At 51.0% G+C, this 57,671-nt stretch carries 54 protein-coding genes and 1 other RNA gene (2 of these 55 only partly in view); 43 read left to right on the top strand and 12 right to left on the bottom strand.

Translation table 11 applies throughout. From position 1 onward, the window contains the following. The 33 genes from AOB54_01760 to AOB54_01920 form a co-directional block, all read left to right on the top strand. A protein-coding gene (locus AOB54_01760; GenBank protein WVN42133.1) for a hypothetical protein crosses the window boundary here: on the top strand, positions 1-829 show its 3' portion. 464 nt of this gene lie to the left of the window's left edge; only the last 829 of its 1,293 coding nucleotides appear in the window; the start codon falls outside the window, past its left edge; its stop codon occupies positions 827-829. Continuing rightward, positions 826-1,452 carry an imidazole glycerol phosphate synthase subunit HisH gene (hisH, locus tag AOB54_01765; protein WVN42134.1) on the top strand — a complete coding sequence of 209 codons (627 nt, stop codon included), beginning with the start codon at positions 826-828 and terminating at the stop codon, positions 1,450-1,452. The genes AOB54_01760 and hisH overlap by 4 nt, the downstream gene beginning before the upstream one ends. 3 nt (positions 1,453-1,455) lie before the next feature. Next, a complete protein-coding gene (locus tag AOB54_01770; protein ID WVN42135.1) occupies positions 1,456-2,232 on the top strand; it encodes an AglZ/HisF2 family acetamidino modification protein in 777 nt (258 codons plus the stop codon). Next, entirely contained in the window at positions 2,232-3,344 is a 1,113-nt protein-coding gene (locus tag AOB54_01775; protein ID WVN42136.1) for an N-acetyl sugar amidotransferase, read from the top strand. The genes AOB54_01770 and AOB54_01775 overlap by 1 nt, the downstream gene beginning before the upstream one ends. 2 nt (positions 3,345-3,346) lie before the next feature. Beyond that, positions 3,347-4,483, top strand: coding sequence for a glycosyltransferase (locus AOB54_01780; GenBank protein WVN42137.1), 1,137 nt, complete (start codon positions 3,347-3,349; stop codon positions 4,481-4,483). A gap of 107 nt (positions 4,484-4,590) precedes the next feature. Then, positions 4,591-5,702, top strand: a protein-coding gene (locus AOB54_01785; GenBank protein ID WVN42138.1) for an IS3 family transposase whose coding sequence is annotated in 2 segments (ribosomal slippage) — positions 4,591-4,843 and positions 4,843-5,702 — 1,113 coding nt in all. Because the reading frame shifts where the segments join, the coding sequence is not laid out codon by codon here. Positions 5,703-5,721: 19 nt separating this feature from the next. Continuing rightward, positions 5,722-6,867, top strand: a complete 1,146-nt coding sequence (locus tag AOB54_01790; protein ID WVN42139.1) for a hypothetical protein — start codon at positions 5,722-5,724, stop codon at positions 6,865-6,867. A gap of 53 nt (positions 6,868-6,920) precedes the next feature. Next, positions 6,921-8,150 carry a glycosyltransferase gene (locus tag AOB54_01795; protein WVN42140.1) on the top strand — a complete coding sequence of 410 codons (1,230 nt, stop codon included), beginning with the start codon at positions 6,921-6,923 and terminating at the stop codon, positions 8,148-8,150. Next, entirely contained in the window at positions 8,131-9,165 is a 1,035-nt protein-coding gene (locus AOB54_01800) for a polysaccharide biosynthesis protein (protein WVN42141.1), read from the top strand. Before AOB54_01795 ends, AOB54_01800 begins: the two co-directional genes overlap by 20 nt. A 3-nt stretch (positions 9,166-9,168) precedes the next feature. After that, complete coding sequence (locus AOB54_01805) at positions 9,169-10,275, top strand: NAD-dependent epimerase/dehydratase family protein (protein WVN42142.1); 1,107 nt, start codon at positions 9,169-9,171, stop codon at positions 10,273-10,275. A gap of 8 nt (positions 10,276-10,283) precedes the next feature. After that, positions 10,284-11,420, top strand: coding sequence for a UDP-N-acetylglucosamine 2-epimerase (non-hydrolyzing) (gene wecB, locus AOB54_01810; GenBank protein WVN42143.1), 1,137 nt, complete (start codon positions 10,284-10,286; stop codon positions 11,418-11,420). Beyond that, positions 11,405-12,673 carry a glycosyltransferase family 4 protein gene (locus AOB54_01815; protein ID WVN42144.1) on the top strand — a complete coding sequence of 423 codons (1,269 nt, stop codon included), beginning with the start codon at positions 11,405-11,407 and terminating at the stop codon, positions 12,671-12,673. Before wecB ends, AOB54_01815 begins: the two co-directional genes overlap by 16 nt. Then, entirely contained in the window at positions 12,642-13,229 is a 588-nt protein-coding gene (locus AOB54_01820; GenBank protein ID WVN42145.1) for a sugar transferase, read from the top strand. Before AOB54_01815 ends, AOB54_01820 begins: the two co-directional genes overlap by 32 nt. Further along, complete coding sequence (locus tag AOB54_01825; protein ID WVN42146.1) at positions 13,230-13,889, top strand: acetyltransferase; 660 nt, start codon at positions 13,230-13,232, stop codon at positions 13,887-13,889. A gap of 12 nt (positions 13,890-13,901) precedes the next feature. Then, a complete protein-coding gene (locus AOB54_01830) occupies positions 13,902-14,141 on the top strand; it encodes an acyl carrier protein (protein ID WVN42147.1) in 240 nt (79 codons plus the stop codon). Then, a complete protein-coding gene (locus AOB54_01835) occupies positions 14,138-15,553 on the top strand; it encodes an AMP-binding protein (GenBank protein ID WVN42148.1) in 1,416 nt (471 codons plus the stop codon). The genes AOB54_01830 and AOB54_01835 overlap by 4 nt, the downstream gene beginning before the upstream one ends. Continuing rightward, the gene (locus AOB54_01840) at positions 15,532-16,614 is read left to right on the top strand and encodes an acyl-protein synthetase (protein ID WVN42149.1); all 1,083 of its coding nucleotides are present in this window, start codon (positions 15,532-15,534) and stop codon (positions 16,612-16,614) included. Before AOB54_01835 ends, AOB54_01840 begins: the two co-directional genes overlap by 22 nt. Further along, on the top strand, positions 16,574-17,809 hold the full coding sequence (locus tag AOB54_01845) for an acyl-CoA reductase (GenBank protein ID WVN42735.1): 1,236 nt from the start codon (positions 16,574-16,576) through the stop codon (positions 17,807-17,809). The genes AOB54_01840 and AOB54_01845 overlap by 41 nt, the downstream gene beginning before the upstream one ends. Positions 17,810-17,844: 35 nt before the next feature. Continuing rightward, positions 17,845-18,321, top strand: coding sequence for a 3-hydroxyacyl-ACP dehydratase FabZ (gene fabZ / locus AOB54_01850; GenBank protein ID WVN42736.1), 477 nt, complete (start codon positions 17,845-17,847; stop codon positions 18,319-18,321). After that, a complete protein-coding gene (locus tag AOB54_01855) occupies positions 18,318-19,922 on the top strand; it encodes a GMC family oxidoreductase (protein WVN42150.1) in 1,605 nt (534 codons plus the stop codon). The genes fabZ and AOB54_01855 overlap by 4 nt, the downstream gene beginning before the upstream one ends. Further along, entirely contained in the window at positions 19,919-20,341 is a 423-nt protein-coding gene (locus AOB54_01860) for a hypothetical protein (protein WVN42151.1), read from the top strand. Before AOB54_01855 ends, AOB54_01860 begins: the two co-directional genes overlap by 4 nt. Positions 20,342-20,360: 19 nt before the next feature. After that, positions 20,361-21,098, top strand: a complete 738-nt coding sequence (locus AOB54_01865; protein ID WVN42152.1) for a glucose 1-dehydrogenase — start codon at positions 20,361-20,363, stop codon at positions 21,096-21,098. Positions 21,099-21,110: 12 nt separating this feature from the next. Continuing rightward, positions 21,111-21,944: a transketolase gene (locus AOB54_01870; protein ID WVN42153.1), complete on the top strand. Its 834-nt coding sequence runs from the start codon at positions 21,111-21,113 to the stop codon at positions 21,942-21,944. Between the two features lie 2 nt (positions 21,945-21,946). After that, on the top strand, positions 21,947-22,921 hold the full coding sequence (locus AOB54_01875) for a transketolase C-terminal domain-containing protein (protein WVN42154.1): 975 nt from the start codon (positions 21,947-21,949) through the stop codon (positions 22,919-22,921). A 25-nt stretch (positions 22,922-22,946) separates the two neighbouring features. Continuing rightward, positions 22,947-24,191 carry a DegT/DnrJ/EryC1/StrS aminotransferase family protein gene (locus AOB54_01880; GenBank protein WVN42155.1) on the top strand — a complete coding sequence of 415 codons (1,245 nt, stop codon included), beginning with the start codon at positions 22,947-22,949 and terminating at the stop codon, positions 24,189-24,191. 29 nt (positions 24,192-24,220) lie between these two features. Continuing rightward, complete coding sequence (locus AOB54_01885; protein WVN42156.1) at positions 24,221-26,803, top strand: polysaccharide biosynthesis protein; 2,583 nt, start codon at positions 24,221-24,223, stop codon at positions 26,801-26,803. Positions 26,804-27,170: 367 nt separating this feature from the next. After that, entirely contained in the window at positions 27,171-27,431 is a 261-nt protein-coding gene (locus tag AOB54_01890; GenBank protein WVN42157.1) for a type II toxin-antitoxin system HicA family toxin, read from the top strand. Then, positions 27,428-27,763, top strand: a complete 336-nt coding sequence (locus AOB54_01895; protein ID WVN42158.1) for a type II toxin-antitoxin system HicB family antitoxin — start codon at positions 27,428-27,430, stop codon at positions 27,761-27,763. Before AOB54_01890 ends, AOB54_01895 begins: the two co-directional genes overlap by 4 nt. Positions 27,764-28,280: 517 nt before the next feature. Next, entirely contained in the window at positions 28,281-28,598 is a 318-nt protein-coding gene (locus AOB54_01900; protein WVN42159.1) for a hypothetical protein, read from the top strand. Further along, complete coding sequence (locus AOB54_01905; protein WVN42160.1) at positions 28,595-28,738, top strand: hypothetical protein; 144 nt, start codon at positions 28,595-28,597, stop codon at positions 28,736-28,738. The genes AOB54_01900 and AOB54_01905 overlap by 4 nt, the downstream gene beginning before the upstream one ends. A gap of 30 nt (positions 28,739-28,768) precedes the next feature. After that, positions 28,769-29,020 carry a hypothetical protein gene (locus tag AOB54_01910; GenBank protein WVN42161.1) on the top strand — a complete coding sequence of 84 codons (252 nt, stop codon included), beginning with the start codon at positions 28,769-28,771 and terminating at the stop codon, positions 29,018-29,020. Between the two features lie 77 nt (positions 29,021-29,097). Beyond that, positions 29,098-29,832, top strand: coding sequence for a hypothetical protein (locus AOB54_01915; GenBank protein ID WVN42162.1), 735 nt, complete (start codon positions 29,098-29,100; stop codon positions 29,830-29,832). 59 nt (positions 29,833-29,891) lie between these two features. After that, positions 29,892-30,656 carry a hypothetical protein gene (locus AOB54_01920; GenBank protein ID WVN42163.1) on the top strand — a complete coding sequence of 255 codons (765 nt, stop codon included), beginning with the start codon at positions 29,892-29,894 and terminating at the stop codon, positions 30,654-30,656. A 694-nt stretch (positions 30,657-31,350) separates the two neighbouring features. On the opposite strand, the gene AOB54_01925 is transcribed toward AOB54_01920, so the two are convergent. From AOB54_01925 to AOB54_01955, 7 genes are read right to left on the bottom strand one after another with little or no spacing between them, the layout of a single operon-like run. Further along, on the bottom strand, positions 31,351-32,904 hold the full coding sequence (locus AOB54_01925; protein ID WVN42164.1) for an RNA-binding domain-containing protein: 1,554 nt from the start codon (positions 32,902-32,904) through the stop codon (positions 31,351-31,353). Further along, positions 32,901-34,697 (bottom strand): hypothetical protein, encoded by a 1,797-nt coding sequence (locus tag AOB54_01930; protein WVN42165.1) that lies wholly within the window; start codon positions 34,695-34,697, stop codon positions 32,901-32,903. The genes AOB54_01925 and AOB54_01930 overlap by 4 nt, the downstream gene beginning before the upstream one ends. A gap of 3 nt (positions 34,698-34,700) precedes the next feature. Further along, positions 34,701-34,913: a hypothetical protein gene (locus tag AOB54_01935; protein WVN42166.1), complete on the bottom strand. Its 213-nt coding sequence runs from the start codon at positions 34,911-34,913 to the stop codon at positions 34,701-34,703. Beyond that, positions 34,914-36,233: a restriction endonuclease subunit S gene (locus AOB54_01940; protein ID WVN42167.1), complete on the bottom strand. Its 1,320-nt coding sequence runs from the start codon at positions 36,231-36,233 to the stop codon at positions 34,914-34,916. Then, positions 36,223-37,860, bottom strand: a complete 1,638-nt coding sequence (locus tag AOB54_01945) for a class I SAM-dependent DNA methyltransferase (protein ID WVN42168.1) — start codon at positions 37,858-37,860, stop codon at positions 36,223-36,225. Before AOB54_01945 ends, AOB54_01940 begins: the two co-directional genes overlap by 11 nt. After that, a complete protein-coding gene (locus AOB54_01950; GenBank protein WVN42169.1) occupies positions 37,854-40,982 on the bottom strand; it encodes a type I restriction endonuclease in 3,129 nt (1,042 codons plus the stop codon). Before AOB54_01950 ends, AOB54_01945 begins: the two co-directional genes overlap by 7 nt. Before the next feature lie 6 nt (positions 40,983-40,988). After that, entirely contained in the window at positions 40,989-41,204 is a 216-nt protein-coding gene (locus tag AOB54_01955; protein WVN42170.1) for a helix-turn-helix domain-containing protein, read from the bottom strand. A 478-nt stretch (positions 41,205-41,682) separates the two neighbouring features. Here AOB54_01955 and AOB54_01960 point away from each other — a divergent pair, with 478 nt between their 5' ends. The 5 genes from AOB54_01960 to AOB54_01980 all read left to right on the top strand — a co-directional run bounded on the left by AOB54_01960 (position 41,683) and on the right by AOB54_01980 (position 46,944). Next, on the top strand, positions 41,683-42,288 hold the full coding sequence (locus AOB54_01960) for a hypothetical protein (protein WVN42171.1): 606 nt from the start codon (positions 41,683-41,685) through the stop codon (positions 42,286-42,288). A gap of 102 nt (positions 42,289-42,390) precedes the next feature. Next, the gene (locus tag AOB54_01965) at positions 42,391-42,591 is read left to right on the top strand and encodes an AlpA family phage regulatory protein (protein WVN42172.1); all 201 of its coding nucleotides are present in this window, start codon (positions 42,391-42,393) and stop codon (positions 42,589-42,591) included. Between the two features lie 9 nt (positions 42,592-42,600). Further along, a complete protein-coding gene (locus tag AOB54_01970; GenBank protein WVN42173.1) occupies positions 42,601-44,484 on the top strand; it encodes a hypothetical protein in 1,884 nt (627 codons plus the stop codon). A gap of 127 nt (positions 44,485-44,611) precedes the next feature. Continuing rightward, the gene (locus AOB54_01975) at positions 44,612-45,082 is read left to right on the top strand and encodes a DUF2924 domain-containing protein (GenBank protein ID WVN42174.1); all 471 of its coding nucleotides are present in this window, start codon (positions 44,612-44,614) and stop codon (positions 45,080-45,082) included. Then, a complete protein-coding gene (locus AOB54_01980) occupies positions 45,079-46,944 on the top strand; it encodes a recombinase family protein (protein ID WVN42175.1) in 1,866 nt (621 codons plus the stop codon). The genes AOB54_01975 and AOB54_01980 overlap by 4 nt, the downstream gene beginning before the upstream one ends. On the opposite strand, the gene AOB54_01985 is transcribed toward AOB54_01980, so the two are convergent. The 5 genes from AOB54_01985 to AOB54_02005 all read right to left on the bottom strand — a co-directional run bounded on the left by AOB54_01985 (position 46,921) and on the right by AOB54_02005 (position 50,628). Continuing rightward, on the bottom strand, positions 46,921-47,748 hold the full coding sequence (locus AOB54_01985; protein ID WVN42737.1) for a DUF3800 domain-containing protein: 828 nt from the start codon (positions 47,746-47,748) through the stop codon (positions 46,921-46,923). The genes AOB54_01980 and AOB54_01985 overlap by 24 nt on opposite strands. A gap of 259 nt (positions 47,749-48,007) precedes the next feature. Further along, positions 48,008-48,371: a transfer-messenger RNA gene (gene ssrA / locus AOB54_01990) on the bottom strand. Positions 48,372-48,520: 149 nt separating this feature from the next. Next, positions 48,521-49,216 (bottom strand): HAD-IA family hydrolase, encoded by a 696-nt coding sequence (locus AOB54_01995; protein WVN42176.1) that lies wholly within the window; start codon positions 49,214-49,216, stop codon positions 48,521-48,523. Further along, the gene (ubiG, locus tag AOB54_02000) at positions 49,213-49,908 is read right to left on the bottom strand and encodes a bifunctional 2-polyprenyl-6-hydroxyphenol methylase/3-demethylubiquinol 3-O-methyltransferase UbiG (GenBank protein WVN42177.1); all 696 of its coding nucleotides are present in this window, start codon (positions 49,906-49,908) and stop codon (positions 49,213-49,215) included. Before ubiG ends, AOB54_01995 begins: the two co-directional genes overlap by 4 nt. A 69-nt stretch (positions 49,909-49,977) precedes the next feature. Continuing rightward, entirely contained in the window at positions 49,978-50,628 is a 651-nt protein-coding gene (locus AOB54_02005; GenBank protein ID WVN42178.1) for an OmpA family protein, read from the bottom strand. 111 nt (positions 50,629-50,739) lie between these two features. On the opposite strand from AOB54_02005, the gene gyrA reads away from it, so the two are divergent. The 5 genes in view from gyrA to AOB54_02030 are tightly spaced (at most 32 nt apart) and all read left to right on the top strand, a layout consistent with a single transcriptional unit that may run on beyond the window. Then, a complete protein-coding gene (gyrA, locus tag AOB54_02010; GenBank protein ID WVN42179.1) occupies positions 50,740-53,382 on the top strand; it encodes a DNA gyrase subunit A in 2,643 nt (880 codons plus the stop codon). Continuing rightward, on the top strand, positions 53,363-54,505 hold the full coding sequence (serC, locus tag AOB54_02015; GenBank protein WVN42738.1) for a 3-phosphoserine/phosphohydroxythreonine transaminase: 1,143 nt from the start codon (positions 53,363-53,365) through the stop codon (positions 54,503-54,505). The genes gyrA and serC overlap by 20 nt, the downstream gene beginning before the upstream one ends. Then, positions 54,502-55,590, top strand: coding sequence for a prephenate dehydratase (pheA, locus tag AOB54_02020; GenBank protein WVN42180.1), 1,089 nt, complete (start codon positions 54,502-54,504; stop codon positions 55,588-55,590). The genes serC and pheA overlap by 4 nt, the downstream gene beginning before the upstream one ends. A gap of 32 nt (positions 55,591-55,622) precedes the next feature. Next, positions 55,623-56,825 carry a histidinol-phosphate transaminase gene (gene hisC, locus AOB54_02025; protein WVN42181.1) on the top strand — a complete coding sequence of 401 codons (1,203 nt, stop codon included), beginning with the start codon at positions 55,623-55,625 and terminating at the stop codon, positions 56,823-56,825. Then, positions 56,822-57,671, top strand: the 5' portion of a protein-coding gene (locus tag AOB54_02030) for a prephenate dehydrogenase (protein WVN42182.1). Its footprint extends 104 nt past the window's final position; 850 of the gene's 954 nt are visible here — the first part of the coding sequence; it begins with the start codon at positions 56,822-56,824; its stop codon lies off the right edge, out of view. Before hisC ends, AOB54_02030 begins: the two co-directional genes overlap by 4 nt.

Raw genomic sequence — 57,671 nt, forward strand, 5'->3', positions numbered from 1 at the left:
GCTATTGCATGGACAGGGCTACTCTTTCGTCCAGTGGGGTTGGGATCGACTGCCGCCAGATTCCCTTCCGCAGGGAGTCCTCTCGCTAGACGAAGTGTCAACCCGAGCTTTTAGAGAACTTGAGCATAGCGGAATAGTGGTTAGACAAATTCCACATCCCTTTCTTCGTCGCTTCTTGCCGGGTAAGCAATCTGCACTCCCTAACGAGTGGATTTATAACCGTTCTTATTCGGATAAGTATAAAAAAACAGTGCTAATTTCTCTTCAATGGGGCTACGCGGAGGATCACGGCGACCATTGGTATCTAAAGGATATTTTGAATAATGGTTTGTTTTATGAAGAAATAGCTGAGTTGGTTGCCGAGAGAAGAGACATTTTTTGGAGATTCCGTTTCCACCCCGTTCAACTAAGGCAGCGTAAATATCAGTACCTCTTGGATTTTATGGATAACTTTGTGGCCGCAAATCCAAATAGCGAGTGGCGAGAGTCGTCTTTTTTGCCGATCCCATCCGTTGCCATGAACTGCGACTGCAATATAACCATGTCATCAATGGCTTCTTACGACGTTGCCGCCATAGGACTGCCGTCGCTACTCCTCTGTCCCAGTGTATTACCAGGCGGAGCTCTCCAAAACAGTTTCGAAGATCTGGTGAAAGAAGGTTATGCCACTAAAAGCAAGATAGCCAAAAGACATGTTTATGAATGGATTTCTAATGCTCGGCAAACGGCACCGCGAATTGAAGGCCTTGATGATGACGAAAAATGGGAAGAGACGTTTCGGGAAATTTTCCAGATCGCAGGTCTTGAAAAGAGGATCGTTGTAAATTGATAGAAAATCTTCCGATTGGAGTAGTAGATGTAGGTTTGGGCAACGTCAACTCGATTCATCGAATGATCGAAAGAGCGGGGGGGCGGTCTGTATCGGTTGTGAAAGCTTCGGACTTAAAAACGATTCGGGCGATAATTTTGCCCGGCGTAGGGCATTTTGATGCAGCAATTAACGCAATCCGCTCAGCATGCTTATCTGCCCCGTTGCGTGATTTTATAAGCGACACAAGTAAACCGGTGCTCGGCATCTGCCTTGGTATGCACTTGCTTTGTCGATGTAGTGAAGAAGGAGTAATACCGGGACTAGGCTTCGTAAATGCAGATGTGAAAAAATTCAGGTTTTCTAACCAACAAAACTATAACATTCCCCACATGGGATGGAATGTTGTCGAAAGCGCGAGAGCGAATCCACTACTACCCTTTCAAACTGGGGAGCATCGATACTATTTCGTCCATTCTTATCGTGTGCTCCCTGATGACCCGACAATAATAGTCGGACACACAGACTACGGCGGAAGGTTTTGCGCGGCATTTCAACAAGGAAATATCTTTGGTGTGCAGTTCCATCCCGAAAAGAGTCATCGGTTCGGTCTGGAGCTAATGAAGCGTTTTGTGGCGCTATAGAGCATGTTGAAGCATCGCGTAATACCGGCGTTGTTGCTTAAGAGTAATGGTCTCGTAAAAACGGTAAAATTTAAAGATCCGAAATATGTTGGCGACCCGATCAACGCGATTCGAATTTTTAATGAAAAGGAGGTTGATGAGCTAATGGTATTGGACATTAACGCTAGCAGAGAGAACCGTGAGCCTAACTATGAGCTTATTGAGCAGTTTGCTGGCGAATGTTTTATGCCATTAGCCTACGGTGGCGGTATTAAAAAGATTGAGCAGGCAAGAAAACTTTTTTCTCTTGGTGTCGAAAAAATATGTCTTCAAACCGCAGCATATGAAGACCCACACCTCATAAGAGTTTTGGTAAGCGAATTCGGTAGTCAAAGTGTAATGGTTTCTGTCGACGTAAAGCGCGATTTTTTCGGACGAGCAAAGGTTTATATTGCAAGTCTTGGGAAAACTGTAGCCGTAGGCTTTCAAGAAGTGATATCTAGGTTTGTTGAAGCTGGTGCTGGGGAAATCTTGCTCAACGCTGTCGATAAGGACGGGACTCTATCTGGCCCAGATTTAGGCTTGATACAACAGGCCAGTCAAAATCTGCGGATTCCTCTGATTGCTTTGGGCGGGATTTCAAGTCTTGCGGACATCAAAGCAGCCATAGAAGCCGGTGCAAGCGCTGTTGCCGCAGGCGCTTTTTTTGTCTACCACGGCACACACCGTGCAGTACTTATAACCTACCCCGAGTATAAAGAGCTTGAAGAGCTTTTTGCATACAAGCAGGTGAGAAATTAATGAATAAACAGTATCAGCAGTGCACACGCTGTGTAATGGATACCACAGCCTCAGATATTGCGTTTGACGATCAAGGAGTCTGCAACTACTGCACGGAATTTATCGAGCGATCAGGCCATGTTATCCATGAAGACGCATCTGCAAAAGAAGCGAGGCTGAATGAGCTTGTTGCTAAGGTGAAAGCCTCTGGGCGAGGCAAACCATACGACTGCATTGTGGGAGTGTCGGGTGGTGTGGACAGTTCCTGGACCTTTGTTGAGGTAAAGCGTTTAGGTCTTCGCCCCCTAGCGGTTCATATGGACAATGGCTGGAATTCGGAGTTGGCGCAAAACAACATCGCCAATCTTGTACGGGGTTTGGGTGTGGATTTATACACACATGTGATTGACTGGGATGAGTACCGTGAGTTGATGCAAGCGTTTTTCGATGCAGATGTGATCGATGTGGAGCTACTCTACGATAACGCTATGCTCGCCGTAAACTACCAGCAGGCTGCAAAGTATGGCTTGAAATACATTCTTGCGGGTACAAACCAAGCGACAGAAGGCATGCGCATGCCCCCTGGGTGGAATTGGTTTAAGTACGATAAGCGAAATATCGTAACCCTTGCTAAAAGGCATGGATTGAGTGGACTAAAGAGTTTTCCGGCAATCGGAACGCTAGGCGTTGTTTGGCAGCGCTTTATTGGAGGCGTTCGCTGGACATCTTTTCTAGATTATCTGCCCTACAACAAGTTTGAAGTGCTAGATGTCCTTGAGAAGCAGTATGGTTATAAGCGTTACCCTTTTAAGCATTATGAATCTATTTTTACTAGGTTCTATCAAGGCTATATTTTGCCCAGAAAGTTTGGGGTCGATAAGCGAAAATTACACCTAGCCACGCTTGTGGCTGCAGGGCAGCTATCGCGTGACGAGGCTTTAAAAGGTTTGGCGGGAATCCCGTACCCTACAGAAGCCGAGATGCAGGCGGATGTTGCCTACTTTCTCAAGAAAATGAGATGGAGTGAGAAGGATTTGGACAGTTACCTAACCAGGCCTGAGGTGTCACATGGCGCTTACGGAAGCGAGAAGATCTTCTGGGACAGTTTGCTGAAGATTTACAAGCGACTTTAAAAATGAAGAAAATTCTAGTTATAGGTCATTCTGATATAAGAAATACTTACGGAGCTTCAACAAGTATCCGTACACATTTAAACTTAATGGGAGATACAAATTTAGGTTTTTATCATATATGTCAGAAATCAATTGTAAGAGGATATAGGAAAGAAAGTGAACCATTCATAAGATTCAAATTTAAAGAGATGTGGGTACCCTTTGATCAAGACATAATCAAGGATAAAAATCAAGGATTTTTAGCTAATTTAATTGGGGTATGGGTGCCAAATTTAATGTATTCCTTGACCCGTTATAAAATTAAAAACGAAGTTGAGAACTATCGCCCTGAGGTAATTCATTTAAATAGTATTGTTTTGATAAGGCTGGCAAACTTCTTGTGGCGGCCTTGGTCGAAAATTATTATACATGTTAGAGAAATTATAAGTTCAGACAAAAAAGATCTTTTTTTAAAATATATTGATATAATTGACTTATTTATTTGCATTGATGCAAGTGTGCGTGACTCATTAATCAGATCTTTCCCCTCAATCGAATCATCAAAAGTTATAGTCATAAAAAATCCATTTCTTATTGGCTTTAATCAGGATGAACATTTAAGAAAATTATTTGCTGGAGATGGGATAAAATTTGCCGTGGTTGGGGGTATTTATCCTGCGAAGGGTGTTGAATTTATTTGTAGATATTTTTTAGATTGTCAGAATATGAACATAAAATTATACATAGTCGGCAAAATCAACAGGCTTGCTAAAAAGATAAAAAATAAATATAAATCCCAAAAAATTATATGGCTGGATGAAGTTGATGAATTTTCCGCGCGAGGCGGATTTATGAATATTGATATACTGGCAAGAGGTGAGTCGGAGTTTTGTACTGGAAGATCAACATATGAAGCTTTAGAGAGTGGTTGCTATGTTATTCAGCCAGGTACTATTAAAGATTTGGAAAGAGATCCTGAATTATCAGTTTATTCGAATCAGATCAATTTCTATGAGCCAAGGTCTGGCGTTTCATTTGTTCAAGCAATCAGTGATACTCTTGATCGCTTAAAATTTTCGCCCAAAAGATTAGAAGTCAAACATACAAGCCTCAATAAATATAAGAATCAAATTATGTGTGTCTATCAAAGTTTAATATAATGCCTCTTTATTGTCTGGTTGGCTTGGCCCTGTAGTCTTCCTAAATAAGACACTGGGGGTGCGGAATTTTCTGTTGTTTGGCAGTATTTGACGACAGGAGGTTTTGCATGAAGAAGGCGCGGTTTACGGAAAGCCAGATTGTGGCGATTCTCAAAGAGGCAGACGCTGGGTTGCCCGTTGGTGACGTGATCAGGAAACACGGGATCAGTTCGGCGAGCTATTACAAGTGGAAGGCCAAGTACGGCGGGCTGGATGCCTCGGAGCTCAAACGGATTAAGGAGCTAGAGGCGCAGCTGGCGGAGTTCAAACAGATCGTCGCCGACCTGACCCTTGAAAACAAGGCGATGAAGGGGCTGATCACAAAAAAGCTCTGACGCCAGCCAGAAAGCGGGAAGCGGTGGATTACCTGGTTGGCGAAGAAAAGCTCCCGATTACCCGAGCCTGTGGCTGTGTGGGGTTGTCTCGGGCAGCTTATTACCGCAAGCCCATGGATCAGGCCAAGCGGGATGCGCCGGTAGTGGACGTTTTGAACCAGATCGTAGCCAAGCATGGTCGCTGGGGTTTTGGGTTGTGCTTCAGTTGGATGCGCAATAACGGGTATCTGTGGAACCACAAGAGGGTCTGGCGGGTTTACAAGGACATGCGGCTAAACCTGCCAAGGCGGACCAAACGCCGGCTGCCCAAGCTACCCAAGCAGCCGCTGATTGCTCCAACCGAGAAGAACATCACCTGGGCCTTGGACTTCATGCACGACACGCTTTACTACGGCAAGCCCTTTAGAACCTTGAATATCATCGACGAATCTAACCGCGAGATCCTGGGCATCGAGATCGACACGAGTCTGCCTGCTGGGCGGGTCATCCGCACCCTGGAGCAACTTGGCGAGATCTATGGGCTACCGCGAGCCATACGCCTGGATAACGGCCCGGAGCTACGCAGCGCACTTCTAACGCAATGGTGCGAGGACAAGGCTATCGAGCTGCGTTATATCCAACCCGGCAAACCCAGCCAGAACGCCTTCATCGAACGGTTTAACCGAACCTATCGGCATGAGGTCTTGGATGCTTATCTGTTTGAGGATCTAGACCAGGTCCGTGACATTACCGACGAATGGATCACGGTCTACAACGAGGAACGCCCCCACGGGGCACTGGGAAAGTTGGCACCCAGATTGTTTAGGCGACAAGCAGAAAACTCTACATCCTCAATGTCTACTTGACGAGGAAGACTACAGCATCATGAGCGGACTTAAACAGAGTTTTCCTAATAAATTATGTTTATCATTGTTAATTTTTATTACACTCTCTCCATTGATTGAGGCTGAATTGAAAGCACCAATTTCGCTTGCATTGGCTTTTTTGGGCTTTTTATTTAGGAGCGAAAATATATCGATAAATTTTTTAAATAATTTACGCGTCCTACTTGTTTTATTTGGAGTTTTTGTTTTGCACCCGATAATCTTAGATATGGAAAACTTAGGTAATTCAATCGTGTGGATAATCGGAACATTTTCATTAGTATTTTCCGGATTTATTTTGGCTAATAGCTATACAAAGAAAGATTTTTTAGATATAAATGAATCATTTATTATTGTTATAATCGCTCTGGGGTTGCCAATTTATTTGCCCTTTTCTTACGGATTGTTCGATTATGATTTATTGCCAATTTATAATTTTAAGGGATGCGAAAGAGGGTATACAGTCGGTATAGTTAATTTTTTGACTCATGAATATGGGGTAACAGCAAGATTTAGCAGTTTTGCGCGCGAGCCTGGAATAATGCAGGTTTTTATTTTACTGGCACTCAATAACAGAATCGTACGTATGCGGGGATCAATCGACGTTTTAAGTTTGATGTTGATCGTTGCGCTTTTTCTTGGAAAAAGTACTACGGGTTTATTCGCAATGTTAATTGTTTTGATGATGTCGTGTAATTTTTATAAAAATAAAATCTTCTTCGCCTTATTTGGGTGCATTTTTATTTATTTCTTTATTATTGAATTAAAATATATTTTTGATTATAAGCTCTTTAACACGCATGCTTTCGAAGCGCGGTATAATAGATATGAATACTTAATTAATACAAATTTGGTTGACCTAATTTTTGGGCTTGGGAATAACGTTTATAACGAAACCTTAGCTGCAAATGATTTGGGCGGTTTTGATTCATTTCTTCAATTGATTCAACGTTATGGAATTATTGCTATTTTTACTTTATTTCTTTTACTTTTTCTAAATAATTATAATGATCCAGCTCCCCTGATAATTATTTTACTAGCTTTTTTTTCGCAGTCACTTTGGTTAGATCCGATTATTTCATATTTCTATTTTTGCCCCGCGGTCGTAAAGAGGTTTGGGTATCAATATTCTCCGCTATTGCGATAGCTGTCAGGTTTGTTGAGCAAAAAACTTAACCCAGTGAACACAGTGTCAAATTTATGAGTTTAAAAAAAAGTAAAATTGTTATGCTCGGTTTTTTAGTCGAGCAAGATTATTTCGACGAAATTACTAAATTCGACCTTTATCCCCAAGTTGCAGCAAGAAAGCACGAATTAGGCTATTTTCGTGGATTTGTTGAAAATAATTTTAACGTAGATGTGTTTGGTTTTTGTCCGAGTTCCACTTACCGTAAGAATAAAAAAATTTTTTTTGGCTTTCGCCAATGGAGTTTTTGGGGGTGTAAATGTTATCGTGTTCCATTTATTAATTTTATTGGTTTGAAATCTATATCAAGAGTAATTAGTCTTTCGGCTTGTCTAATTAAATTCCTAAATTTTAGGGAAGAACAAATTAAAATATGTGTTTATTCTACTCATACGCCATTGCTTTTGGCAGCCAATATAATAAATTTTTTTTGTAAAATTGACTTTTATGTAATAGTGGCCGATTTGCCTGTTTTTATGAATGTCGGTGTTAATCGTAGTAAATTTTTTAGATTTTTCAAGAGCCTTGATGTAATTATTTCAATGTTTTTACTGGCCAGGGCCAATGGCTTCTCTGTGGTTTCAAAGTATATATTAACGGATGTGCCGGCTTTGAGAGGAATTCCAGCCGTCGTGATTGAGGGTATTTTTCAACCGTTAATCCTGAGTAATAACTCTTCATTTTGCAAAAACAAACGTGAATATTTTCTTTATTCGGGAGGTTTGAATAATGCGTATGGTGTTGATATTCTTTTGCATTCATTCATGCGGTCTGATATTGATGCGGAATTATGGATTTGTGGTTCTGGTGAGCTTGTTGATTATATTAAAAAATGTAGCCATCTGGATGAACGTATAAAATATAAAGGTTATTTAAATCAAGCTGATTTAAACATCGTGCAAAAAAATGCATCAGCACTTTTAATGACTAGAGATCCTAAACATGAGTATGTAAAGTATTCATTTCCATCAAAGTTAATTGAGTTTTTGGGAACTGGTACGCCAGTTATCGCTACTCGTTTGGCCGGTGTTCCTGATGTTTATTATAGACATGTTACGATAATTAAATCGGTGCGTTACTTGGATATCGAATTCGCACTAAAGAGCCACTTAAACCGCCATCCACACGAGCGTCAAATGTCCGGTTTGCTCGCAAAGAAATTTATCGAAGAGCGTTGCAGTCCTCGCGCTGCCGTGGTGCCTTTTTTAGAAATGATGGGATTACATGTTGAGTTTCTTAAATAAGTCGCTATTGATTACCGGTGGCACCGGTTCTTTTGGCAATGCCGTTTGCAAGCGGCTTCTTGATTCAGGCTTACGTGAAATTAGAATTTTCAGCAGAGATGAAAAGAAGCAAGACGACATGCGCAAGAAGTACAACAGCCCCAAGCTAAAGTTCTACATTGGTGATGTGCGCGACTACCAGTCGGTGCTGGGCGCAGTGCGGGGGGCCGACTTTTTGTACCACGCTGCGGCCCTCAAACAGGTGCCTTCATGCGAGTTTCACCCGCTCGAGGCGGTTAAGACTAATATACTCGGCACCGAGAACGCACTGGAAGCCGCCATCAACTGCGGCGTGCAGCGCGCGGTGGTGCTCAGCACCGACAAAGCCGTTTACCCCATCAACGCCATGGGCATCAGCAAGGCAATGATGGAAAAGGTGGCTGTGGCCAAGTCGCGCAATACCGCCCAGACTGTGATCAACGTCACCCGCTACGGCAACGTCATGGCCTCTCGGGGCTCGGTGATCCCGCTCTTCATTGAACAAATTCGGTTCGGCGAGCCCATCACCCTGACCGACCCGAACATGACCCGCTTCATGATGACGCTCGACGATGCCGTAGACCTAGTGCTCTACGCCTTTGAGCACGGCCGGCCTGGTGAGATCTTTGTGCAAAAGGCCCCAGCTGCCACAATTGAGGTGTTAGCCAAGGCCTTGACCGCGCTGTTGGGTAAACCCGAACACGAGGTGCGCGTGATCGGCACCCGCCACGGCGAAAAGCTCTATGAGGCTTTGCTAAGCCGCGAAGAGATGGTGGCCGCCGAAGACTTGGGAGGCTACTACCGCGTGCCCCCCGATCTGCGCGACCTGAACTACGGCAAGTTCGTGGAGCAGGGAGAAACCAAAATTTCTGAAGCCACCGACTACAACTCGCACAACACCGAGCGCTTGGATGTCTTCGGCATGCAGGCTTTGTTGATGAAGCTGCGCTTCATGCAAGCCATTGCCCGGGGTGAACATGTGGAGACCGAGGAGTAAGCCATGAAAGTACTAGTCACCGGAGCCAACGGTTTTATTGGCAAAAATGTGGTTATGCGCTTGCGTGAGCGCGCCGAAACCGAAGTCTTGACCCTCATGCGCGGGGATGGCGATAGCGCTTGGCAAGCGGCGTTGGTCCAAGCCGACGCGGTGGTGCACCTGGCCGGTGAGAACCGGCCCACCGACCCCGCCGCGTTTGATGCGGTCAACAACGGTTTGACCCAGCGCCTGTGCCAAACTTTGCAAAGCATGGGAAAGGGCATACCGGTGTTGTTCAGTTCATCGGCGCAAGCCGAACAAGGTAACCCTTATGGCCGCAGCAAACGTGCCGCTGAAGAGGCCCTGGCGCAATTGGCCAAAAGCAACGGGAACCCCGTGGCCATTTACCGCTTGCCTGGCGTGTTTGGCAAATGGTGCCGTCCTAACTACAACTCTGTCGTGGCCACTTTCTGCCACAACAAGGCGCACGACTTGCCGGTGCAGATCAACGATGCCCAAGCCCGTGTGCGCTTGGTCTACGTGGACGACGTGGTGAATGCCTTTTTGCAAGCGCTGCAAGAGCCCATCGCGGGCTTGAGCAACCCTGCGGTGGCCCCCGAATACAACATCACCTTGGGGGAGCTGTCAGACCAAATCGATGCGTTCAAGAACTGCCGCAGCACTTTAGTGTCTGAGCGCGTGGGCACCGGCCTGACGCGGGCCTTGTATGCCACCTACGTCAGCTACCTGCCGCCTGAATCTTTTGCCTATCCCGTGCCCATGCACGGCGACCCCCGTGGTGTCTTCGTGGAAATGCTGAAGACGCCTGATTGTGGGCAGTTTTCTTACTTCACCGCACACCCCGGCGTTACCCGTGGCGGGCATTACCATCACAGCAAGACAGAGAAATTCCTGGTGATCAAAGGGCAGGCGCGTTTCAAGTTTTGCCACATGCACACCGGCGAAACCCACGAGCTAACCACGAGCGGAGAGAATGCCGAAATCGTGGAAACCGTGCCCGGCTGGGCGCACGACATTACCAACATTGGCACAGAAGAAATGATTGTGATGCTCTGGGCCAACGAGGTATTCGACCGCCAGCGCCCCGACACATTTGCCTGCCCCCTGTGAGCCTTAAAATGAAGAAACTCAAAGTCATGTCGGTTGTGGGTACCCGGCCAGAAATCATTCGCCTGTCACGAGTGCTGTCGGCTTTAGATATTCATTGTGATCATGTGCTTGTGCATACTGGCCAGAACTATGATTACGAGCTGAATCAGGTGTTCTTTGACGACCTTGGCATGCGTAGACCCGACTATTTCCTGAATAGTGCGGAGGGAAGCACGGGGGCTGCCAACACCATTGGAAACCTCATCACGGCAGTCGATGCTGTTATTGCAAAAGAACAGCCCGAAGCTATTCTGGTGCTGGGTGACACGAATAGTTGTCTATCAGTGATCCCCGCGAAACGACGAAAGGTACCTATTTTTCACATGGAAGCCGGCAATCGTTGCTTTGACCAACGGGTGCCAGAGGAGATCAACCGCCGCATTGTGGACCACACGGCAGACATTAACCTGACATACAGCGCTATTGCCCGTGACTACTTGCTGCGTGAAGGCCTGCCGCCGGATCAGGTGATCAAGACGGGTAGCCCTATGTACGAGGTGTTGCACCACTATATGCCGCAGATTCGGACTTCGAACGTACTTACTCGCCTGGATTTGCAACCTGAACAGTACTTTGTGGTTAGTGCCCATCGGGAAGAGAATATTGAACCTGAGAAGTCGTTTACCAAACTGGTAGCGGTGTTAAACGCGGTTGCTGAAGACCACAGCCTACCGGTGGTCGTATCTACTCATCCGCGTACCCAAAATCGGGTTGATGCAACGGGTGCCAAGTTTCACCCGCTTGTGCGCCTGCTGAAGCCCTTGGGATTTCACGATTACGTGAACTTGCAGATTCATGCTAAAGCGGTTCTGTCCGATAGCGGCACTATTACGGAAGAATCATCTATTTTAAATTTTCCGGCACTGAATATTCGTGAAGCGCACGAGCGCCCCGAGGGCATGGAGGAAACCGCTGTGATGATGGTGGGTCTGGAGGTAGAGCGTGTGGGCCAGGCTCTTGCGATCCTTGCTACACAGCCACGTGGTGCCGAACGTAACCTGAGCATAGTGTCTGACTACAGTGTGTCCAACGTTAGTGAAAAGGTGGTGCGCCTTATTCACAGCTACACCGACTATGTGAATCGCGTGGTGTGGAAGAAGTACTGAAGTCAATTGCGCCCGAGCCCATGCGGGTCTTGTTGCTAACTCAATGGTTTGATCCTGAGCCAACTTTCAAGGGGTTAGCTTTTGCAAAGGAACTCATCAGGCAAGGTGTGAACGTCGAAGTTGTTACCGGTTTTCCAAATTACCCAACGGGGAAGCTTTATCCAGGGTACAGAATAAAGCTGATCCACCGACAGACCATTGATGATATAAAAGTAACGAGGGTGGCTTTATACCCGAGCCATGATCGGTCAGCAATCAGACGCGTGCTCAACTATGTAAGTTTCGCAGTTACCTCGCTTTTCTATTGTCTTTTTTTTACGCGACGGGTAGATATTATTTACGCATATCACCCGCCTTTAACGGTTGGTATTACTGCATCATTAATCAGGGTATTGAGAGGGATTCCCGTGGTGTATGACATTCAGGACCTATGGCCTGACACCTTACGTACTACAGGCATGCTGAATAATGAAAAGATATTGTTCCTGGTTGGCTTAGTGTGCAAGCATATTTACCAACAAGTCAATCAAATCGTAGTGTTGTCGCCGGGCTTCAAGACGTTGCTTATGCAGCGTGGTGTTCCAGAGGGCAAAATCGAAGTAATCTACAATTGGTCCGATGAACATAAACTCAACGAGCCGATTGACAAGTCGAATTATCAACGTACTTCTAAGAGCCATTTTTGTGTTCTTTTTGCCGGGAATATGGGTACGCCACAAGCGCTCGGTGCCGTTTTGGAAGCGGTTGACTTGTTAAATGCACGGGGCGTGGCCGTAGAAATGATTTTCGTTGGTACGGGACTGGATTCTGAACGCTTAAAGAAAATAGCAACCGCTAGAAACCTCACAAATGTACTGTTCTATCCCCCGGTTCCAATGTCGGAAATCGGACACTTTCTAGATTCCGCTGACGCCTTGTTAGTGCACCTGAAAGCAGATGAACTGTTCAAGGTTACGATACCTTCCAAGACCCAAGCCTATATGGCGGCTGGCAAACCTCTGCTGATGGCGGTTGAAGGGGATGCTGCCGAACTAGTAACGCTGGCCGGTTGTGGGGTGTTGGCAAAGCCTGAGGATCCAAAATCGATAGCGGATGCTGTGCAAGCTCTGGCTGCGATGACGCCAAGTCAGCGCAAGCAGATGGGCCAGCGGGGTCGCGAATACTACATGACAAACCTTTCCTTGTCGGCGGGAACTGTAAAATTTAAACAGTTATTTGAAGATGTATTACAAAAAAGTAAAACGCATCATTGACGTGCTTCTCGCGACCGCTGCTCTGACACTGCTGACGCCGGTACTTCTTTTGGTGGCATTGGCCGTTAGATTAAATATGGGCAGGCCGGTAATTTTTCGACAGTTTCGCCCCGGTTTGAAGGGTAAGTTATTTGAGATGTATAAATTTCGTACGATGGTTACCGCCCCTAAAAACAGTAATCTTAAGGACCAAGACAGAATCACAAAGCTGGGGTTGTTCCTCCGGGCGAGTAGCCTCGATGAGCTACCTGAGTTAATCAATGTGATCAAGGGTGATATGAGCCTGATCGGACCCAGGCCGCTCTTGGTCGAGTACCTGAAAAGTTATTCGGCAACACAGATGCGGAGGCATGATGTCATGCCTGGGATTACAGGTTTGGCGCAAGTAAAGGGACGAAATAATCTTACTTGGACCAGTAAACTCCGCTATGACGTTTTCTATGCTGAACATCTCAGTTGGTGTTTAGACTGCGCAATACTGCTCGCCACAATCAAAGTTGTACTGTTCCGGTCGGGATTTCGTTCACATGGCGAATTGAAAAAATTCGGAGAATAAATGAAAGATTTGTTTATCTACTGCGCTGGGGGCTTTGGCAAGGAAGTGATGGACGTTGCAAGGCGTACGAATAACATAACAAAACAATGGGAATGCATCAGTTTTATCGATGATTCAAGCTCTGAGAAATCTAAGTATGGGGCTCAAGTCTACCAACTAGACGAGTTGGTAAGCCTGAATAAATTAACGAAGGCAGAGGTCCTAATTGCAAACGGGGAGCCGGCGGTTCGAAAAAAACTGCATGAACGACTTGTCTTATCTGGCGGAAATCTCGGTGTCTTAGTGGATCCATCCTCAATAATCTCTGATAGCGCGTTAATTGAATGCGGCGTTGTAATAACTCCTTTTTGCTCTGTGTCGAGTAATGCTTTCTTGTGCAGAAATTCGTCGGTAAACACAATGAGCATTATTGGACACGATGTTAAAGTAGGAGAAAATAGTGTTATCTCCTCTATGGTGAATATCGGTGGGGCTACGGTTATTGGTGATAATTGTTACATTGGTATGGGGGCTCTAATCAAGGAGGGGATAAGCATTGGATCCGGCTCGATTGTTGGAATGGGTTCGGTAGTATATTCAGACATCCCCGCCAATATGATTGCGCTTGGAAACCCTGCAAGAGTTGTTAGAAAGAATACTGAACAGAGAGTTTTTAAATAAAGGTGATTAATCGTGTCAAATAAAGAGAAATACAATAAGGTTTTTGTGGACTGTTTCTCTGTTGAAGAGAGTGTTCTTGATGAAAGCTTTACTTACCAATGCGTTCCTGCCTGGGATTCAGTCGGACATATGGGCATGATCGCTGCTCTTGAGGACGCATTCGGGATAATGATGGAAACAGAAGACATTATTGAGTTTAGTTCTTATTCTGTAGGTATTGAAAAGCTCAAAAAGTATGGCATCGAAATATGAGTTCTTGGTTGGCCAAGCCGCACGATCCAAATCGGATAGCATTGTTCAGTGATGAGGGTAAGGTCTTTACATATGGTCAGCTGCGAGACGAAGTAACGATAATTTCGAACGCGCTCCCAAGGCGTCAACTGATGTTCTTCCTTGGGCGTAATGACGTTTCAGCGGTCAAGACCTATTTAGCTTGCTTCGAATCGGGCACCGTGCCATTGTTGTTGGACCCAAGCATTTCGAGAGACTTGCTAGTACGGCTGCTAAGTGTTTATGTGCCGAAGTATGTTTTTTTGCCGAAACTTATAGCGGAGACATTAGAGGGCTACGAAGTATTTAGCGAAATTGGTGGCTATGTTTTGTGCTGTAGTGGACGTGCCGACGGTCCAGAGCTTCATGCGGATTTGTCCCTCTTGCTGACAACCTCCGGCACAACTGGGTCACCAAAGCTGGTTCGTTTGTCTTGGCGTAATCTTTACTCTAACGCTCAGTCCATTGTTGACTACCTAGGTATAGAGTCGACAGATCGGGCTATCACCTCGCTGCCATTCTATTATTCCTATGGAATCTCGGTTTTACACAGCTATTTGTGTGCGGGTGCCTCTATCGTCTTGTCCAATCGAAACTTTTTTGATCCTTTATTTTGGCAACAAATGAAATCCCTTGAAGTTACCAGTATGGCTGGCGTTCCTTATAGCTACGAAATCTTATTGAAGCTGCATTTTGAACGTATGGAACTACCTGCCCTCAAGACACTAACTCAAGCGGGCGGAAAAATGCCCTTAGAGCGCACTCAGCGTATTTTGGAGATATGTGAAGCCAAGAATATTCGCTTTTTTACAATGTACGGACAGACCGAGGCCGCGCCGAGAATGGCCTATTTAAGCCCGGAATACTCTGCTACTAAACTTGGCAGCATTGGCAAGGCAATACCCGGTGGCCGCCTATGGCTTGAAGACGAGCATGGTGCAACGATCGAACAGCCTGGGCAAATAGGTGAGTTGATATACAGTGGACCTAACGTAGCGCTAGGGTATGCAGAGATTCGAGATGATTTAAAGCGTGGTGACGATTGGTGTGGTTTGCTGCGTACTGGCGACCTAGCAAGGCAAGATGAACAGGGGTTCTTTTACATCGAAGGTCGAAAAAGCAGATTTATCAAGATATTTGGAGTTCGGCTGTCCGTTGATGCTGTGGAAACATGGTTCGCACAGCATGGCGTGGTGGCGGCTGCCTACGGGAGCGATGATTGTTTGCAGGTGACATTAGAGTGTGTACAGCAAGATAAATGTAAAGATTTCGCAAAGATACTCTCAACCGTTATGCGGATTCATCCTTCTGCCTTAAATGTCTCCGCCATCTCAGTTTTGCCTCGTCTTGCGACCGGAAAAGTTGACTATTCATGCTTGGAAAAGAAACACTAGGCGATATAGCGACTTGGCCAGTTTACGAACTACCCCAAGCGCGTAAGCAATCACTGCTATTGAGTGTGATGCAGGATTTAACATCACACCATGCGAATTCCTGCCCAGGCTATCGAGCAATTTTGCAGAAACTATGGAACATTGAAGATATTACGAATCTTGAAACCGTGCCTTTTCTGCCAGTCCGGCTGTTTAAGCATGAGCGCTTGATTAGCGTAGAACCTACTGAAGTTGTAAAGACAATGACATCTTCGGGGACAAGTGGAACCGCTGTATCCCAAATATTCCTCGATAAACACACCTCTGCCATGCAAGTTAAGGTACTTTCACGCATTATGGGTGAATTCATCGGTCCGAAGCGATTGCCGTTGCTGGTAATTGACTGTCGCAAAACGATTGCAGATAGACAAAAGTTTTCGGCGCGCACTGCAGGAATTCTTGGGTTTTCTGTCTTTGGTCGAGAAGTTGAATTCGCCCTCGATGACGATATGTCAATCAATGAAGAAAGGGTCATGGGGTTCTTGTCAAAACATGCTGGCGAATCCATCTTAATCTTTGGTTTCACCTTTATTGTGTGGTTATATCTTGTGCGTTGGCTAGAGTCTAACGGCCGATCGTTGAATCTGGAAAGAGGAATATTGATTCACGGAGGGGGATGGAAACAACTGCAGTCTCAGGCAGTCGATCCCGAAGATTTTAAACGCCGTCTAAAAGGGGTGACGGGTATTACTCGTATTCACAACTATTACGGTATGGTTGAACAGACTGGCTCCATATTTATGGAGTGTGAGCATGGATACTTGCATTCTTCGGTATGGTCAGAAGTTTTTGTTAGGGATCCCATGAGCTTCGACCCGTTGCCATTTGGACAGCCTGGATTGATACAGTTATTGTCGGCAATACCGAGAAGTTATCCAGGCCATTCATTGCTTAGCGAGGACGAGGGTGTACTGCACGGTATAGACAACTGTAAGTGTGGGCGCAAGGGATCGTATTTTAAAGTGCTGGGTCGTGTTCAAGATGCTGAAGCGCGCGGTTGCAGTGATACATATACCCGATAACTTGTCGCAGAAAATAGAGTTCTTGCTTGGGTCGAGTGATGCAATCTCGAACGAGCCTATCGAGATCTTTAGCGAACAGCGTGTTGCATTTCTCGCTCAACTGTCTCGACTTCTGCTTGCTGATCCCGTCGGCAAATCTATGCCAGATATTGCAGCATTTGCGTATTGGTGTCGTCAGGCAAATCTCGAACGAATGCGTGAGCGCTACGATCCCAAATCTCGTTTACAAATGGGCCTGGGTCTAACGTTCCATATCTGCCCCGCCAATGTACCGGTAAATTTCGCTTTTTCTATGGCGTTTGGTTTGTTATCTGGCAATTCATGTGTACTGCGTTTACCAAGTAAGCCCTCTGCGACTATTGATCTCCTAGCTAGCGCTATTCAGAAGCAATTGAATGAGCCCTGCTATCAACACCTACGACAAGATCTAGTTTTAATGAGATTTGATCGAGATGATGAAATCGTTAAATTCTTGATCTCGATTGCTGATGGGCGCATTATTTGGGGTGGTGATGAAACCGTAGCTCACATGCGCAGCTTCCCGAGCAAACCTCGCTCCCGCGAAGTAGCGTTCCCTGATCGCTATTCTTTATGTTTATTGGAACCTGTTTGTATTTTAGAGATGGGAAAGCAGGCCTTTGATCGATTTTGCTTCGCTTTATATAATGATATTTACCTGATGGATCAGTCAGCTTGTTCTTCGCCGCAATTAATTGCGTGGATTGGCGAACCTAAAGAGGTAGAAGCGGCACAGCGAAAGTTATGGCCAGAAGTGGTAAAAATTGCACGACAGAAGTACCCTTTACAGGCAGTCCATGTAATAGATAAATTTACTGCAGTATGTCGTAACTCGATTGCCAATTTGGGCGTGCAGAGTATAGAGCGCAACACAAATGTACTTTATCGTATCCAATTAAGTTTTTTAGATAAGCATCAAGATGAGTGTCGCGGTTACTTCGGCACTATCCATGAAGTTGTGTTGCCGCACCTCGATGCGCTTGCACCAATCGTAAGCGAGCGCTATCAAACGCTGACTGTGCAGGGTATTGACCACACAGTTATTAGGCAATGGATCACTCGCAATCGGTTGCGTGGCATTGATCGTGTTGTACCCGTTGGTCGTGCATTGGATATGAGTATTTTGTGGGACGGCTACGACTTAATCGGCAGTCTTTCGCGAGTTGTTGATTTATAAGAATAATGGAGGAAAACGTGACAAATCAAAATAATATGAATGATGGCTTTAGTTTAGATTGCCTTGAATTGCAGGCCTACCAACCAAATCGTTATCCTTTCTTGATGATCGATCATGTTGACGTCGTGTCACCCGGGAAATACGCTCGCGGATATAAGAATCTAACACTGAATGAGTGGTACTTTCCGGTGCATTTCCCTGATGGTCCGAACATGCCAGGCGCCCTGCAATTAGAGGCGCTCGCGCAAATGTTAACAGTTGCAATAACCACGTTGCCAGGGCTGAAGGGGAAGGTAACTCACGCGTTACAACATACGGTTCGTTTTAGAAAAGAAGTTTTACCCGGCAAAAAATTTGAAATTGATGCACAAGTACTCTCTTGGAATCGCGGTATTTGTAAAGGAAAAGGTGTGGCCACTGTTGATGGCGAAATTGCTTGTGAGGCTGATATGCTGATTACGATTCCCGAGATTCTTGAGCAGTATTTACCAACATCTCAGAAGTCGGGATGAAAGAGGTAGTTGATGTTGTAATTGTAGGCTCAGGTGCCAGCGGCGCTGCTGCGGCATGGCGGCTCAGCAGAGATCAGTCACTTAGAATTGTGTGTCTCGAGCAGGGCGAAAAGACTAGCCCTGAAAAATATCCCAGCACTCGACCTGACTGGGAACTGTCTAGAGCTAAGGATTACAACCCGAATCCCGCTGTTCGCTGCAATCCCGCTGATTACCCTATAGATGACAGTAACTCTCCGATTTCGATTGCGAATTTTAATGGGTTCGGTGGTAGTACGATCTTGTATTCGGCTCATTTTCCCAGAATGCATCCTTCCGATTTTCAGACGCGTAGCTTGGATGGCGTGGGTGAGGATTGGCCGATTAGTTTTGCAGATTTAAAGCCTTATTTTGAGCTAAACGAATCGATGATGGGCGTTGCCGGTTTAGTTGGCGACCCCGCAAATCCAGAATACTCGAGTCTGCTACCGCCGGTTCCGCTGGGAGCCATGGGTCGAGCAGTAGCTGAGGGATTCAATCGGTTAGGCTGGCATTGGTGGCCTTCTTACGCTGCAATTAATACGCGGAATCATGGTAACCGTGGGGAGTGTATCAATCTCGGCCCATGCAATACGGGTTGTGCACAGGGTGCGAAAGGCAGTGTAGATGTTACATATTGGCCTTTGGCTATAAGGCAGGGTGTGGAGATCCGCACACAATGCCGGGTTCTCGAGGTCACACTCGATCAAAATGGGAGGGCAAAAAGCGTTGTGTACGCAGATGCTTCCGGAGCTCGTCATGAGTTACACGCTAACATCATTGTGGTCGCATGCGGTGGGGTTGGCACGCCGCGACTATTATTGAATTCTCGGTCGCCAAAGCACCAAAACGGTCTGGGGAACGATTCAGGCATGTTGGGTAAAAACCTGATGTTGCATCCGCTGGCCTACGTTGAGGCTGTCTTTGATCGTGACCTACAGTCTAGTTTGGGTCCGCATGGTGTTTGCATACTAAGCCAGCAGTTCTATGAAACCTCCTCTGAGAGAGATTTCACGCGCGGCTATACTCTCCAGGTTTTGCGAGGAGCACCTGCTGCGGAAACAGCGATAACAGGTTATTTCATGCGGCAAATCCCGCTTGGTTTTAATCATCACAAGAGATTTTCTCAAATCTTTAATAGATCAGCGGGGATAGCAGTCATCTCGGAGGATTTGCCCGAATTACACAACCGAGTTGAATTAGACGAGGCAAACTGCGACGCGTCAGGAATGCCCGGAGTGAAGGTGTTTTACAAACTTAGCGACAACACAAAGAAGATGCTTACACATGGTATCCAGGCATCTAAACAAGTTTTTGAGGCAGCTCAAGCCAAGGTTACTTCCTCCTTTGCCCCCGTAAAACACACAGGTTGGCATTTAATGGGCACGGCCCGTATGGGGGATGATGCTAAAAATTCTGTAGTCAATCGCTATTGTCAAGTGCATGGCGTCCCAAACCTTTTTGTTGTGGACAGCAGTGTTTTCGTGACCGCCGGCGCAGTCAACCCCGTTGCTACGGCACAAGCCGTGACCTTGTGGGCCTGTGACTATATCTGTCGACACAAAAATGGCAGCCTTTCATGACAGATTTGCAAACGATCATAGGCATTATGCTACCGGGCGATACTGATCTAGGAATACCGAGTGCATCAGTGATTCGCTTTGATGATTATTTAAGGCGACATAACCTAGAGGCGCTCTCTGTGGATTTTGCACAGATACTAGACACGGTATGCGCAGAAAAATATTCACAAAGATTCTCGAACCTGGATTCCGAACAGAAACTAGAAGCAATTAATGCTTGTAGGCTAGCTAATATAAGAGTGTTTTCATCTATGGTAGAGCATTTATTTAAGGCCTATTACACCACTCCTGTTATCCTAGAAAAAATCGGTGCGGGTACAGTACCGCCTTTCCCGCGTGGCAACTTTTTGGGAGAGGATGACTGGAGCCTTTTGGAGCCGGTGTATGAGCGCGGGCTGATTTATCGCGAACTAGATTGAACTTTCTTAAGGGTAGAGCGTGTTAGAAAATAAAATTGCTGTGGTAACTGGAGCGAATCGAGGGATCGGATTAGCGGTTGCGAGAACCTTCGTGATACATGGTGCCAAAGTGATTGCATGTATGCGCGCTATCGATACCTCAGCGGTCGAGAAGATTGCTGATGCAAGACATTTAGACCGTGTTCAAGCGGTCACTTTAGACTTGAGTGACGATGCGTCAATAAAGGCAGCGATTAAAGAAATTGCGTCTTTAACGGGTAACAAGGTTGACGTGTTGGTCAACAATGCGGGAACTGCTTCTGGCGGTTTGTTCCAAATGACACCAATTGCTGAATTACGCAGAGTGTTTGAGATTAATCTGATTGGCCAGATATTGTTCACTCAGGGAATATCTCGGCTAATGACGAGACACCATTCGGGAAGCATTATCAACATTACCTCCACTGCTGCAGAAATTGCGGATCCTGGCACGCTAGCGTATGGCGCGAGTAAAGCCGCTTTCGCGCGTGCATCGCGCGGTATGGCCACCGAATTAGGGGCTGCAAACGTAAGAGTAAATAACATCGCGCCTGGGGTAACCAAGACTAGTATGTTTGATCAGATGGCTCCCGATGCAAGAGACAAATTAATTAATTCCGCAGCCTTAAAGCGAGCCGCTAATCCGCAAGATATTGCGAACGTGGCTTTGTTTTTGGCGAGTGACTTGTCTAGCTTTGTTACAGGTCAGACTTTGCGCGTTGACGGTGGTATGGTTTAAACAGGGGGGCTTATGAATTCTGCAAATCTCGTAGATATTGCAAAGACTATGCGTCATAAGATTTTAGAGATTAGTCACACTTGTAACTTGAGTGCGCATCTAGGGGGTGGCCTCTCCATGGTGGAACTTATGGCAGTGCTTTACGGGCGGGTTCTTAGGTACCAGTCAGCCAACCCGCGATGGGAGGAGCGCGATCGCTTTATCCTGAGCAAAGGCCATGGGGTTTTGGGTTATTTTTCTGCACTTTTGGTTGCTGGAATCATTGACGAGGAAACCTACAAGACTTTTCAGACAAACGAAAGCGATTTAATCGCGCACCCAGTGATGAATCTTGATTTAGGCATTGAGTCTTCAAACGGCAGTCTAGGACAAGGTTTGTCTATGGGTGTTGGAATCGCGTTGGCCGCTATGAAGAAGAAGCAACGTTTTGGGGTATACGTTTACATGGGTGACGGTGAGTGCAACGAAGGGTCGGTTTGGGAAGCTGTAATGTCAGCAGCTCAGCTAAAGCTTGATAATTTGACCGCTATCGTTGATTACAACAAGTTACAGAGTGATGGCGACGCTAAGCAGATTATTGATTTGGCTGATTTAGCCAGTAAATTTAGAGCGTTCGGCTGGGATGTTCATGAAGTTGATGGACATAATATCCCGCAAATTGTGAGCGCCTTTGAGGCGCCGCGTGAAACTGGGCGCCCTCGAGTGTTGGTCGCGCACACTGTAAAAGGTAAAGGCATTTCTTTCATGGAAAACAATAATGAATGGCACCATAATCGACTTACAAAGGCAAATTACGACCTTGCATTAGCTGAGTTAGGTGTTACCGTAGAAGGTGTTGGGGCCTAAGTATGTTCGAGATCAATGCGAGTAATGCACGGCAGTGGTCACGAATTGGTTCTCGTGGGGTGTTTGGGCAAGCCATTCTTGCCGTTGCCGAATATCATCCGGAAATGATGGTGATATCTGCGGATTTGGGCAATTCATCTGGGCTCGACAGGTTTAAAAAAACATATCCAGATCAGTTTCTCAACATTGGTATAGCTGAGCAAAATATGATTGGGGTGGCTGCGGGTCTGGCCAAGGAGGGGCACAATGTGTTCGCCACATCATTTGCGCCTTTTATCACGATGCGCGCCGCTGAACAGGTTCGCATGAACTTAGGCTATATGGAAATGAATGTCAAGGCGGTCGCAATAGGAAGCGGAGTATCCATGGCTTTTCTTGGAAATTCGCATTACGGTATTGAAGACGCTGCAATCATGCGTGCCATTCCAAATATCACTGTCGTATGCCCAGCGGACTGTGCGGAAATATTTAAAACTGTCCAAGCCGCTGCGGAATTTAAGGGGCCGATGTATATCCGTCTGACAGGCGCTGTCGGTAATCCGCCTGTTTACACGGAGGACTATTCGTTTGAGGTTGGCAAGGCGATTATTTTGAGTGAGCCAGCTGAGGTGACATTTATCGCTGCCGGTAGCATGGTTTACGAATCACTTGAAGCCGCAAAACTTTTGTTGGAATCAGGCGTTAAGGCAGGTGTAATCAATATGCACACAATAAAGCCGCTTGATGCTAAAGCAGTTGAGTGCGCGCTCCAGATCTCGAAACTTATTGTGACTGTTGAAGAGCATAGCATTATTGGTGGGTTAGGCAGCGCAATCGCTGAGTACAAGGCGGGGAAACGCAATGCGCCACCCCAGTTGATTCTTGGGTTACCTGATGTTTTTGATGTTACTGGAGACTATCGGTTTCTTCTAGAAAAGCACGAGCTGGTTGCTTCAAAGATTTCACAGAGAGTCCTTTCTTGTTTGAAAAATACTTGACTTACTGAAACACGTCCCTGATTTAATGCTCAATACAACCTTCTCGCCCTGGCCTTTTTTTTCTGAGGAAGAGGGTAGGGCTGTTCGTGAAGTTTTATCCACAAATAGGGTCAATTACTGGACCGGTAACGAATGCCGCGAGTTTGAAAATGAATTTGCAGCTTGGGTTGGTAGTCGCCATGCGGTGGCACTTACTAATGGCACTTTGGCGTTGGATGTGGCCCTAAAGGCGCTAGGTATTGGCCCGGGTGACGAGGTGGTGGTCACGCCACGCACCTTTATTGCAAGCGTTTCGTGCGTGGTGAATGCGGGCGCTACGCCGGTATTTGCTGATGTTGATATCGAGTCTGGCAATATCAATGCACAGACAATTGCAGCGGTGTTATCGCCCCGAACCAAGGTGGTGATTTGTGTGCACTTGGCTGGCTGGCCTTGCGATATGGACCCGATCATGGCGCTGGCGGCCCAGCACGGCTTAAAAGTAATTGAAGACTGCGCACAGGCGCATGGAGCGCGTTACAAGGGGCGCAGTGTTGGCAGTATTGGTCATGTGGGTGCCTGGAGCTTTTGCCAGGACAAAATCATGACCACGGGTGGCGAGGGCGGCATGGTCACGTGTAACGATGAGTCTCTTTGGCGCGCGATGTGGGCCTACAAAGATCACGGCAAGAGTTATGCGGCGGTGTATGAGCGCGAACACCCGCCGGGTTTTCGTTGGCTACATGAAAGCTTTGGCACCAACTGGCGCATGTTGGAGATGCAAGCTGCGATCGGGCGTATACAGCTTCGGCGCATGAAAGATTGGAGCGCTGCGAGAACTGCTAATGCACTGGCGATTCGCCAGGCGCTACTGCCGTTTACTGGTGAGGGTGGGGTGATAAGGGTGCCGGATCTGCGGTGCGCTGGGTGCCCATTGCTGGGGGGCGAGGGTGCCTTGGCGACTCCGGATTGTTCCTGCCAGCACGCCTACTACAAGTACTACGCATACATCCGCCCCGAAAACCTCGCTCCCGGCTGGAGCCGCGACCGAATTCTGGAGGAGATTAACGTCCGGGGTGTGCCTTGTTATGTGGGCTCATGTTCTGAGGTGTACTTGGAAAAAGCATTCGATAACACTGGCTGGCAGCCGAAAGAGCGACTTCCTGTGGCAAAAGCGTTGGGGGAGACCTCGCTAATGTTCTTGGTTCACCCAACCCTGACGCAGGCCGAGATTCGCAAGACGCAGGAGGTTATCACTGAAGTTCTTAGTTCGGCAGTGGTTGACGGGTGATGTTCAATTAATTTCAGGCGTTGTCGCAAGTGATTAGTACTTTTATTCTCTGGCTTATTGGTTTGCAGCGTTGGCAAAAACGGCTGCTACAAGTTGGCTATGACTTGTCTTGTGCGGGCGTCGCGTTTTTGTTGGCGTCGGCGATCACGCAGCAAGGTGAGTCGTTAGCCAGTTTATGGCTGGTGGTTTTTTACGCTGCGGTTGTCGCGTTGGCCGCCAGTCTACTTGGGCTCTATCGTTCTCTGGTTCGGTATCTGGGGGTCAGGGCGCTTGGGGTGATCGTTGCCAGCTGTCTTATTGGTGGCGCTGTTTTGCTTGGCGCGTCGGTGTCTGGGCTCGCCGCCTTATCGCCACTTTTTGTTGGCGTTGCCGTGATATTGGGCGGTTCCCTGATGGCTTTTGGGCGATTGATTCTTCGGGAGATCTTCTATCTCAGTCGCAAAACCGGTCGGCCCAATGTGGTGGTCTACGGTGCGGGAGATGCTGGGCGGCAATTGTTGACATCGTTAGCCCAGTCTGGATCCTATCGCGTGGTCGCGATGGTAGATGACTCGGTTCAACTCCAGGGGGCAGAAGTCCATGGAGTTCGCGTTTACGCCCCGACAGATTTACAGTTTTTGCAGCAGCGGTTTGATTTAAGCGCCGTGATTCTGGCGATGCCGGCGATCTCGCGGGAACAAAAAAGCAAGGTGCTCGACATGCTGGAGCCTCTTGGGCTGCCAGTCAGGACCATGCCAAAAATTACCGACATTCTGTCGGGTAAGAAATCGGTTGCGGATCTTCAAAAAGTCGCCATTGAGGAAGTCCTTGGCCGTGACCCTGTGGCACCGAGCGCTGATCTGATGCGAAAAACCGTCACCGGCCGTGTGGTGATGGTAACGGGCGGTGGTGGTTCGATCGGGAAAGAGCTCTGTTTGCAGATTGCAGCGCTGGGCCCGTCCCGTTTAGTGATTGTGGATGTTGGTGAGCTTGCGCTTTACTCGGTGATAACTGCGTTAGAAGACGATGAACGCTTAAGGGATTTAGACGTTATTCCAGTATTGATGTCGGTCACAGAGCAGTCGGTGTTGACCCGGGTGATGCAACAGCATGGCGTTCAAACGGTATTCCATGCGGCAGCGTACAAGCATGTGCCGCTGGTCGAGGCGAATCCTTTTCAGGGGCTTTACAACAACGTCTTTGGCACTTTGACGACCGTGACCGCTGCTGCCAAATGCGGTGTTGCGGATTTTGTTTTAATTTCAACGGATAAGGCTGTTCGCCCCACCAATATCATGGGGGCATCGAAACGGCTCGCTGAATTAATCTGCCAGGCGCAGGCTGAAGCTGGGCAGACAATGCGTGTGTCAATGGTGCGCTTTGGCAATGTGCTGTCTTCCTCTGGCTCAGTGATTCCCAGGTTCAAGGAACAGATTGCCCACGGTGGCCCGGTAACGGTGACGCATCCTGAAATCACCCGCTTCTTTATGACGATTCCAGAGGCTGTTGAGCTTGTGTTGCAGGCGTCTGGCCTGGCTAAAGGCGGTGAGGTCTTTCTGTTGGATATGGGGGAGCCCGTTCGTATCGTGGACCTGGCCCAGCGAATGATTCGACTAAGCGGGTATCGCCCGCAGTTGCCTGGGGCTAACGGTCATTTGGATGGTGCTGCCCGCCACCAGGATCATGTGATTCCAATTGTGTTTACAGGGCTGCGGCCAGGCGAAAAACTCTATGAGGAGTTGTTGATTAGCGCCGAGTCGGAATCGACCGCGCACCCGAAAATTTTCCGGGCTCGGGAGCGTGGGGTTGCACGGGAGACTTTGTCTACTGAATTAGAGAAACTGCAGCGGGCGATTGAAAGCCAGAGTATTGAGCAAGTTCATGGGGTTTTTTCCGCGCTTGGGGTGGACTACAAGTCTGGGGAGTCTTTGAGTGCCGATGGTTCGGGGGCTGGTGTTGGGGTGAGGGCGAAGGCGGCTGTTGAGGGTAATGGTTTAGGTTCTTTGCAGAGGGATGTTGAGCAGCGTGGGGTTAGTTCAGTTGGGCTCGAAGTTCAGGGTCATGAGGTTGGTTTGGTTGGGGTGACTCCTGGTGGCGTTGGTGCTTTATCGCCTGGTGTTGGTTTGACCAGCGCGCCTGCGGTTAGTGGTTCGGAGTCTAGTGCGGTACCCAAAAAGATTAATCCCTATCTTTCCAAGCTGTTGCATGGGTATTTTCTGCTCCGCCGCCCAATGACACTGGGTGCTCGAGCAATTGTTGTGAACGATAAGAACGAGGTGATGCTGGTCAAGCACCGATATGAACCCGGCTGGCAATTGCCGGGTGGTGGTGTTGAGCATGGCGAGTCACCGATTGAGGCCTTGCGCCGTGAACTAGTGGAGGAAGCGGGAATACAAATGCTGGGCGTAAGCCAGTTTTTGGGGAGCTTCTTTAATTCAGAGGTGTCGCGCAGAGATCATGTACTGGTGTATTTGGTGCGGGACTTTGTATCGGTACCAACGAATGAAGATTCCCCGGAGATTAGCGAGCGGAGCTTCTTCCCGATTTCTGACCTGCCGGAGGGCACCACGCCCGGGACGCGGCGCCGAATTGCCGAATGCTTTGAGGGGCAGGCCGTTGGGGAGGTTTGGTAGGTTCTGTTTTCTTGGATTTTGAGTTGTCTACGGGCCTTATAGGGCCTTTTTCTTTTTTGGGGTGGTGTTGGGGGATTCGTCTTGGGCCAGGATTAGCTCGCAGAGCCGGCATCGAACCGGCTCTGCGAGCCCCTCGGACCTACGGATCCTTGGGGGGGCGATTCGGCGGTTTTCTTCCGTGATCGCAGAGGGGTCTCCCCGGGAGGGAATCTGGGGCGATCCAGGCGGGGATCGGCTAAACGGCTGATGGGTTTGATGCCCGAATTATTACTGTATAAATTATCAGTAATTACTTCTCAGAACACCCAAAAAGCAAAGGTAACGTAATGCGTTTTGATCTAGTCGTGATATCACTTTTTGATATCATATGGGCGTAAGTGCTAAACACCGCAAAACGCTCTCGGCGATCTTCGCCCGACCGACTTCAGCGTCGATCGTGTTTGCCGACATCGAGACGCTCATCAAAGCCCTCGGCGGTTCTGTATCCGAGCGCGAAGGATCGCGTGTCAGGATCGAACTGAACGGTGAGCAGTGGCGCTGTCATCGGCCTCACCCGGGTAAAGAGGCCAAGCGTTATCAGGTTGAAGAAGCACGCGAACTATTGGAACGAGCAGGAGTGCAGCCATGAACACCATGACCTACAAAGGCTATACCGCGCGAGTCGAGTACGATGAGCGTGACAACCTTTTTGTTGGCCGAATTCTTGGTATTCACAACATCATCAGTTTTCACGGCGAGACGGTTGCCCAGCTTCGTGCCGAGTTTGAGCTCGCAGTAAAAGACTATCTGGCGGATTGCAAAGAGCAAGGCATTCACCCGGAAAAACCTGCCTCCGGTAAGTTGCTGCTACGCGTACCGCCTGAAGTGCATGGTCGCGCAATTGTTGCCGCACAGGCCGCGGGTAAGAGCCTGAATCAATGGGCGACTGAAGTTCTGGAAGATGCAGCGCAGCCAGGATAGTGATACCCCGTCACCCCGAGCCCTTGGATGCACCCTTCGCTTAGAGAATCCACTGTCAATGCCATCCGAATGATTCAGGATTGCAAAAATTAAAAGATCTCACGTTCAACACTGATTTCAAACGACGAGTGGAACAATTCGGGACCCAATAGAAAATGAGTCAAAGAGAATCAATACTAATTGATCGGATAAACGTACATGGATAGTCACCTAAATACGCTGGGCATTCTTTCAACTGTTATCGGCGGTTATCTTGTTTGGCGATATTTGACCGTAATCAGCTTTGTCGATCACGATGAGTATCTAAAAGGCCGTGGCGTTCTTTCTGTTCCTGATCCGACACCAGCGGATATAAGGCGGTACGTGAGGTCGATATGGTTATCAAAATTAGGGCTCGTGCTTATTGTCATAGGCGGCCTGTTGCAAATAGCAAGTAACTACACCCCAACGTAGTTTTATCCACGAAAATAAGGAGCATGCAGGGGCGTCCGGATTGCCTCGGCTTTCGGTGATCAAATTGGAAGCCAACGTCGTCCAGCATCTGCGCCGGATCTTCCGCACCCCGGACCTCAAGACCCGGGTTGCTCAACTCCCGACCGAAACGGACAGCGACGCTGACGAAGCGAAGGTGTGCATCGTCATGCTGCAAATTGGCAAAGTCTGGGACCAACTATTCCCGGCGGAGCAGGAGCGCATTGTCCGCCTCTTAATCAAAAAGATAGTGGTCACGCCCCACAACATCGAAGTGCAATTCCGGCCGAATGGCATTGAGAGGCTTGCTGCGGAGATCAAACCTTCCGACCACACGAAGGACACTGAGGAGGTTGCAGCGTGAACGAGATCAAGATCAAAGCGACTGGCGATGCCGACCTGGTCAGCGCCAGCAACGGCAGCCTAAGCGTGAACATACCGATCAAGATAACCATGCATGGCCGGCGAAAAGCGGTGACCCTGCCGGACGGTACGGCCTTGTAGCCGCGTGCGTGGGACAACCAGCCCACCCCGATGCAGTTGGCCCTAGTACGTGGGCTGGCCCTGCTGGAGTCCGGAAGGGCTCCGAATCTGGCGGAGGTGGCGGAGATGGAGGGGATGGACCGGGCCTACGTGAGCCGGATGGTGAACCTCACTACCTTGGCTCCGGACATCGTAGCTGCCATCCTGGACGATGCACTGCCGGACCACGTCACCCTGTTTGACCTGGCATTTGGAACGTCCCTGCTTTGGGGTGAGCAGCGTGCGTTATTGACTTCTTGTTAACACCATTGGATCAAATGAACGGTCAGGCTATACACTCCTCTATAGACGTCAACGGAGGCGGCGGTGGGGAAAAACTAATGGAACTGCCTATTGTGGAGGTAATTGCCGGGACGGAAACACCTGTTGGTAGCGGCGTTACCGGAGCTCAAAGGTGTCTTGTCCGTTTTCCGGATGGCACGATGAGGGCTGCAATCTTGAAACGCATGGAAATAAGAGCAATCGCTGCAGAGTGCTTTTGTTCCATGCTGCTCCGACGATGGGGACTTAACGTTCCGGAACCAGCCATTGTCGGCAATCCACCCACAGCTTTTGCTTGCATAGACGTAATCTATCCTAATCTATTACAACGTATGGGATGGAGCATTAATCTGCCGCCAGAAGTGCGCTCTGTTCTGGAGCATGCTGCTGCAAGGTTAGTCACGAACTTCGCACAAACTCCGCTCGCATTAGCGGCTGACGAGGCCATTAAAAATCTCGATCGCAATCTCGGAAACATCCTCTGGAATGGTAATGAGGTCGCCTGGATTGACCATGAACGCGCCCTCGGCGTATCCAATGAAACTATGCCTGACGTGAATAAGCTCGCTAATTTGGCATTGATGAGCGGCGAGCATGACCGGATTTCTGCGGCTGCGGTAACAGCCTCTTTTGCCTTGAGTGCCAGTGCAGTGGACGAAGCAGAGCGCATCTGTGCAACCCACACCGATACCACTGGATTTTCTGATTTGGTAAGTGATCGGCTTAAACGCCTTGCTAACGCTGTTCTCGACAGATTTCCAAGACCAAGTGATTTATTAGAGGGCATCAAGTGACATCTGCGAAGTGGCGTCCTCTCTTTTGGGAGCCTGTTGAGGGAACAGGCGAGCGGTTAATGGCTGGGGTAGTAGTGCAATTTGGAGGCGAAACAGTGGTTCGTCGCGTTATTAGAGATGACGTGCTCGATAGCCTGTACGGTGCTGATTCATCCAGACCGCGCGTACTTATCGAGGAGTCGCTCGAGATATGTAGACGAATAGTCGAGGCCGGGGGAGAAGACAGCCTCCTGCTTCTCGAATCTCCAATCCTCGGTCTGCATCCAGGTCCGTACCGTCAGACGGATGCATTAGGAGTTGGTGATTCCATCCGTCAGGCTGTACTACTCTATTCAAGTCTGGCCCAGACGGATGTTGCTGATGACGAAGACGATGGGACAGTGCAACCCGAAGAGGTGAATCGACGCTTTGCTACTGAGGTTCGTGATGCGGTCCTGCAACAGGCCCCCGACCTTGCTCGCTTCTTCAATAGACAAGCACGCCTACATCAAGATGGATCTCTAATTAGGTTCGGATTCTTCTCCGAGTCAACGGTAATGCATTTTTCAACGGTAAGTGCAGTACGTCAAAGCGCAAGCGTGAGTTATGCGAGGGCAAAGCTCTGGGAACTCGCACGCGCCAAGGAATTCGCAAGCTTGCCTTCTGCAGCACTACTAACCGCGGTGCCTAGGAAAGATGATCCAACACTCGGATCGAAACAGCGCTCAAAACTGGCAACTAACCTGAATGAAATTGAAAGGGAGGCAGACGATGGAAAAATTCGCTTTATTCCCGTGGATTCCGTCTCGATGGCGGTAGAGCGGGTACTAGAACTCAGCAGCTAGCAGCTCATAATAAGACTCTCTCAAAAAGTCGTGAGTTCCGTTCCCCTCTGATGATCGGAAAAAAACCGTTCGTTTCATCAATACGTAAGCTGTTGATTTTATTGGTGCGCCATGGATAATTTTCTGGTCACTTGTGGACTTCTGCCGTTTTCTCTGTCTGGATATGTTGAGAGGAAGCGGCCAAGGTACGCGCTAGGCTGGCTAACATGCGCAGGTGAGAATCATTCGTGAAGTCCGCAGGAGCCACAACTTACCTAAACGCTACGCGGACTTACGTGCGTTTGGACGAAAAAACCTCCACCTGAGATGAGGTGGAGGTTGTGTATGGTGGCGTATGGCGCCTGAGTCTACACCTGGTTATAAACCTGAACTGGACGAGCCTGGACTTGCGGACTGTTGTGCTCTCGACTGGGCTCAAATGAGTCACTTCGAGAGCAGCTCAACATAGGCTTGATAGCTGTAGATTCTGTTCTTCTTCTGGCCCGCCTCAATGTTAAGTATCGACTCGCTCCCCAAAACATGTCGATAAAATCGAAAAATATCGACATGTCTGGCGGATGTGTCGATGCGATCGACATGAGGTATCCCGAACACAGCGGTCCCGCCCGCTGACTGATCAAAACTACACCCATTAAGACCCACTAAATCCGGGCAATCGCCGGATGACTTGGGTAACCTCTAATCACTAAACCCTTTAATTCTTGCCACTGCCTTTTTGAAACTCTAGCCATTGCTTCCCGAGGGCCGTAAGGCGGTAGCGCTGGCTGCGGCTGTTGGGTTTGTTGGGCACAGTCATTTCAATAACGCCTTGCTCTAAGGCAGGTGCCAAATAGGTCTTGCGGAAGTGCTCCCGGTTAGCTAGCTCTAGGGCGTCTTGGATGGCTTGTCGGGTCATTTCGCCCCCCATCCGTGACAAAAGAGCTCCGACTTGCGTGGTGACTTGCGTGGTGACTTGCGTGGTGACTTGCTGGGTACCTCCAGACGTGACAAGCGCCAGGGGGTGCCGGGGCAAGCGGATCACAAAGGATAGGCGGTCATCATCTGTCTCGAAAAGCGGGGCAGGCGAGCCATTCGCCGCCATTTCCTTCAAAATTTTCGGGATACCCGTGGAGCGACCTTCCGTCATCTCCAGCTCCTTGAAGAACTCACCGATGCGACGGTTGCGATAGCGGCGGCTGACTGCCCGACCGGCTTGCAAATCCTCCAAACGAATAGATCGGTCTGGGCCGGGGAAACTAAGGACTACGAGCTCGTCATTGCTAATACGAACCTCAATGGGTTCGCGCTCCTCGTAGGAACGGTGATAGACCGCGTTAACCAATGCTTCTTCGATGGCAGCGTACGGGAAGTTCCAGATCCGCGTGGCCTCCGCCCGATCAGGGTGCTTGATGACCGTCTCGCGCAAGAAGTTGCGCTGGATGTAGCTTAGTGCCTCGCGCGTCATCCGGGCCAGCGGCCCTTTAAATATCTTTTCCTCGAAGCGATCGCCGCCTGCACCGTCCGGGAACCAGACCACATCAATCTGAACGCCGGGGAAAAAACGCTCAGGGGTTTCATTGAAGAACAGCAGCCCTACATTCTTTGGCCACGGTGATTCGGTAGGACCACCCGCCACATTCATCTGCCGGGCCAATGACTCAGCAGAGAGTTTCGGCGCCTCCGCCGCAAGCTCGCTACCCACCTCTTGTAAGAATGCCTGCATCAGAGACTTAGATAAATCGTCGATTCGCGCCGACTGGTTGAAGCGGTCATCAAACGGGACCTTCGCCGCGAGGCTCAGTAACTCCTGCTCTGCGTCACCCTTTGCTTCTACAGTGCTGCTGTAGCGTCGAATGTAGTGGCGCCATACTTTTTTCTTTGCGGTAACGGCCTCTGGCGCTTTGTAGGGCCGGGTCTGTCCGCCTGGCGCCCACAGAATGATCAACTTACGCCCCTCGACTTCCTCGATACTTAACATTGGAAAATACGGCGGCTGAATCAATTGGCAAGCAGCCAGTAACTCTTGCTGAATCTTATCGAGTTGGTTATCGGCTAGCCCCACGGGCGGAAACACCGGTTGGCCATTGACATCACAATCCTGCCCGATCACCACATAGCCGCCGCCGAGATTTTCGAAGTCGTTGGCGAAGGCGCACAAGGTGCGGATGATTGAGTCCGGATTCCACCCGGCCTTGTACTCGATACGCTCGCCCTCGACCGTGCGTTGGCGTAGCAGGTCATTGAGGTTGATGGGGAGCTTGGTGCTCATGCGGGGGCACCCCTGGCATCACTACCGTCCAAACATTTGGACACCAGTTCAATAATCAATTTTTTAATGATGGGGTTGCCCAACTTTGCAACGATTGGAATCGTGTTGTCGCGCCCAAAGTTCCAATGTAATCCGTCATCAAAAATGACTCGCAACAGATAATGAGTCTCAGGAATGGTGGCACCACGCTGTGCAGCCCAATCCAGCTTCGGGCTTGTTTTAGGTTCTTCGAAAAAATCTCTTGCTTCTGTCAGATGCTGAACCTGTCTGTAAGCCAGCGCCTCAATTGATCTGCGTGTAATGGCGCAAATCGCCAGCGGGTCATAAGCTTGGCCACTTTGATACTTCTTGAACTCTTCCTCAAGAAACGCCTGGAGTTTTCCGTGCTTCCCCCAGCTCGATCGAGTGCCGCTTATCGCGGCGAGATCGGCAGAGAAATCGAAAGCGTCTACGTGATAATGGACAAGGTATTTTGAAATGTTGCTTTTCGTCGAGTCTATTATCTTTTTATCTTGCCGTGCTGCAATCAACTTCTTCATCGCGTCAATCGAGTCAAATGCTTCATTTTTGTTAAGGTATATGACGTTTTGATCGCTAAATACGTAGTTCTTGAAGAACCCCGGATTCAAGTGAGTGAAGATGATGGGGTAGATCGAGCGGCCCTGCCGCTTGTAGTCTTCGATAAGCTCAGTTATGTAGAACTGTGCCACGGTCAAATTCGCATCATCAAGATAGTCAAAGACTTCATCGATAATGAGAATGGCTTTCCCCTTGGTGAGCTGATGCTTGGCTACATGGAACATCGCCACCAGCAACAGAATATCCCTCTGCCCATTTGAAATATGCGACGGGTCAGGGACTTCGACGACCAGCTTGCCTCTAGACTCCTTTACCGTAGCCGACTTCCAGGAATTATTAAGGTCCGACACATGAGTTTTCAGTGATCTCTTGATTTCTTTGTAGCGCAGGAATTCTAGATAGCCTTGCAATTGCGCCACCTGGCTGCGTGAAAGTAGAGCAATCTGCCAAAGCGTCAAGAAGACTGCGTTTTGATCGAATCCCGATGTCTCAACAATAATTTTTGCTGCCAACTGGAAATTCGACTCAGCGAGAAGCTGCTGTATATCGGCTTTAACCCCATCAATAGCGTCTGGGTCGCTGCCAGTGTGATTGGCAATTTTCGTTTGTATTGCTTCAATCTTTGTCCATTGACGCGACTTCAACAAAGGATTTAGGGCTTGCATGAACTCCGTTGATCGCATCAGAAACTGCGGCGAAGCGAAAATCGAATCGTTGAGATTCAGCAGCAATGAACTGTGTTTTCCAAACGTCCGTTTGGCATCAGTGATTTTGTAGGGATTGACGGCGTCTTTCGGTTTGTCACAAATGGCAATAGGATCAATAACCTGTTTTGCGCTCGCACTAAAAAATTTCCCCATGTTTTTGGCGCTGGTCTTGATTCGGCGCATATCGCCAATTACATGAATATCGAAGTGCTTGCGAATATCGTTGGAGTGAGCCACTTCCGTCACGCTTAGCGTTTTCTTCACTCCGTCTTCAACCACTTCCAAACTGATTTGGGCTGACTTGGCTACGTCGTGCTGATGTCGTGCCTCGACGGGCAATTTGATCGAAGTTTGATTGGCTGCATGCTTGAATGCTGTCGCGATGGAGGTTTTCCCAAAGCCGTTGCAGGCGACCAGTACATTCGGCCGATTTTTAAATATGCGGTCATTGATCTTTAGCGACCGTATGCCTTTGACGTTTTCGATATTGATTTCAAGAATTGTCATTGCTCAGATCTCACATAGCGCCAAAAGCACATACGGAAGCGCGACCTTGCGCTGGGCCTCACGCCAGCCCTCGGCTTGAACCATTAAGTACTGCTTAATGGTTGGCTCGCTTGCCGGTTCGTTATCGGCGATGAACGTCAGGTATTCCAATGCCGAGGAGCGGACGAGGGAAACCTCGGTTTGCCTGGACGGCTGCGGAGGTTCTTTCTCGCTCATCTACACCAACGTGACTTGGCCGTTCATCAGCATCGGCAGCAGCCAGTCGCGCAACGCCGCTAAATCGGTAGCCTCTTGCAAGAACTTCTGTTTTTTTGCCTCCATGGGAGCAACGATCTCAAAAAAACGTCTAGCAAGCTCTGTAGGCGGCTTAGAGACAAGGTGCTTCGTGGTGAAAGCGTCAAATAGCAAATTCTTAACTCCACTCGTCTTACCTTCCCAACCAAATAGGACTTTGTTGTCATAAGCCGACTTCCAGAGATAAGTGAAGTTGAAAAAGTAAGCGTTGTCTTTCAGTGAGATTACCTTGCAAAAATTTGAACAGATAAGCGGCCGAGAAAACCGTGCGATGGTCTCTTCAGTAATACTCGCAAGGCGCCCGGTAGATTGGGTTGGACTTCCGCCAGAAATCTCTATGACGAAGTCGAAAGGTGCGAGAACTTTCGCTGAATTTTTTTCCAAGATGAAGCGTGTCGGCGGGGAAACTGTGCCCGTTCCATTCAATCCGTTGATGTCTGTACCTCGAATGCAATCAACGCAAAATGTGTAATTGCCTTCGGCTGCGTCTTTTCCCCAATCTCCAGTTTTGTCATTAGCAATCCAAGCTGCAAGAGGACCGACCTCCCACCCCTCCGGAATCTCCCGCTTCAGTTTAGCGTTGTAGACCATCTTGCCTCCGGAGGATTTGTAGGGCTTGCTGTGGACGTCAGGGAAGTCGAACTGCACGAACCAGTAGTCGTACAGCGCCTTGGCCATCGCCTCTAACTCGGCGTTGATACGGTTGTTACAGTCGATTTTGGCGTCGAGGGCGGCGAGGACGGCGGCGATTTTGTCCTGATAATTCTTGACGGGGATTTTGAACTTGAGGCTGGTTAGATATTCAATATTGATATTGTCTTGAATGCTACCCGTTGCCGAATTCTGAATGGCTCGTCTTATGTAGGTAAAAACATAGTGCATAAATAATTCAGACGATTGTTCTGCATAAGCGTTAAAACCAACAACGCTATCCGGGAAACACATTGGATAGTTCAATAGCGCCGTCTCGGCGATATTTGCCGCGATGGTGATGCAAAGCGTGTTCTTAGGCCAAAGCTTACTTTGTGCAAGGCCGAAGTCGTTGTAGGCCGTCGAATGTGTTGTTATGTACAAGTTGGCTTCTTTGATTTCACCGGTCTGTATCAAAGGGTGCTTGCCACCTGAAAACAACGCCGGGTCATTTCTTGGGCGATGACGTGATTTGCCGCGCTGAAAATCACCCAACTCGTTAAGCGTTTTGTCTTGCCAATGCTGATTGTATTTGGATGCGTTAAGCCTCATACCGCAACCCCGCCAACTGCTTCTTGATTTCCTGCTCCAGCCCCGCCGATTCTTTGAACAAGCCATCCAGCCGGGTGGCAAACCCTTGCAGCTTGTCGGCAAACTGTGCCGGGGTCAGATCGCTATATTCGATTTTCACATCGAAATACTGCCCTGCGCTCAGGCTGTAGTTCTTCGCAGCGATGTCGGCGTAACTGACGACCACCGAGAAATCCTCAACCACCTGCTTGGCATTGAAGGTGGCGATGATGCGGTCTTCTTCGGCTTCGGACAGCAGGGTTTTCTGGTTCTTCCCGTCCTTAACTTTTGTACCAAGGTTGGATGCGTCAATCAACACTACGTCGCCTTTGTTGGCCGCGTCAATGAACAGAATCGACACGTTCGTGCCGGTAGTGGCGAAGATGTTGCTGGGCATGGAGACTACGCCAGCGAGCATTTTGTGGTCGACAAGATGCTGGCGGATGCCTTTGTCGATGCCGCTTTGCGCGGTGATGAAGCCGGTGGGTACCACCGCCGCCGCTTTGCCACCGGGTTTGAGCGAATAAATGATGTGCTGCAAAAAGAGCTGGTAAATGGCCATTTTGTCTTTGGCCTGCTTCGGGATGTTGGGCACCCCGGCAAAGAAGCGGTCCTGGTGCTCCTTGGTGTCCAGCTCGTTGCGGAAGTCAGAGAAATCCATCTTGAACGGTGGATTGCTGACGATATAGTCAAATTTCTTGAGTGCTTTGCCCTCCCGGTGGTACGGGTGGAGCATGGTGTTGCCCTGGATGATGTTGGGGATGGAATGCACCAGGTTGTTCAGGATCAGGTTCAGGCGCAGCAGGCTGGAGGACTTTTGGGAGATATCCTGTGAATAGATGCTGCAGCGGTGCTCGCCAATGGCGTGGGCGATGTTCATAAGCAGCGTGCCGGAACCGGCCGAGGGGTCGTAGCAGCTGACGTTGTTGACTTTGCCGCGCACTGATTCCGGCACCAGAATGGCGGCCATGATTTTGGCCACGGCGTGCGGGGTGTAGTACTCGGCGTATTTGCCACCGCTGTCCTTGTTGTAATCCTTGATCAGGTATTCAAACAGCGCAGCGTAGAAATCGTATTTCTCGTTAAAGATGCGTTCGAAGCTAAAGTCGCCCAGCTTGTTGATGATGGCGCGGCAAAAGGCGTCGCGCTTGGAGGGGTCGGTAATAAACTCGCTCACCCGGTCGAAGAGGGTGATCTTGGCGCCGCCATCGGTTTTGACGGCGAAGATGTCGTTATTGGTGATGGCGATGTCGCGCAAGGTGTCGTCGAACAGCTTGGCGAACTCTGGCGCGTTCTGTCTGCCAAACAGGTGGGCGATGAAATGCTCGGGCTTCAGGCGGGCGGTATCCGGCCCCAGCTGCATTTGCAGCATGTTTAGCTCATCGGCACTCATGGCGGCGATAGCGGCTTCCCAGCTCTCGGCCTTGGCCAGCTCAGGGCGGATTCTTTTGGCCTCGAGGGCGAACTTGTCGTTCAGGAATTTGTAGAGAAACACCTGGGTGATGATCTTGAATTCGTTGCCATCGTTGCCTAAGCCATAGGCGGCGCAAATGGCCTTGAGGCTGTCGATCACTTCGCGGGTGCGTTGTTCAAAGTGTTGGGTTACCAAGGCTTTGCTCCGATGCTGCGACCAGCACCCATGCGGGCACTAGCGCTAAATTCATTCATGTATTCGGCCACCACCAGCTGGTTGATTTTGCGGGCGGCATCGGGCGTGAGTTTGATGTGCTGACGCGTGTAGAACTCGCCGATGACGATGGGCTGCATCATCCGTTCAAAGTAGCTTTCATTGCTCAGCAGCTGAGTGTTTTGCAGTACCTGTTCGTCGGCCTGCGCTTTTACACCAACCAGCGCTTCGAACAATTTGCGCTCGGTCTGGGTGAGATCGCCTTTTTCTTGCAGACGCTTGTGAATGCGCGTGTATTTGGCATCGCCCCGATACTTGGCGCGCAGCTGATTATTATGAAGATTCAGCTCTTTGACCTTGTCGTGGATGGCATTGAGCGCGCCGATGTTGGCCGTCATCTCTTCCTGACTGACTTCGCTGAGTTTCTTTTTCTTGAATAGCCGCTCCAGTTCTTCGCGCAGGGTGATGAACTTGGGGTCTTGCTGGTCGAAGTTGACGGCCAGGGCTTCGCGCGTCTGGCGCAGGGTGTTTTTCAGTTGGTCGGCTAGTACTAGTTCTTCTTCCCTGATTTTGGCGAATTTGAAAATCACCTCTTCGAGCGCGACGTTGAGCAGCTGGCTGGTGTCGGTGGCGGATTCGATGCTGTCTTTGAGGTTAAGTAGGTCGAGGTGGTTGCAGGTTTCGCGGTAGAGCTGGCCCAGCTTGTGAAAATCCAGCTGCTGCAACTGCGCATAGTCGCCTTGCAGGCGGATCAGGTTGTAGAGGTCACGCGCGTCGCCCAGCGCTTTTTTGAGCGCCAGCACCGTGGCGCGGTCCTGAATCTGGCTGAGCTGTTTGGAGAACTCTTCGGCGTTTTCGATATTGAAGCTGAACAGAATGTCCTTGATGGCTTCGACTTCTTGCGTGATCTCCTCGCTGGATTTGAACAGATTGGAGTAATGCTCGATTTCGTCGCCCAGCTCGGATTGCAGCTCGTCGAAGTAGTCTTTATTGGTTTTGTCGAATTCCTTGCGGATGTCGGCAAAGTCGACCACGTAGCCGTAGCGGAAATCCTTGTAGGTGCGGTTGACGCGGGTGAGCGCCTGCAAGAGGTTATGGGCCTTGATGATGCGACCCAAATACAGTTTTTTCAGGCGCTTGGCATCAAAGCCGGTGAGCAGCATGTTGTAGACAAACAGCAGGTCGATTTTGCCGGCCTTGAAGTCTTCCACCCAGTCTTTACGCTCATCCTTGCTGCCGACATCATGCAGGATCAGTGCGGCGGTTTTGACGCGGTTCTCCAATAGAGTACGGGCGGCGTAGCTGTCGGGCAGTGCGGCGGCGATGATGGATTGCGCGGAGTCTTGAACGGCATAGGCGGGCGTGGGCTGGGCGGCGTACACCGCCGTGAAGATGCGGAACATCTCGCGGGCCTGTTCGGCGCTGTCACAGATCACCATGCCGCCAATGCTGACGTCGCCCAGGGCGCTGCGGCTTTTCTCGAAGTCGCGCACGATGTAATCGAGCATGGGTTCAACAAATTTAGGGTGCGAGTAGATGAGCTTGCGGTCGATATCGCCCTGCTGCAGCTTGACGGCGGCGAGTGCCTCTTGCAACGAGAGCTTGTAATTGGTGGCGATCTCTTCGCGGATCAGACGCAGGGTGTAGCCATCGGCGATAGAGGCGTTGTAGTAGTACTTGTGGAGGTAGTCACCGAATAGGGCACGCGAGTTGTAGTCGTCGCCCAGCAGCGGTGTGCCCGTGAGGCCGATCTTGATGGCGTTGCGGTCGGACTGGCTGAGGTTGGCCAGAAAACTGCCCTGCGGGTTGTAGCTGCGGTGCACCTCGTCCAGAAAGTAAACGCGCTGGATGTTGAAGTCGTAATCCTCGGCGCGGACCACGTCCGGGTCGTCTTGGAATTTCTGAATATTGACCACGGTGATTTCAGGGTTGCCGCTGTGGTTGTGCAGGGCCTGCGTGGTTTTGATGTCGCGGGCAAAGGCGTCGCGGCTGTCAATGGTGTGTACCACCAGCCCGCGCCCGGCAAATTCCCGTTGTGCCTGCGTGGCCAGATCCAGCCGGTCCACGATGAAGTAGAACTTTGGGATGACGCCTTTGCGCTGGAAGTAATCGGTGAGGAAGCGAGTGTTGTAGTAAGCCAGCGCGGTTTTGCCACTGCCCTGGGTGTGCCAGATGATGCCTTTCTTGACCCCCGCATCGATTTTTTTCTCGATGGCTTTGGTGGCAAAAAGCTGGGGATAGCGCATGACGTGCTTCTGCAGGCCGTCGCTTTCATTGACATAGGCCAGCGCAAAGCGGAGCACGAAAGCCAATCGGCCGCGACTGAACAGGGACGTGCAAATCCGGTTGGTGGGCGTATTAGGCGACTTGTTGGTCAGAAACTCCGGGCTGTGCTTGATGACATTGAGGTTATTGTCGCGTAGCACGTCGTTTTCGAGCGCGTCGTCTTCAGCAGCCAGAAGCTGGTTGATGTCAAGTGCTTCTTCTTCACGGAAATAGTTGAAGACGGGCGCGTCATAGGATGGGCTGGCGTAGAACGCGCCCTCGATGGGCTGCGGCGAGCCATCCTCGTACTCCATGTTGTTGGAGAAAACCATCAACTGCGTGATGTTGATGAAGCGCCGGAATTTTGGATTGCGGCTGCGCGTGATGATGCGGTTGCGCTCGGCCAGCACACCTTCACGGTTGTTGGGCTTCTTGACCTCGATGAAGGCCAGCGGCATGCCGTTGATGAGCAGGGTGATATCGGGACGAAACTCGTCGTCGCCGTTTTTGCAGGTCAGCTCCGTGACGACGTGGAAGCTGTTGTTATCGAAGTTTTCGAAATCGATAAGGCGGATGCCCGAGCGCTCGATGAGTCGGTCGTAGAAGGCTTTGCCGAGATCTTCGTTATCCAGAAGGAGTTTGACATCGGCCAGCAGGCGGGTGAAGTCATCCGGACTTAATTCAGGATTGATGCGGGCAATGGCTTCGTTAAAAACCGCTGGGAATATGTTGCTTTCCTCATCCCAGACAGCGTTTTTGAGGGAGAGATATCGATAGCCAAGCCGAATCAGATGCAGGATGCAAGGGATCTTGACTCGAGAATCTTCGTTGAAGGTCATAGTCAGTTATGCCCGTTTCCGTTTCGTATTGCTTTGCGCCATGGCCTCATCGGCCCCGCCAGCACGAACCCATTCATCAACTTCAGATAGCTGGAATTTCCACAAGCGGCCCACCTTATGGGCGGGTAGAGACTTTCGTTCCCGCCAGCGGTAAACGGTGTCTTTCGCGATGCCGAGGTGCTTGGATACTTGTTGGGCCGTAACCCATGGTTCTGACTTCATCTGGAGCCGACCCTGTTTGTCGTTTTACGTCGTTTTTAGTCGTTTCCAGTCTAGCCGATTTCTTTATAGCAGCAATAGCGAATACCCCCCCTGTTTCAATTTGCACGCACAAAAATTTGGGCTGACGCGCGCATCGCCGCCACCCAACCGTAGAGATTTGACCCCCCCTACCCCCCAACATGCCCCTGGGCGACTAATAAGTCTGGGAGGACCGTCACAACCGTCACAAGGGTCACAGCCAAGCGTGGCGGATATCAGGCTCACCGGCTGAGGCACCCCCCGTGAGACAAAAGTCGATCGCGATCGGTATAAACCAAATATGGACAAATCTCATACCCCCCAAGGGCGTCAGCCCAAGCAAGCAGTCCCCGATCACCAAGCCTTGCAGGCGTTGATTGAACCCCTTAGGTCCCGGGCTCACCGCCTGCTACACGGGCTGACCCCCGAGCAAATCAGCCTCATTTGTTCAGAAATTGACATGGCGATCCAGGGATTTGCAGATGAACGTAGGGAGGCGCCTGAGGCCGTGGATTGGTTTGATGGGTATCGGGACATCGACTGGCTGCACGAGCTGTTGGGTTTTCGGGAACTGGCTGATGCAATCTCGGTTAGCAGCGTTGAGGGTTATCAGGCCTGTGCGGCTTTTGCACTCAAAAAAGTTGAACAGGCAAGCGCGGCCTTGAGTACCGAGACTGGCGCGTTACACGCCATGGAGTGCTTGGTTGAAGCGACTGAGGCCGTAGTGTTTTCAGAGTCGATGCGAGATCAGAAATCGATCTACGCTGCGTGGAGCCTCTCGGTCCAGCTTGCAGACAAAAAAGACCAAGCTTTAGCGATCCAGCAGGCAAAGCAGGCCGAAGTACGAAAGGCCGCCCGGCAACGTCACTTGCGTGCGTATGAAGCGCAGCTTGAGGCCGTCGAGCTCTACGTTTCTCGAAAATTCCCAAGCTATGACGCCGCCGCCGCTCATATTGCCCCGCAGGTCTACATGACGCCGCGCGTGGTGGCGAAGTGGTTGTCTGCCTACAGCAAAGACCCAAAGGGTTTTGTGGCCGCAGTAAAAGCAAAAATAGAAGGTATTTAATGCACTCTGCGCGTAGCGTGCAACACCTGCGCGGCAAAATCGTTTTCAAGACGATTTTTGCGGTATTGAATAGCAAGCATCCCAAAACAACCGGAGATGCTTATGCAAAAGTATTTAAGACCAGTATTGCCCGAGGCAGGTTTCATGCGCCTGCCTCAGATCCTAGCAATCATCCCAATTAGTCGCTCGGCCTGGTGGGAGGGGATTAAGCAGGGCAAATACCCCAGAGGTATCAAGTTAGGCGCTAAGACCACGGTCTGGCGTGTTGAGGATATCCAAGCGCTGCTGCGCATTGGCCGGTAAGGAGTTCTGATGCCGACCGATGAAAACAACCTCCCCACTAGCGCGCCCGATGACGATGATCTGATTCCACCGGACGGTGATGGTGACGATGGTGATGATGATCTTCACCCTGAAAGCCCTGATCTTGAGGATCTCGGGGTGGGCTTGCCGGATGAGACTTATTTCAATTCTTCAATCCTTCAAGACGATTTCAATGAAGTAAGTCCCGCCCTCACGCCCGACCCTCACAGCAATCCTGTTGAGTTTCTCGAGGCGGCTTTCGAGCGTCTAAAAGACGATGTGGGTGTATTGGCTGAAGAAGATGTGATTCGAGCTTTCGTGACCCTTCGGGGTACGGATATGCCTGGATACCTGCGGTTACGGACCAAAGCGAAAAATATAAATCGTTTCGCCTCGCTTCACCATCTAGACCAGATGATTCTGAGCGAGCTGCCCCGGCTTGCTGATGATACGTCACAGATCGACGACTTGGTTGCCTTGGGGATGAAGTACTGCCAGCTTCATCATGATGCCGATGAGCGAGGCGTTGCTGTAATCCCAAAGATCACTCATCGTGAAGTCTGGCGCGTCACATCGCCCGGATATCAGTCGTGGCTGCGAGCGGAGTATTGGAAAGAGTCTCGCAGTGGGATCTCAGAGACGACCTTAAATGCCGCCCTTGCAACGCTTAATGCGGCAGGCGTCAACGAAGGGGAGCTGGTCACTGTGCCGCTGAGGGCAGCGTGCCAGGACAATACCTATTACATCGATCTTTGCGATCGTCATTGGCAGGTGATTGAGGTCAGTGAAAATGGGTGGTCAGTACGCTCTGATTCTCCGGCTCTCTTTACCCGCACCCAGTCAATGCGCTCGCTGCCCGAGCCGCAGTGCGGCGCTGAGATTGATCTGCTTTGGAAGCACATCAATATTCCGCCTGACCGAAGACTGCTCGTGCTTGCCTGGCTTATTGAAAGCCTGCGCCCGGATACACCCTTCCCAGTGCTTGAGCTCGTGGGCGAGCAGGGCTCTGCCAAGTCCACGACCCAGAGTGTTTTGCGATCGCTCATCGACCCCAATAAGGTCATGCTGCGTGGGCGACCCAAGGCGGTTGAGGATATTTTCGTGGCGGCAGCGAACAATTGGGTGGTTTCCTACGAAAACCTGTCATCGCTTACTGCCGAGCAGCAAGATGCGCTGTGCACGCTTTCAACAGGTGGTGGATTTGCGGCTCGGCAGCTCTATACCAATGGTGAAGAACATGTCTTAGAGACCAAGCGACCGGTGATGCTTAACGGGATTTCCGTAATCGCCACTCGTCCCGACTTAATCGACCGTGTCGTGCATATCGACATGCCAGTGATTGATGCGGCCAGGCGCAAGGAGGATTCAGAGACGCGATCAGATTGGGAGCGAGATCGCCCGATGGTGTTTGCTGCACTCTTAGATCTGTTCGTTAGAGTGCTTGGTGTCTTGCCCACAATTAAGCTCACGCACAAGCAACGAATGGCGGACTTTGAGCGGCTGGGAGAAGCGGTGGCCCAGGTGCTCGGCTATCCAATCGGCTCCTTTCAGGCGCAGTACGCCGAGCACAACCGGGCTGGTATTGACCGCGCGCTGGATGGTAATCCTGTTGCCCAGGTACTCGATAAGTTCATCTCGGAGCGCCTGCCTGACGGAATCTGGCAGGGCACAGCGGGGCAGCTCTACGACCAGTTAAATGCCGAAGGCATTGCCGATAAGACAACTTGGCCCAAATCACCGAAGGGTCTGGCAGACCAATTGCGAAGGCTAGCCCCTGCCTATCGGGCCAAGGGCATTGAGGTCAGCCACCAAGGACATAGCCGTGAAGGCGCCATGTGGCGCATCAGTGCGGAGGTTTCCCGGCAATCCCCTGACCCGCTGCTGTCGCATTAAGTCCACATAACGCGGGAAGACCGGGGGACAGCGCAGCTCTTGGACCCGCTGATAACCCGGTTTGCTTGCCTTTTTGGTGGGCATAGAGCGTTCATGTCTGTGTCATCAAACAACACAAGGAGAGCCGATGCTTGCAATAACGGAAAGCAGTCTAGAGAACAGCGCGTCGAGCGCTACCGAGCAACTCGCTGCTTTGAACACCATGCCCATGACTGAGATCTGGAAACTCTGGGACCGAAATTTCCCGAGACGACCAAAGCACACGAATCGAAGCTTTTTGGTTTCTCGGTTGGCATTTCGGATTCAAGAAAAAGCCTATGGTGGCCTTCCCGCAAAGCTGAAGGACTACCTCATCGACTGCGGAGAGCGACATTCAAAGATTAAGTCAGGTCGTGGGCGGGAGAGGCACCTCATGCCTGGCAGCGTCTTAGTTCGCGAATTTGAAGGTCAAGAATATCGAGTGCTTGTCGCTGCAGACGGCTTTTACGAAGTCAACGGAAAGCGCTTCAAGAGCTTGTCTGCGGCAGCAAAGGAGATCACTGGCGGTCATCGCAGTGGCCCTAAGTTTTTTGGGCTTCCTGAAAAGAGGCGCGAATGAAGGGAGCCAAGAAGAAGGATTTGATGGCTCCGGGATTGAATCCCGAGGTGAGAATGAAGCGGTGCGCAGTCTATTGCCGCGTGTCGAGTGATGAGAACCTAGATCAGTCTTTTAATTCGATTGATGCGCAGCGCGAGGCTGGGTTGTCCTTTATCCGAAGTCAGCAAGCTGAAGGGTGGGTGCCGCTTGATGGCACCTATGAGGACCCGGGGTTTTCAGGAGGCAATATGGAGCGCCCCGGCCTGCAGCGGCTCTTTCGGGATATCAGATCGGGCTTGGTCGACATGGTGGTGGTCTACAAGATTGACCGCCTATCAAGGTCGCTTGCGGATTTCGCAAAGATGGTTGAGATGTTTGATGGCTATAACGTGAGCTTTAGCGCAGTGACCCAGCAGATCAACTCGGCAAGCTCAATGGGTCGGCTCATGCTCAACGTACTTCTATCGTTTGCGCAGTTTGAGCGTGAAGTGACGGGCGAACGCATCCGAGACAAGATTGCCGCAGCGAAGGCTAAAGGTATGTGGATGGGCGGCCCCGTTCCCCATGGCTATCAGGTGATTGAACGAAAGCTCGTAGTCCAGCCCGACGAGGCCAAGGTGGTGAAACGGATCTTTCAGGACTTTGCGGAGTTGCGCTCAGTCGCGATGGTAATCCAGGGGCTTAAGAAAGACGGATTGAATGCGAGATCTGGAAAACCGTTTGCGCAGCAGACTATTCGGACGCTGCTGACGAACCGAACATACATCGGAGAGCTAAACCACAAGGAGAAATCCCATCCCGGGTTACATGATCCGATCATTGACCGAGGGCTATTCGATTGCGTTCAGGAGATCTTTGAGCATGATGCTCGCCTGCGAGGCTCTCGAAATCCGAGAACTGCTTTTTACGCCTTGCTTAGCGGACTTTTGTTCGGGCCCAATGGGGTAAAGATGCTGGCGACATGGTCCCGGGGGAAGACAGGGCAAAAGTTTCGCTATTACCGAATGCTTGGTTACGGAGGCAAGGCCCAGCCAACTCGACGCTCGATGATGTTCGCAATGAAAGAGGTAGATCGGCTTGTGCTTGATCAGGTTTACAGTGTCTTGAAGACACCCACAATACTTGAAAGCACCATTCTGGAGGTCGAGAAGGTGCGCCCGGATATCAGCGAGCTATCGGTCTACCAGGCCATGCAAAACATGGCAGCGATCTGGAACGAGCTCTACCCGCAAGAGCAGCGAAAAATCATCGAGACGCTGATCGAGCGCGTGGTCTTGTCAGACCAGGAGTTGGAAATCACCTGGAAGTGGATTGATTGGAATGTGTCGCTTAATCAGTTCCGCCCGAATGGGATTCCTGCGGAGTTGGTGCGTAGGGAGGCCGTGGGCAGAATGGACATGATCAAGGTCGTAGGGGAGATTCAGACCATCAATGTAGAGCCCTCAGCTGAGGGCGAGCGGCCGGTGGTAAAGACAGTCATCCCGATTCGCCATCGGCGCAAGGGAATCAAAAATGTCATCGAACCTAATCCTGCATTGTCGGCCGAAGGTGCCGGACCCCAAGAGAAGCCCCAATTCGAAATGCCGCTGCTCACGGCACTAAGCCGAGCCTTTTATTGGCAATGGCTCTTGGATGAGGGAAAAGTCGAAAGCGGTAGCGAGATTGCGCGCAGGGAGGGATTGCACCCATCTACGGTCAACGAACTGCTGCGGTTAACGATCCTTGCGCCGAATCTGGTTCAGAAGATCTTGACGGGGGAACAACCTGAGGGGCTCAGCATTCTGTGGTTCACCCGGAACCGGTTACCAGTAGAGTGGAGCGCACAGGAATTGATCCTCACCGATGCTATGTTGGGGGCCTCAGCGAGCCAGCGAGCGCAGTGATTGAGGGCAGATCTGGTAAAAAAACTCCGCTGCCACTCCTCGTTTTGTTTGGGGATAAATATTACTTGCTTGAAGCGCGAGCGGTGAGAGCGCGGAAATCCACGTTTCGAGTTTATCTTTTTCCTCGTTGTATTTGGGTTCTCCATGCCCTTCCTTTACTTCCGCATATCGACGAAGAAAATAGGACAAAAAATCAGCGACTTGGATCATGGGCACATGCTTTGAATCTGCAAAATACGGAGTGTCGATAATGTGCGACAAGGCATCGGATTTTTTCTTTCGCTGATAAAAAGTGTCAATCCAGTCGGGTGGGTTGGCAAGTAGGCTGGCGGGCCGTGGCTCTTCATGGCCTTTCTTATCAAATACTAGGAGAGTATGGCCCTTACTTTTTTCCTCTCTTTGGAAGGTTTTCTGCACCGCGAGAATGCAGTGGAACGCAGCAGCTTGATATGGGGAAGTGAGTGTTGAGCCGACTGTGGATTCCGATCGCAGAGATTCAAAGGCAGCTTTGTTGACCGCACTGTAAACAAACTTGTGTTTTCGGGTCGAAAGCCAGTCGATGATCTGAGAAACATACATAGCTCGTTCCAGGCCGGTCATGCTCCTGAAGCTTTTGTTGCCCGGATAGAAATCTTTAGTGTGAAGCTCGTCTAAGTTAGACCCTACGACGTTGCTGAGGTTTAGCAGTAGGTCTGCCCATTCCCTCTTGGTAATGTGCATCCGCTGCGCATCGACTATGACGCCCACTACTACTGCTATGGGCTCTGATCCGGTACCGCTCTCGTCGAAGTAGCATAGTTTCATTAGCAAAGTGTAAGTTCGATTTTTTTTTGGGCGGGGTAGTTGGTTTCAAACACCTGTCTCGAAACCCGCTTCACATCGCGGTAGGGGCTGCTGCTATCAGCAAGTCAACAGAGAAAAGAGACGAAGTCTCGCCCTTTGGGCCGGCTTTTCGGCGTTTCTGGGGGCGTGGAATCCGCAACCCCGGCGGGCCAGATCCGCTCCAGCATTGGGGTTTCGGGCAAACAAAAAGGGCCCAGAACCAGGTCTGAGCCCTTTGTAATGGTGGAGCCGGCGGGAATTGAACCCGCGTCCGCAAGTCTTCCAAAGACAGTTCTACATACTTAGTCGATTTATTTAAATTTAACTGAAGTGCTTAGCCAACCGACAGGCCGGCACTCAGCGATCCACTTGTTTTAGGCACCGGATCCATGGCGTATCCGATGACGATCTGATGTGCATGACACTGCTGCGGTTTAACCCGCCCAGCCCATCAGAGAGCTGGTGCAGCGCTCGCTAGCAATTAAGCTGCGAGTGCAAAACGTTCGTCGTTTGCGTTTATTTAATTTCGACTGTATTTACGAGGGAATCGAGCCTCGGTATGCCCTGCGCTTCTTCATTACCCACGTCGAAACCGGGTCGGCCCCAATTTCTTTGTGTTGTGGCCCGGTACGACTCCGGATCACGTTGATTCAGAGTGCAGTATCGGCCAGAAGTTCCGCAGAAACAAGGCCTTGATCTAGCCCGAGCTCTCTTTGCCTTCAGCTTCCCCAGGGGGAATTAGTTTGCTTGCAGGCTAGAGAAGGCGAATCAAATCCTGGGCTTGCTTCACCACGGCATCCGCCCCCCACTCGCGGGGCCAGGGGGCCTGGACATGGTGGCCAAAGTCACAGCCAATCGTCCAGGTGCCTGCCGCATAGCCGCTTTCAATATCCCGCGCATCGTCACCCACATAGACCACCGCCTGCGGGGGCAGGGCAAGCATCTCGATCGCATGGACCATCGGGGCGGGGTGGGGCTTGGCGTGCGGCGTGGTATCCCCACCCACCACCACCGCGCAGCGGTCCCACAGATTGATTTGTTTGAGCAGTGGCTCGGTAAACCGCATGACCTTGTTGGTCACAATCCCCCAGGCAATATTCTGGGCATCCAGCGCATCCACCACCTCGTCCATGCCGGGCCAGAAGTCGGTGTTATCGGCCAGGCACTCGGAATAAATATCTAAAAAAGCGAGCCGCAAGGGCTCGTACTCGGGGTGATCCACTGGGATATTCAACCCCTTGGTGATCATGCCCCGGGCACCTTGAGACACCCAGGGCCGCAGCTCCTCAACCGGCATGGGCGCTAAGCCCGATCGCTGCCGAAGCACATTGGCCGCCTTGGCCAGATCTGGCGCGGAATCAAGTAAGGTGCCATCCAAATCAAACAGCATGGCCCGCCTGGGCTGGGCGGCCCATTGGTCCTGCCAGTTGTGTCTTGCTTGGGGTTTCACTGCGGCTTGCGATAGGCCATCAGGTAGTTCACGCTGGTATCCCGGCCCAGAGAATAGACCTGGGTAATGGGGTTGTAGCTCATGCCCAGCATTTCTTTTAAGTCCAGATTGGCGTCCCGCGCGGCATCCGCTAGTTCGGAAGGCTTGATGAACTTGGCGTACTCGTGCGTGCCCTTGGGCAGGATGCGCAGCACGTACTCCGCACCCACAATCGCAAACAAAAACGACTTGGGGTTGCGGTTAATCGTTGAGAAAAACACCCAGCCACCGGGCTTGGCCATCTTGGCGCAGGCGGCAATGGTGGCCGCTGGATCGGGAACGTGCTCCAGCATTTCCATGCAGGTGACCACATCGTATTGGCCAGCTTCGCGCTCAGCCAGATCTTCGGCGGAAATTGACTCGTAATCGACCTTCACGCCAGTCTCTAGCCCATGCAACTGGGCGACTTTCAGGGGCTTGTCGGCCAGGTCGATGCCTTTGACCTGGGCGCCCAGCTTGGCCATGCTCTCAGCCAGAATGCCGCCGCCACAGCCGACATCCACCACCTTTTTGCTGGGGATCTGGGCCAAGCCGTCAATCCAGGTCAGCCGCAGGGGGTTGATCTGGTGAAGGGGTTTGAATTCGCTATTGGGGTCCCACCAGCGGGAGGCCAAAGCACTAAATTTTTCAAGTTCTGCGCGATCTACGTTCATGGTCAAAGCATAAATTAAAAAGGGCCCCGCGAATTTTCACGGAGCCCCCTGGGTTAAAGACTAACTGGCTTATTTCACGTTACGGGTGCCGACCACTTCGACTTCCACGCGACGGTTCTTGGCGCGGCCTTCTTTGGTCTTGTTATCCGCAACAGGCTGGCTCTCGCCCTTGCCCTCGGTGTGGATGCGGTTAGCGGCAATGCCCTGGCTCACCAGATAGGCTTTTACAGCCGCAGCACGGCGCTCAGACAGTTTCTGGTTGTAGGCATCGGTGCCAACCCAGTCGGCATGGCCAACGGCCACGATGACTTCCAGGTTCAATTCCTTGGCCTGGGCAGCCAGGCGGTCCAAAACGACCTTACCTTCGGGCTTCACAACGGATTTGTCGAAATCAAACAGGGTGTCGCCCTTGAGCGTCACTTTTTCAACGACGGGCTTGGGTGGGGCTGCGGGTGTCCGAGCGGCAGCGCCTGCAGCCGCAGGGGCGGGTGCAGCGGCGGCCTTGGGTACCAAGTCAGGGTCGCACTCGGCGGTGGCCATCTGGGGTGTCCAGTAGCCCGTGCGCCAGCACAGACCAAAGCCGCTTTTTACCGTGCCACCCAGGGACTGGACATAGCCATTGGCCTGGGCCGGCGCCTGAGCAGCGGCGGGCGCAGCAACCAGAACCGTGGTCGAAAGAACGGCTGCGGAGAGCAGTCCGGAAAACAAAGTTTTAAACATTTGGATCTCCCTATTCTTAGTGTTAAGGACCGCACGAACACCAGACAGCGCGCCGTACAGGGTTACAAATGGTGCCACAAGTCGGTGGAATTAAAAAGGTAAAATCGCGCGATGGAATCCTTCGCCAAAGAGACCCTGCCAGTTAGCCTGGAACAGGAAATGCGCCGCTCGTACCTGGATTACGCCATGAGCGTGATCGTGGGGCGAGCCCTCCCGGACGTTCGCGATGGCCTAAAGCCAGTCCACCGACGTGTGCTTTATGCCATGCATGAGCTTAACAACGATTGGAACCGGGCCTATAAGAAATCTGCACGTATCGTGGGTGATGTGATCGGTAAATACCACCCGCACGGGGATTCTGCGGTCTACGACACGATTGTCCGTATGGCCCAGGACTTTTCCCTGCGCTACATGCTGGTCGACGGCCAGGGCAACTTTGGCTCGGTGGACGGCGATAACGCCGCCGCCATGCGGTACACGGAAATCCGTCTTTCCAAGATTGCCCATTCGCTGCTGGAAGACCTGGACAAAGAGACGGTTGACTTTGGCCCCAACTACGACGGCAGTGAAAAAGAGCCGCTGATCATGCCGGCGCGCCTGCCGAACCTGTTGATTAACGGGTCGTCTGGCATTGCCGTGGGCATGGCCACCAATATCCCGCCGCACAACCTGTCGGAAGTAATCGAGGGCTGCTTAAAGGTCTTGGAAAACCCAGAGATCACGGTCGATGAGTTGATCGATCTGATCCCGGCGCCAGACTTCCCCACCGCCGGCATTATTTATGGCTTAAGCGGGGTGCGCGAGGGCTATCGCACTGGCCGTGGCCGTGTGGTCATGCGGGCCAAGACCCACTTTGAAGACATTGATAAGGGTGCACGCCAGGCCATCATCATTGATGAGCTGCCGTACCAGGTGAACAAACGCAATCTGCTCGAGCGGATTGCTGAGCATGTCAATGAAAAGCGGATCGAGGGCATCTCGGATATTCGGGATGAATCCGACAAATCTGGCATGCGGGTGGTGATTGAATTAAAGCGCGGCGAAGTGCCCGAAGTGGTGCTGAACAATCTGTACAAGAACACCCAGCTGCAAGACACCTTTGGCATGAACATGGTGGCCTTGGTGGATGGCCAGCCGCGCACGCTGAACTTAAAGCAGATGCTGGCGGCCTTTATCGATCACCGCCGCGAAGTGGTCACCCGCCGCACCGTGTTCGAGCTGCGCAAGGCTCGTGATCGCGGCCACATCTTGGAAGGCTTGGCGGTTGCCGTGTCTAACATGGACGAGATGATTGCGCTGATTAAGGGTTCGCCCACGCCAGTCGTGGCCAAACGAGAGTTGATGGCCCGCACCTGGCAGGCCACACTCGTGAAAGAGTTGTTGGCCCGTGCCACCACCGCCACGATCTCGGAAGCCTTTAGGCCTGAGGGCATTGGCGAAGAGTTTGGTCTTAAGAACGATGGCTATAAATTGTCCGACATTCAAGCCAGCGAAATCCTGCAGATGCGTCTGCAGCGTTTAACAGGCTTAGAGCAAGACAAGATCGTTCAGGAATACAAAGAAGTCATCGAGAAGATTGCCGATCTGCTCGATATCTTGGCCAGACCTGAGCGCATCAAGCAAATCATTTCGGATGAGTTGATTGCCATTCGCCAAGAGTTTGGCGATGCCCGCCGAAGCGTGATCGAGGTCAATGCGGAAGAGTTGCAGACCGAAGACCTGATCACCCCGCAAGAAATGGTAGTCACACTCTCGCACACGGGCTATATCAAGAGCCAGCCGCTATCGGAATATCGCGCACAGCGCCGTGGTGGTCGTGGCAAGCAGGCCGCTGCAACCAAAGAAGACGATTGGATTGACCAGCTCTTTATCGCCAACACCCACGACATGATCTTGGCGTTCTCTGATCGCGGCCGTGTTTATTGGTTGAAAGTTTGGGAAGTCCCGCAGGGTAGCCGTACATCCCGCGGCAAGCCATTGGTCAATGTCTGGCCGCTCGAGCCCAACGAGAAAATCACTGTGGTGCTGCCGGTTAAGCAGTTTGATGAGAACCGCTACGTGTTTATGGCGACATCATTGGGTACCGTGAAGAAAACGCCGTTGGCGAATTTCTCGCGGCCCATGAAGCGCGGCATCATCGCCGTGAGTTTGGATGAGGGCGACCATTTGATTGGCGCTGCGATTACCGATGGCCAGCACGATGTGATGCTGTTCTCTGACGCTGGAAAGGCCGTGCGTTTCGATGAAGCCGATGTTCGGCCCATGGGCCGAGAGGCACGTGGCGTGCGTGGCATGAACTTAGAAGACGGCCAGCGTGTGATTGCCATGCTCGTTGCCGAAAGCGAGACGCAGTCGGTGCTAACGGCCACTGAAAACGGATTTGGTAAGCGCACCCCAATTGCGGAATACACCCGCCATGGCCGTGGTACCAAGGGCATGATCGCCATTCAAACCACTGAGCGTAATGGCAAGGTCGTGGGTGCAGTTTTAGTGGATGCCAATGACGAGATCATGCTGATTACCGATAAGGGCGTGTTGGTCCGCACCCGTGTTTCCGAGGTTCGCGAGATGGGCCGTGCCACACAGGGTGTGACACTGATGGCCGTGGATGACGGTAGTCTGTTGGCGGGATTGCAGCGGATTTTAGAAAGTGATGTGCCAGAGGGTGATACGGCGGATGATGTGAATCCAAGCGCCGCATCGGATTTGGGTAGCGCAGCAGCTGAGGGTCAGGATTCAGATGCGTCCGTATAACTTTGCGGCTGGCCCGGCTACGTTGCCGGAGTCAGTCTTAAAGCGCGCTGCCGATGAGATGCTCAACTGGAATAACTCGGGCATGTCGGTCATGGAGATGTCCCACCGTGGCCCGGTGTACCTGGGTATTTTCGAGAAGATCGTTGCGGACTTTCGGCGGCTGCTAAAGCTACCCGAGCACTACAAAATCATCTTCATGCAGGGCGGGGCGACTGCCCAGAATGCCCTGGTGCCACTGAACATTTTGGGTGCCAATCGTAAGGCCGACTATGTCAACACCGGCCACTGGTCGACGAAGTCGATCAATGAAGCGCGTCAGTATGGCGATGTGCATTTGGCAGCAAGTGCTGAAGATATCGCGGCAGGCAGTGACCAGGGCGCAGGTCACCCGTTTACCTTTATTCCATCATTTTCCAAGTGGCGTGTTCGGCCCGATAGTTCTTACCTGCACATCTGCGGCAATGAAACCATTGGCGGTGTGGAGTATTGGGACTGGCCGGATATGCAGGCACTGGGTGCGGGCGATGTGCCGCTGGTGGTGGATATGTCTTCCCATGTGCTGTCACGGCCCATCGACATGTCGAAGTTTGCGCTGGCCTATGGCGGTGCACAAAAGAACTTAGGGATTGCTGGTTTGACCTTTGTGATTTTTGATGAAGAGTTGATTCGTAGCCGCGTGCCCAAGCCCCAGCCGGGCTGCCCCACGGTCTTTGATTACCGCAAGGTCTTGGACAACGATTCCATGTTCAACACCCCCCCAACGTTTGCGATCTATCTGACCGGGTTGCTCTTGGAGTGGATTGATGCCCAGGGCGGAGTGGAAGCCTTGGCCGCAAAGAATGATGCCAAAGCAAAGCTGCTCTACGGCTTTTTAGATCAATCCAAGTTTTATCAGACCCGTGTGGTGAAGGCCGCGCGCTCGTATATGAACGTGCCGTTTTATCTGCCCGATGATCGGCTCTATGAGCCCTTCTTAAAAGGTGCCCAGGCGCGCGGCTTGTTGAGCTTAAAGGGCCATAAGGCCGTGGGTGGACTTCGTGCCAGCATCTATAACGCCATGCCGATTGAGGGTGTGCAGGCACTCGTTGCCTGGATGACGGAGTTTGAAAAGGAACACGCATGACGCCTGAAGAGCTCCAAGGCTTTCGTAAGCAGATTGACGATCTTGATGATGAGCTGATCAAGCTTCTCGCCAAGCGCGCGGGCATTGTTCAGGAAGTTGGCCGCCGCAAACATTTGGTCAATGCACCGGTCTTCCGGCCTGAGCGTGAAGTGGCCATCATCGAGCGTATGGTCGCCGCGAACCCTGGTCCGCTTTCGCCTGCATCGATTGCCACCATTTGGTTAGAAATTATTTCGGGCTGCCGTGCCCTTGAGCGCGAGATGCGGGTGTCTTATCTTGGCCCCGCTGGCACCTATAGCGAGCAGGCGGTGCGCACACTCTTTGGCCACCGTGTGCAGATGGTGCCGTGTTCTACGTTGGAAGAAGCCACTCGTGAAGCCGAAGCCGGTAGTGTGGACTGTGCTTTGTTGCCCGTGGAGAACTCGACCGAGGGCACCGTGGGCCGCACGCTCGATATTCTGCTGCGCACACCACTCAAGATTTCTGCAGAGATTTCTCTACCGATTCACCATAGCCTGCTACAAAAAGACGGCAAGCGGGATGCGATCAAGACCATTGCGGCCCACCCCCAGGCCCTGGGGCAGTGCCAGCACTGGTTAGATGAGCATTTCCCCGGTGTCGCTCGACTGCCGGTGGCGAGCAATGGCCATGCCGCTGAGATGGCATCCAAAGATGCATCGATTGCCGCGATTGCTGGCCAGACGGCGGCTGCCCACTATGGCCTGCAGTCGGTGGCCGAGCGCATTGAAGACGATCCCAATAATCGCACTCGTTTTGCCGCAATTGGCGACTTCACGCCCGATGCCTGCGGTGTGGACCAGACATCGCTGATTTTGTCGGTGCCCGATCGTGCGGGCGCCATGGTGTCGTTGATTGAGCCCTTGGCACGCCACGGTGTGTCGATGAAACGGTTTGAATCACGCCCCGCCCGCCAAGGCAGCTGGGAATATTATTTCTATGTAGACCTGGTGGGCCACCGTAAAGATTCGAATGTAGCGCTGGCATTGGCAGAGATTCGTGAGCGGGCCGCGTTTTTTAAAGATTTGGGTTCCTATCCGCTTTTTGATCGGTTAACGACCAAATAAAAGACCGCAGGTTATAAATTTTGAATCAGACAGTGACTAGTCCAACTGCTGCAGCGCCGGAGTACATTCGCGGCATTGCGCCCTATCAGGGCGGCCGGCCGATCTCGGAAATCGCCCGCGAATTTGGCTTTGCGGAATCCGATATTGTGAAGTTGGCCTCCAACGAAAACCCCTTGGGCATGAGCCCCAAGGCCAAAGAGGCGATGCTGAATGTTGCTGGAGATCTGGGCCGCTACCCGGATGGCAATGGCTTTGAATTAAAAGCCGCAATTGCCAAGCGTTTTGGCGTGCCCCATGACTGGATCACGCTGGGCAATGGTAGCAACGACATTCTGGAATTGGCCGCCCACGCGTTTTTGCAGCCCGACCGCACATCGGTTTATAGCCAACATTCGTTTGCAGTCTACGCCTTGGCCACGCAAGCTACGGGTGCGAAGTCGGTCGTCGTTCCAGTTACTGACGGCTTGAAGTACGACATGGCCGCACTGCGTGCCGCTATTGATGACCGCACTGGCATTGTCTGGATCGCCAACCCGAATAACCCAACAGGCACTTTTGTGCCCGCGCCTGAGTTGCTCGCGTTTATTGAGAGCGTACCCAAGCACTTGCTCGTGGTTTTGGATGAGGCCTACACGGAATACTTGTCAGACACCGACCGCTATAACGCCCTTGAGTGGGTGGCGAAGTTTCCCAATCTGTTGGTGTCGCGCTCATTCTCCAAGGCATATGGGTTAGCGGGCCTGCGGATTGGCTTTGGTGTGGCCCAACCGGCTGTAACGGATTTGTTAAACCGAATTCGTCAGCCCTTTAACGTCAATTCTCTGGCTCAGGCCGCCGCTGCGGCTGCATTGTTTGACGATGCATTCCTGGCCGAATCGCGGCGCGTGAATGATCAGGGCTTGGCGCAATTGATCGCTGCGATGAACGAGATGGGTCTAAGTTACGTACCGTCTTGGGGTAACTTCTTGTTGGTTAAAGTGGGCGATGCGGCAGACGCTGGCATGCAACTCTTCAAAGCACTCTTGGCGCAGGGCGTGATTACACGGCCAGTGGCGAACTACGATTTGCCGCAGTGGCTTCGGATCTCGGTCGGCACACGCGAAGAGAACCAGGCCTGTATTGATGCCATGAAACGGGTGCTGCCCACGTTGTCGCTCGGCAAGACGAATGGTGCCAAGACGGATCAGTCGGTTGTGGGCGCTGGAACTAACGCGAGTATCAAGGCGCAATCATGACCACTGCCCAGCCACTCGATCGTCTAGTGGTGGTGGGCACCGGCTTTATGGGCGCATCAATTGCCGCTGCGGCCAAGGCCGCTGGTCTGGCAAAAGAAGTGATTGGTGTGGACCCCAAAGAGGCCGCGAATGCCAAGGCGACGGGGTTCATTGATGGGGTTGCAGATAGTGTGACCGCTGCATTGGCTAATGGGCTTGGCGCTGTAGCGTCGTCAACATCATCAGCCGCACCGTTTTCTGCAGCGTCAGTAGCTAGCGCCAGTTCATCGAGCACAAAGTGCGCTGTGCTGTTGGCCTCTCCAGTGAAGACTTATGCCGCAATCTTTGCCGAGCTCGAATCACTCGCCGACAAATCATGCATTGCCTGGATCACCGACATCGGCAGTACCAAAAATGGTGTTATTGCGGCAGCCAAACAGCTCAGCACACTCGCACCGAAATTCGTCGCGTCTCACCCCATGGCGGGCTCGGAAAAGCAGGGCGCACGGGACGCCAATCCAAATTTAGTGCAGGGTGCGCGTGTGTTAATTAGCCGCATGCCAGCATCAACTGATGATGCTGTTGATCAGGTCGAATCGTTTTGGCTAGCGCTCGGCGGGCAGCCCAGCCCGCTGCCTATTGGCGATCACGATGCACTGTTGGCCGCGATCAGTCATCTTCCACATGTGCTGGCCTATTCATTGGCGGGCGCATTGGCCCAGACACCACTTGCGGGTGCGGCCCAGGCCCTGCATGGGGGTGGTCTGCGTGACACCACGCGTATTGCGGCATCGTCCCCCGAACTCTGGGCAGATATTTTTCTAGACAACCAAGAAGAACTCTTGGCTGCCTGGTCACAGTGGTCGC

This window comes from beta proteobacterium MWH-UniP1, from assembly GCA_036362785.1.
Taxonomy (GTDB): Bacteria; Pseudomonadota; Gammaproteobacteria; order Burkholderiales; family Burkholderiaceae_A; genus Lacustribacter.

Excerpts from the sequence above, each read along its gene's own strand:
- AOB54_01770 (WVN42135.1), top strand. The coding sequence starts at position 1,456 with ATGTTGAAGCATCGCGTAATACCGGCGTTGTTGCTTAAGAGTAATGGT.
- AOB54_01775 (WVN42136.1), top strand. The coding sequence starts at position 2,232 with ATGAATAAACAGTATCAGCAGTGCACACGCTGTGTAATGGATACCACA.
- AOB54_01780 (WVN42137.1), top strand. The coding sequence starts at position 3,347 with ATGAAGAAAATTCTAGTTATAGGTCATTCTGATATAAGAAATACTTAC.
- AOB54_01790 (WVN42139.1), top strand. The coding sequence starts at position 5,722 with ATGAGCGGACTTAAACAGAGTTTTCCTAATAAATTATGTTTATCATTG.
- AOB54_01795 (WVN42140.1), top strand. The coding sequence starts at position 6,921 with ATGAGTTTAAAAAAAAGTAAAATTGTTATGCTCGGTTTTTTAGTCGAG.
- AOB54_01800 (WVN42141.1), top strand. The coding sequence starts at position 8,131 with ATGTTGAGTTTCTTAAATAAGTCGCTATTGATTACCGGTGGCACCGGT.
- AOB54_01805 (WVN42142.1), top strand. The coding sequence starts at position 9,169 with ATGAAAGTACTAGTCACCGGAGCCAACGGTTTTATTGGCAAAAATGTG.
- wecB (WVN42143.1), top strand. The coding sequence starts at position 10,284 with ATGAAGAAACTCAAAGTCATGTCGGTTGTGGGTACCCGGCCAGAAATC.
- AOB54_01820 (WVN42145.1), top strand. The coding sequence starts at position 12,642 with ATGTATTACAAAAAAGTAAAACGCATCATTGACGTGCTTCTCGCGACC.
- AOB54_01825 (WVN42146.1), top strand. The coding sequence starts at position 13,230 with ATGAAAGATTTGTTTATCTACTGCGCTGGGGGCTTTGGCAAGGAAGTG.
- AOB54_01835 (WVN42148.1), top strand. The coding sequence starts at position 14,138 with ATGAGTTCTTGGTTGGCCAAGCCGCACGATCCAAATCGGATAGCATTG.
- AOB54_01840 (WVN42149.1), top strand. The coding sequence starts at position 15,532 with ATGCTTGGAAAAGAAACACTAGGCGATATAGCGACTTGGCCAGTTTAC.
- AOB54_01845 (WVN42735.1), top strand. The coding sequence starts at position 16,574 with ATGCTGAAGCGCGCGGTTGCAGTGATACATATACCCGATAACTTGTCG.
- fabZ (WVN42736.1), top strand. The coding sequence starts at position 17,845 with ATGAATGATGGCTTTAGTTTAGATTGCCTTGAATTGCAGGCCTACCAA.
- AOB54_01855 (WVN42150.1), top strand. The coding sequence starts at position 18,318 with ATGAAAGAGGTAGTTGATGTTGTAATTGTAGGCTCAGGTGCCAGCGGC.
- AOB54_01860 (WVN42151.1), top strand. The coding sequence starts at position 19,919 with ATGACAGATTTGCAAACGATCATAGGCATTATGCTACCGGGCGATACT.
- AOB54_01870 (WVN42153.1), top strand. The coding sequence starts at position 21,111 with ATGAATTCTGCAAATCTCGTAGATATTGCAAAGACTATGCGTCATAAG.
- AOB54_01875 (WVN42154.1), top strand. The coding sequence starts at position 21,947 with ATGTTCGAGATCAATGCGAGTAATGCACGGCAGTGGTCACGAATTGGT.
- AOB54_01880 (WVN42155.1), top strand. The coding sequence starts at position 22,947 with ATGCTCAATACAACCTTCTCGCCCTGGCCTTTTTTTTCTGAGGAAGAG.
- AOB54_01890 (WVN42157.1), top strand. The coding sequence starts at position 27,171 with ATGGGCGTAAGTGCTAAACACCGCAAAACGCTCTCGGCGATCTTCGCC.
- AOB54_01895 (WVN42158.1), top strand. The coding sequence starts at position 27,428 with ATGAACACCATGACCTACAAAGGCTATACCGCGCGAGTCGAGTACGAT.
- AOB54_01910 (WVN42161.1), top strand. The coding sequence starts at position 28,769 with ATGCAGTTGGCCCTAGTACGTGGGCTGGCCCTGCTGGAGTCCGGAAGG.
- AOB54_01915 (WVN42162.1), top strand. The coding sequence starts at position 29,098 with ATGGAACTGCCTATTGTGGAGGTAATTGCCGGGACGGAAACACCTGTT.
- AOB54_01920 (WVN42163.1), top strand. The coding sequence starts at position 29,892 with ATGGCTGGGGTAGTAGTGCAATTTGGAGGCGAAACAGTGGTTCGTCGC.
- AOB54_01925 (WVN42164.1), bottom strand. The coding sequence starts at position 32,904 with ATGAGCACCAAGCTCCCCATCAACCTCAATGACCTGCTACGCCAACGC.
- AOB54_01930 (WVN42165.1), bottom strand. The coding sequence starts at position 34,697 with ATGACAATTCTTGAAATCAATATCGAAAACGTCAAAGGCATACGGTCG.
- AOB54_01935 (WVN42166.1), bottom strand. The coding sequence starts at position 34,913 with ATGAGCGAGAAAGAACCTCCGCAGCCGTCCAGGCAAACCGAGGTTTCC.
- AOB54_01940 (WVN42167.1), bottom strand. The coding sequence starts at position 36,233 with ATGAGGCTTAACGCATCCAAATACAATCAGCATTGGCAAGACAAAACG.
- AOB54_01950 (WVN42169.1), bottom strand. The coding sequence starts at position 40,982 with ATGACCTTCAACGAAGATTCTCGAGTCAAGATCCCTTGCATCCTGCAT.
- AOB54_01955 (WVN42170.1), bottom strand. The coding sequence starts at position 41,204 with ATGAAGTCAGAACCATGGGTTACGGCCCAACAAGTATCCAAGCACCTC.
- AOB54_01960 (WVN42171.1), top strand. The coding sequence starts at position 41,683 with ATGGCGATCCAGGGATTTGCAGATGAACGTAGGGAGGCGCCTGAGGCC.
- AOB54_01965 (WVN42172.1), top strand. The coding sequence starts at position 42,391 with ATGCAAAAGTATTTAAGACCAGTATTGCCCGAGGCAGGTTTCATGCGC.
- AOB54_01970 (WVN42173.1), top strand. The coding sequence starts at position 42,601 with ATGCCGACCGATGAAAACAACCTCCCCACTAGCGCGCCCGATGACGAT.
- AOB54_01975 (WVN42174.1), top strand. The coding sequence starts at position 44,612 with ATGCTTGCAATAACGGAAAGCAGTCTAGAGAACAGCGCGTCGAGCGCT.
- AOB54_01980 (WVN42175.1), top strand. The coding sequence starts at position 45,079 with ATGAAGGGAGCCAAGAAGAAGGATTTGATGGCTCCGGGATTGAATCCC.
- AOB54_01985 (WVN42737.1), bottom strand. The coding sequence starts at position 47,748 with ATGAAACTATGCTACTTCGACGAGAGCGGTACCGGATCAGAGCCCATA.
- ubiG (WVN42177.1), bottom strand. The coding sequence starts at position 49,908 with ATGAACGTAGATCGCGCAGAACTTGAAAAATTTAGTGCTTTGGCCTCC.
- AOB54_02005 (WVN42178.1), bottom strand. The coding sequence starts at position 50,628 with ATGTTTAAAACTTTGTTTTCCGGACTGCTCTCCGCAGCCGTTCTTTCG.
- gyrA (WVN42179.1), top strand. The coding sequence starts at position 50,740 with ATGGAATCCTTCGCCAAAGAGACCCTGCCAGTTAGCCTGGAACAGGAA.
- pheA (WVN42180.1), top strand. The coding sequence starts at position 54,502 with ATGACGCCTGAAGAGCTCCAAGGCTTTCGTAAGCAGATTGACGATCTT.